The sequence below is a fragment of the Xanthobacter cornucopiae genome (assembly GCF_043195065.2).
In the GTDB taxonomy this organism is placed as follows: domain Bacteria; phylum Pseudomonadota; class Alphaproteobacteria; order Rhizobiales; family Xanthobacteraceae; genus Xanthobacter.
In genome coordinates, this window is record NZ_CM195531.1 from 1,541,747 (window position 1) to 1,599,089 (window position 57,343).

Annotated in this window: 50 protein-coding genes, 1 tRNA gene, 1 pseudogene and 1 CRISPR repeat array (1 of these 53 only partly in view); of the genes and pseudogenes, 31 read left to right on the plus strand and 21 right to left on the minus strand. The window is 68.5% G+C overall.

Features of this window, described 5'->3' with window-relative positions; all coding sequences use genetic code 11:
* Positions 1-84 precede the first annotated feature (84 nt).
* Complete coding sequence (locus tag V5F53_RS06925; RefSeq protein WP_393996689.1) at positions 85-828, minus strand: response regulator; 744 nt, start codon at positions 826-828, stop codon at positions 85-87.
* Positions 829-921: 93 nt separating this feature from the next.
* On the opposite strand from V5F53_RS06925, the gene V5F53_RS06930 reads away from it, so the two are divergent.
* Together V5F53_RS06930 and V5F53_RS06935 are read left to right on the plus strand one after the other, a co-directional pair.
* Positions 922-1,602, plus strand: coding sequence for a response regulator transcription factor (locus V5F53_RS06930; RefSeq protein WP_393996688.1), 681 nt, complete (start codon positions 922-924; stop codon positions 1,600-1,602).
* Between the two features lie 648 nt (positions 1,603-2,250).
* On the plus strand, positions 2,251-2,532 hold the full coding sequence (locus V5F53_RS06935; protein ID WP_393996687.1) for a hypothetical protein: 282 nt from the start codon (positions 2,251-2,253) through the stop codon (positions 2,530-2,532).
* 288 nt (positions 2,533-2,820) lie between these two features.
* On the opposite strand, the gene cas2e is transcribed toward V5F53_RS06935, so the two are convergent.
* From cas2e to V5F53_RS06955, 4 genes are all read right to left on the minus strand, one after another.
* A complete protein-coding gene (cas2e, locus tag V5F53_RS06940) occupies positions 2,821-3,162 on the minus strand; it encodes a type I-E CRISPR-associated endoribonuclease Cas2e (protein WP_393996686.1) in 342 nt (113 codons plus the stop codon).
* Between the two features lie 7 nt (positions 3,163-3,169).
* On the minus strand, positions 3,170-3,385 hold the full coding sequence (locus V5F53_RS06945) for a hypothetical protein (RefSeq protein WP_393996685.1): 216 nt from the start codon (positions 3,383-3,385) through the stop codon (positions 3,170-3,172).
* 181 nt (positions 3,386-3,566) lie between these two features.
* Positions 3,567-3,758, minus strand: a complete 192-nt coding sequence (locus V5F53_RS06950; protein WP_509212981.1) for a type I-E CRISPR-associated protein Cas6/Cse3/CasE — start codon at positions 3,756-3,758, stop codon at positions 3,567-3,569.
* Positions 3,671-4,312, minus strand: a complete 642-nt coding sequence (locus tag V5F53_RS06955; RefSeq protein WP_393996683.1) for a type I-E CRISPR-associated protein Cas6/Cse3/CasE — start codon at positions 4,310-4,312, stop codon at positions 3,671-3,673. Before V5F53_RS06955 ends, V5F53_RS06950 begins: the two co-directional genes overlap by 88 nt.
* 276 nt (positions 4,313-4,588) lie before the next feature.
* Between V5F53_RS06955 and V5F53_RS06960 the strand changes: the two genes are divergently transcribed.
* Positions 4,589-5,878 (plus strand): ABC transporter substrate-binding protein, encoded by a 1,290-nt coding sequence (locus V5F53_RS06960; RefSeq protein WP_393996682.1) that lies wholly within the window; start codon positions 4,589-4,591, stop codon positions 5,876-5,878.
* Here V5F53_RS06960 and V5F53_RS06965 read toward each other — a convergent pair.
* Positions 5,862-6,587, minus strand: coding sequence for a FadR/GntR family transcriptional regulator (locus V5F53_RS06965; protein ID WP_393996681.1), 726 nt, complete (start codon positions 6,585-6,587; stop codon positions 5,862-5,864). The two genes, V5F53_RS06960 and V5F53_RS06965, sit on opposite strands and share 17 nt — an antisense overlap.
* A gap of 609 nt (positions 6,588-7,196) precedes the next feature.
* On the opposite strand from V5F53_RS06965, the gene V5F53_RS06970 reads away from it, so the two are divergent.
* Entirely contained in the window at positions 7,197-8,540 is a 1,344-nt protein-coding gene (locus V5F53_RS06970; RefSeq protein ID WP_393996680.1) for a trimethylamine monooxygenase, read from the plus strand.
* A 248-nt stretch (positions 8,541-8,788) separates the two neighbouring features.
* Here the strand turns inward: V5F53_RS06970 and V5F53_RS06975 are convergent.
* Positions 8,789-9,752 (minus strand): annotated as a pseudogene (locus V5F53_RS06975) (IS5 family transposase).
* A 64-nt stretch (positions 9,753-9,816) separates the two neighbouring features.
* Entirely contained in the window at positions 9,817-10,080 is a 264-nt protein-coding gene (locus V5F53_RS06980) for a hypothetical protein (RefSeq protein ID WP_509212982.1), read from the minus strand.
* A gap of 158 nt (positions 10,081-10,238) precedes the next feature.
* On the opposite strand from V5F53_RS06980, the gene V5F53_RS06985 reads away from it, so the two are divergent.
* The 11 genes from V5F53_RS06985 to V5F53_RS07035 all read left to right on the plus strand — a co-directional run bounded on the left by V5F53_RS06985 (position 10,239) and on the right by V5F53_RS07035 (position 21,891).
* Positions 10,239-10,541 (plus strand): helix-turn-helix transcriptional regulator, encoded by a 303-nt coding sequence (locus V5F53_RS06985; RefSeq protein ID WP_393996678.1) that lies wholly within the window; start codon positions 10,239-10,241, stop codon positions 10,539-10,541.
* A 165-nt stretch (positions 10,542-10,706) separates the two neighbouring features.
* Positions 10,707-10,919, plus strand: a complete 213-nt coding sequence (locus V5F53_RS06990; RefSeq protein WP_393996677.1) for an AbrB/MazE/SpoVT family DNA-binding domain-containing protein — start codon at positions 10,707-10,709, stop codon at positions 10,917-10,919.
* Entirely contained in the window at positions 10,906-11,250 is a 345-nt protein-coding gene (locus tag V5F53_RS06995; RefSeq protein ID WP_393996676.1) for a type II toxin-antitoxin system PemK/MazF family toxin, read from the plus strand. The genes V5F53_RS06990 and V5F53_RS06995 overlap by 14 nt, the downstream gene beginning before the upstream one ends.
* 225 nt (positions 11,251-11,475) lie before the next feature.
* Complete coding sequence (locus V5F53_RS07000; RefSeq protein WP_509212983.1) at positions 11,476-13,716, plus strand: CRISPR-associated endonuclease Cas3''; 2,241 nt, start codon at positions 11,476-11,478, stop codon at positions 13,714-13,716.
* Between the two features lie 333 nt (positions 13,717-14,049).
* A complete protein-coding gene (gene cas5c, locus V5F53_RS07005; RefSeq protein ID WP_393996674.1) occupies positions 14,050-14,727 on the plus strand; it encodes a type I-C CRISPR-associated protein Cas5c in 678 nt (225 codons plus the stop codon).
* Complete coding sequence (gene cas8c, locus V5F53_RS07010; protein ID WP_393996673.1) at positions 14,724-16,544, plus strand: type I-C CRISPR-associated protein Cas8c/Csd1; 1,821 nt, start codon at positions 14,724-14,726, stop codon at positions 16,542-16,544. Before cas5c ends, cas8c begins: the two co-directional genes overlap by 4 nt.
* Positions 16,534-17,475 (plus strand): type I-C CRISPR-associated protein Cas7/Csd2, encoded by a 942-nt coding sequence (cas7c, locus tag V5F53_RS07015; RefSeq protein WP_393996672.1) that lies wholly within the window; start codon positions 16,534-16,536, stop codon positions 17,473-17,475. Before cas8c ends, cas7c begins: the two co-directional genes overlap by 11 nt.
* Before the next feature lie 359 nt (positions 17,476-17,834).
* Entirely contained in the window at positions 17,835-18,134 is a 300-nt protein-coding gene (locus V5F53_RS07020; protein WP_393996671.1) for a CRISPR-associated protein Cas4, read from the plus strand.
* A gap of 6 nt (positions 18,135-18,140) precedes the next feature.
* Positions 18,141-19,181, plus strand: coding sequence for a type I-C CRISPR-associated endonuclease Cas1c (gene cas1c / locus V5F53_RS07025; RefSeq protein WP_393996670.1), 1,041 nt, complete (start codon positions 18,141-18,143; stop codon positions 19,179-19,181).
* A 3-nt stretch (positions 19,182-19,184) separates the two neighbouring features.
* Entirely contained in the window at positions 19,185-19,475 is a 291-nt protein-coding gene (gene cas2, locus V5F53_RS07030; protein WP_393996669.1) for a CRISPR-associated endonuclease Cas2, read from the plus strand.
* A 184-nt stretch (positions 19,476-19,659) separates the two neighbouring features.
* A CRISPR array of direct repeats spans positions 19,660-21,216; the repeat unit is 32 nt; unit sequence GTCGCCCCCCGCGTGGGGGCGTGGATCGAAAC.
* Positions 21,217-21,891: a tyrosine-type recombinase/integrase gene (locus tag V5F53_RS07035; protein WP_393996668.1), complete on the plus strand. Its 675-nt coding sequence runs from the start codon at positions 21,217-21,219 to the stop codon at positions 21,889-21,891.
* 130 nt (positions 21,892-22,021) lie between these two features.
* Here the strand turns inward: V5F53_RS07035 and V5F53_RS07040 are convergent.
* Positions 22,022-22,097 (minus strand) — tRNA-Phe (locus V5F53_RS07040).
* Positions 22,098-22,489: 392 nt separating this feature from the next.
* Here V5F53_RS07040 and V5F53_RS07045 point away from each other — a divergent pair.
* From V5F53_RS07045 to glnT, 5 genes are all read left to right on the plus strand, one after another.
* A complete protein-coding gene (locus V5F53_RS07045; RefSeq protein WP_393996667.1) occupies positions 22,490-23,149 on the plus strand; it encodes a helix-turn-helix domain-containing protein in 660 nt (219 codons plus the stop codon).
* Between the two features lie 169 nt (positions 23,150-23,318).
* On the plus strand, positions 23,319-24,218 hold the full coding sequence (locus V5F53_RS07050) for a class II glutamine amidotransferase (protein ID WP_393996666.1): 900 nt from the start codon (positions 23,319-23,321) through the stop codon (positions 24,216-24,218).
* The gene (locus V5F53_RS07055) at positions 24,215-24,925 is read left to right on the plus strand and encodes a protein glxC (protein WP_393996665.1); all 711 of its coding nucleotides are present in this window, start codon (positions 24,215-24,217) and stop codon (positions 24,923-24,925) included. Before V5F53_RS07050 ends, V5F53_RS07055 begins: the two co-directional genes overlap by 4 nt.
* A 12-nt stretch (positions 24,926-24,937) precedes the next feature.
* Positions 24,938-26,293, plus strand: a complete 1,356-nt coding sequence (locus tag V5F53_RS07060) for an FMN-binding glutamate synthase family protein (RefSeq protein WP_393996664.1) — start codon at positions 24,938-24,940, stop codon at positions 26,291-26,293.
* 364 nt (positions 26,294-26,657) lie between these two features.
* Complete coding sequence (gene glnT, locus V5F53_RS07065) at positions 26,658-27,959, plus strand: type III glutamate--ammonia ligase (RefSeq protein ID WP_393996810.1); 1,302 nt, start codon at positions 26,658-26,660, stop codon at positions 27,957-27,959.
* 107 nt (positions 27,960-28,066) lie between these two features.
* Here the strand turns inward: glnT and V5F53_RS07070 are convergent, their stop codons facing one another.
* Complete coding sequence (locus V5F53_RS07070) at positions 28,067-29,032, minus strand: LysR family transcriptional regulator (protein ID WP_393996663.1); 966 nt, start codon at positions 29,030-29,032, stop codon at positions 28,067-28,069.
* Between the two features lie 148 nt (positions 29,033-29,180).
* Between V5F53_RS07070 and V5F53_RS07075 the strand changes: the two genes are divergently transcribed.
* The 11 genes from V5F53_RS07075 to V5F53_RS07125 all read left to right on the plus strand — a co-directional run bounded on the left by V5F53_RS07075 (position 29,181) and on the right by V5F53_RS07125 (position 40,890).
* The gene (locus tag V5F53_RS07075; RefSeq protein WP_393996662.1) at positions 29,181-30,437 is read left to right on the plus strand and encodes a sarcosine oxidase subunit beta family protein; all 1,257 of its coding nucleotides are present in this window, start codon (positions 29,181-29,183) and stop codon (positions 30,435-30,437) included.
* A gap of 3 nt (positions 30,438-30,440) precedes the next feature.
* The gene (locus V5F53_RS07080; RefSeq protein ID WP_393996661.1) at positions 30,441-30,719 is read left to right on the plus strand and encodes a sarcosine oxidase subunit delta; all 279 of its coding nucleotides are present in this window, start codon (positions 30,441-30,443) and stop codon (positions 30,717-30,719) included.
* Entirely contained in the window at positions 30,716-33,676 is a 2,961-nt protein-coding gene (locus V5F53_RS07085) for a sarcosine oxidase subunit alpha family protein (RefSeq protein WP_393996660.1), read from the plus strand. The genes V5F53_RS07080 and V5F53_RS07085 overlap by 4 nt, the downstream gene beginning before the upstream one ends.
* On the plus strand, positions 33,669-34,277 hold the full coding sequence (locus V5F53_RS07090) for a sarcosine oxidase subunit gamma (protein ID WP_393996659.1): 609 nt from the start codon (positions 33,669-33,671) through the stop codon (positions 34,275-34,277). The genes V5F53_RS07085 and V5F53_RS07090 overlap by 8 nt, the downstream gene beginning before the upstream one ends.
* 95 nt (positions 34,278-34,372) lie before the next feature.
* Entirely contained in the window at positions 34,373-35,254 is an 882-nt protein-coding gene (purU, locus tag V5F53_RS07095; protein ID WP_393996658.1) for a formyltetrahydrofolate deformylase, read from the plus strand.
* Between the two features lie 159 nt (positions 35,255-35,413).
* A complete protein-coding gene (locus V5F53_RS07100; RefSeq protein ID WP_393996657.1) occupies positions 35,414-35,608 on the plus strand; it encodes a hypothetical protein in 195 nt (64 codons plus the stop codon).
* Between the two features lie 17 nt (positions 35,609-35,625).
* Positions 35,626-36,366 carry a zinc ABC transporter ATP-binding protein AztA gene (gene aztA, locus V5F53_RS07105; RefSeq protein ID WP_393996656.1) on the plus strand — a complete coding sequence of 247 codons (741 nt, stop codon included), beginning with the start codon at positions 35,626-35,628 and terminating at the stop codon, positions 36,364-36,366.
* 109 nt (positions 36,367-36,475) lie between these two features.
* Complete coding sequence (locus V5F53_RS07110) at positions 36,476-37,348, plus strand: metal ABC transporter permease (protein WP_393996655.1); 873 nt, start codon at positions 36,476-36,478, stop codon at positions 37,346-37,348.
* Positions 37,349-37,360: 12 nt separating this feature from the next.
* On the plus strand, positions 37,361-38,350 hold the full coding sequence (locus V5F53_RS07115) for a metal ABC transporter substrate-binding protein (protein ID WP_393996654.1): 990 nt from the start codon (positions 37,361-37,363) through the stop codon (positions 38,348-38,350).
* 101 nt (positions 38,351-38,451) lie between these two features.
* Complete coding sequence (locus V5F53_RS07120; protein WP_393996653.1) at positions 38,452-39,540, plus strand: CobW family GTP-binding protein; 1,089 nt, start codon at positions 38,452-38,454, stop codon at positions 39,538-39,540.
* A gap of 294 nt (positions 39,541-39,834) precedes the next feature.
* The gene (locus V5F53_RS07125; RefSeq protein ID WP_393996652.1) at positions 39,835-40,890 is read left to right on the plus strand and encodes an aminotransferase class III-fold pyridoxal phosphate-dependent enzyme; all 1,056 of its coding nucleotides are present in this window, start codon (positions 39,835-39,837) and stop codon (positions 40,888-40,890) included.
* A 10-nt stretch (positions 40,891-40,900) separates the two neighbouring features.
* Here the strand turns inward: V5F53_RS07125 and cysG are convergent, their stop codons facing one another.
* From cysG to V5F53_RS07180, 11 genes are all read right to left on the minus strand, one after another.
* Complete coding sequence (gene cysG, locus V5F53_RS07130; protein WP_393996651.1) at positions 40,901-42,331, minus strand: siroheme synthase CysG; 1,431 nt, start codon at positions 42,329-42,331, stop codon at positions 40,901-40,903.
* A gap of 9 nt (positions 42,332-42,340) precedes the next feature.
* A complete protein-coding gene (gene nirD, locus V5F53_RS07135; RefSeq protein WP_393996650.1) occupies positions 42,341-42,709 on the minus strand; it encodes a nitrite reductase small subunit NirD in 369 nt (122 codons plus the stop codon).
* A 10-nt stretch (positions 42,710-42,719) separates the two neighbouring features.
* Complete coding sequence (gene nirB / locus V5F53_RS07140; RefSeq protein ID WP_393996649.1) at positions 42,720-45,173, minus strand: nitrite reductase large subunit NirB; 2,454 nt, start codon at positions 45,171-45,173, stop codon at positions 42,720-42,722.
* Positions 45,174-45,190: 17 nt separating this feature from the next.
* The gene (locus tag V5F53_RS07145) at positions 45,191-46,975 is read right to left on the minus strand and encodes an ABC transporter ATP-binding protein (RefSeq protein WP_393996648.1); all 1,785 of its coding nucleotides are present in this window, start codon (positions 46,973-46,975) and stop codon (positions 45,191-45,193) included.
* A 10-nt stretch (positions 46,976-46,985) separates the two neighbouring features.
* The gene (locus tag V5F53_RS07150) at positions 46,986-48,068 is read right to left on the minus strand and encodes an ABC transporter permease (protein WP_393996647.1); all 1,083 of its coding nucleotides are present in this window, start codon (positions 48,066-48,068) and stop codon (positions 46,986-46,988) included.
* Between the two features lie 22 nt (positions 48,069-48,090).
* Positions 48,091-49,485 carry a CmpA/NrtA family ABC transporter substrate-binding protein gene (locus V5F53_RS07155; protein WP_393996646.1) on the minus strand — a complete coding sequence of 465 codons (1,395 nt, stop codon included), beginning with the start codon at positions 49,483-49,485 and terminating at the stop codon, positions 48,091-48,093.
* A 272-nt stretch (positions 49,486-49,757) separates the two neighbouring features.
* Positions 49,758-51,023, minus strand: a complete 1,266-nt coding sequence (locus V5F53_RS07160; protein ID WP_393996645.1) for a CmpA/NrtA family ABC transporter substrate-binding protein — start codon at positions 51,021-51,023, stop codon at positions 49,758-49,760.
* Positions 51,024-51,025: 2 nt separating this feature from the next.
* On the minus strand, positions 51,026-51,616 hold the full coding sequence (locus V5F53_RS07165; RefSeq protein ID WP_393996644.1) for an ANTAR domain-containing response regulator: 591 nt from the start codon (positions 51,614-51,616) through the stop codon (positions 51,026-51,028).
* A 57-nt stretch (positions 51,617-51,673) separates the two neighbouring features.
* Complete coding sequence (locus tag V5F53_RS07170) at positions 51,674-55,735, minus strand: bifunctional nitrate reductase/sulfite reductase flavoprotein subunit alpha (protein WP_393996643.1); 4,062 nt, start codon at positions 55,733-55,735, stop codon at positions 51,674-51,676.
* Between the two features lie 226 nt (positions 55,736-55,961).
* Positions 55,962-56,606: a response regulator transcription factor gene (locus tag V5F53_RS07175; protein ID WP_393996642.1), complete on the minus strand. Its 645-nt coding sequence runs from the start codon at positions 56,604-56,606 to the stop codon at positions 55,962-55,964.
* Positions 56,603-57,343, minus strand: partial view of a LapD/MoxY N-terminal periplasmic domain-containing protein gene (locus V5F53_RS07180; protein ID WP_393996641.1) — the 3' portion only. It continues 708 nt past the right edge of the window; the window shows 741 of its 1,449 coding nt (coding positions 709-1,449); the start codon falls outside the window, past its right edge; the stop codon is at positions 56,603-56,605. The genes V5F53_RS07175 and V5F53_RS07180 overlap by 4 nt, the downstream gene beginning before the upstream one ends.

Sequence of the window (57,343 nt, forward strand, 5' to 3'; positions counted from 1 at the left end):
GTCCCGTGCACACGTGATCGCGGCCGTGTTTCAATTGTTTCAATCGCACCTGCCACCGCCCCGGCGGCCGCAGGTGCGGCGTGGTTAACCGCCCTGGCGTCCCTCTGGCACGAACACATAGCCCTCGCCCCGCACGGTGCGGATGAAGCGCGGGCGATCCGGCTCCGGCTCGATCTTCTTGCGCAGGCGGGTGATGCGAATGTCGATGCGCCGATCGTCGGGGCCGAGGCCGGCGTCGGCCCGGCCCAGCTCGGCGATCAGCGCGCGCGAGAGCACCCGGTTGGGGCGCGTGGCGAGAATTTCCAGCAGATCGTATTCCAGCGGCGTCAGATCGACGGCGCGACCACCAGCCGCCAGCAGCTGCCGGCCGTCGAGATCGAGCTCGAATCCGCCGAACGCCAGCCGGCGGCCCGCCACCGGCGGACGCGAGGCGAGGCCCGCCGCCGGGGCCGCCGGCGGCCCGTCCATGCGCCGCAGCACCGAGCGGATGCGCGCCAGCAGTTCGCGCAGGTCATAGGGCTTCACCACATAATCGTCGGCGCCAAGCTCGAGGCCGATGATGCGATCCACCGAGGTGCCGGCAGCGGTGGCGAAGATGATGCCGAGAGGAATGCCGGCGCGCCGCAGCCAGCGCGCCAGCGACAGCCCGTCCTCCCCCGGCATGGCCACGTCGAGGATCACCACGTCGATCCGACGCTCCGCCACCAGTGCCCGGAAGGAAAGGGCATCGGCCGCGCCGATGGTCTCGAAGCCGCAGTCCTGAAGATATTCGACGATGGAGTCCCGCAAATCCCTCTCGTCATCGACGACGGCGATCGTCGCGGCCATTTGCTGCCCCCCTTGGCTGTTTCGCCATCCTTGCGCCGAACTCCATTTGCCGCATAGTGCGCCTTTGCTCCACCCCCTGCGACGTAAGCGGCCATGGCGAGACCCGCCCGATTGGTGATCACCGACGACGAGCCGGACCTCGCCGACGCGCTCGGCGAGTATTTTGCCGATTTGGGCTACCTTGTTACCGTAACGCGCACGGCGTGGGAGCTGGAATCGCGGTTGGCGCGGGAGCCGGCGGACCTGGTCCTGCTGGACCTCGACCTTCCCGGCCGCGGCGGACTGGACCTGCTGCAGGATGGCGCCATCCCCAGGGATGTCGCGGTGATCGTCCTGACCGGCAGCCCCGACCGCATCGACCGCCTGCTGGGGCTGGAGCTGGGCGCCGACGATTATGTGGCGAAGCCGGTGGACCCGCGCGAGCTGGCGGCGCGCGTCGGCGCGGTTCTGGGCCGGCGCCAGGGTCGCTGGCGGTCGCTGGTGACGTTCGAGACGGTGAGCGTGGACCTTGCGGCCGCGCGCGTTCTGCACCATGGAGGCAGTTGCACCCGCCTGTCCGCGGGCGAGGTGGCGCTGGTGCGCGCCTTCGCGGAGAATCCCGGCCGGGTGCTGACGCGCGAGATGCTGCTGGAGCAGGCCCCCGGCGAGGACGAGGACGCCTTCGCCCGTGCCATCGATTCCCGCGTCGCCCGGCTGCGCCGCAAGCTCGGCACGACTCGCATCCGCACCGTGCGCGGCCACGGCTATGTCTACGAACCGAACCGGGCTGGCTGAGCAAGGCGGCTGGTGAGCCCGTGTCCCAGTGTGGCTTTTCGGGACACCGTGCCCCTGACCCGGGCCTGTTTGACCATGGTCTGTGGGGAGAGTGAAGATGGTTCGACGTGCTCAAGATGCCCCACTGACGCCCCGCGCGAACCGGCGGGACCGTGTGGATGTGGCGGTCCATCGGCCTGACGCATTGCCGGTCCGGGTCCCACAGTGGGAGGTGATCGAGAAGGCGTGGCTCCCCGGCGGCGAGGTGCTCACGAATGAGGCGCGGCAGGACATTGAACAGGTCGTGAATGCCTAACACCCAAGGCCCGTGAGCCTCACTCACGGGCCTTGGGTCAAGCCCGCGCGGCGCTTGAGCGGACCCACTTGCGCGGCCCCCTCGGCACCGGTCGAAGACCGGGGCCGAGGGTCTAATCAGGCGAGAAACCATTGCGCGGGAGCGCCCCTTTCCAGCGCGACATTGCTGATCGGACCCGGCGCCTGTTGACAGCACCTGAGGTCGATCTGCCAGCCCGTGAGGCATTCAGGCATGGCGACGGATCGCGGGAGGCACACTCCCCCCCTGACGGCCCCTCTTATGACGGCCGCAGGGGACGAGCCGCATCTGGAACGAGGACCACGCGATCTTCGGGACACCATCCATGCCGCGGCATGGCACGGGCTGAACTGAATGAGGATGGCCCGACACTGGTTGCTGATATGGATGTTGAAGCCTGGGACGTCATGGTCCAGCGGCTCCACGCCGCTGCCAGACAAAATGGGCGCCCCACAGACATCGACAATCATAAGATCAATGATGGCGCCCCAGTTCCGTTCATTGATGCCATCATCGCCATTGAGCCAACCCTGACGACAGATTATCAACGCTATGATACCCGGGCTTTTCTCGCCCATGTCCTTCGCCGTGCCGGGGCTGGGGCCATCCCCGCGTAGGCGAGGGAGCCTCCACGTCGAACCGGGTGAGCAGGCCGGAGAGCGGTCCATCCCCGCGTAAGCGGGGGAGCCGATCCGACGATGTCGGAGGCCTGATAGCTCAGGGGTCTATCCCCGCGTAAGCGGGAGAGCCATCATGGTCACGGTGCAGGCCTACACACTGTCGGGTCCATCCCCGCGTAGGCGGGGGAGCCGCGCTGGCGTTGACGATCGTGGAAGTCTCGGTAGGTCCATCCCCGCGTGGGCGGGGGAGCCTCTTGGCTTTAAGGGGTTGATTAGCCAGCGCTATCAAAAAGCCGAAATGTGGCAGATTGCCCTGCCACACGGAAACCAGCCCCCGTCAAGGTCCGCCAGTCGTCGCGGCGGGGTGCCGAGGGTCGCAAGGCCAAGGCCGCCGGGCTGCTTGTCGTCCCGCCAGATCATTATCACGGACCCTTGCACCACGGACCCCTGCACCAGAGACTCCTGCACGGTCGCTCCGTGCCAATCTGCCACCACCGCCCCCACTCGCTCCCGCACCGCCTTCGACAGATCCGCCGCCGCAGAGACGCCCGGCGCCGGCTCCGGCATGATGGAGGCCAGGAAACCCCGCGTGCGGCCCGGCACGTCCCGGGTGATCACGACCGTCATGGGCATTTCAATTCTCCGCTTCTCTCGCCTCCGCTTCTCCCGCGTCAGCGTCTCCCGCCGCCCCGGTTCCCGTCTCCCGCGGTCCCTCCGCCCCCGTGTCCTGGGCGGGCCGGCGCGCGGCCGGGCGGGCGGCCTCCTCCGCGGAGGGTTCGGCCAACAGCACCTTGATGTGGTCGATGAGGGCGGAAATCACCCCGTCGCGCCGCAGCCGCTCCCCGGTCATGCGCCGCGCCAGGCGCTCCAGGTTTTCGCCCGGCCGCTTCTGCGCCAGCGCCGCCGCCCGCGCACTCGAACGTCAGGCAGCCCTCTTCCACGGTCAGCCGCCCCCGGTCGAGGCTGACCAGACCGTGGCGGTCCGAATGGGGCAGCCGCGCAGTTTCCAGCCCCAGGCGTCCAGGCCGCATTCAGGCCTCCGGCGGTGAAAGCAGCAGCATGCCGTAGCCGAACGCCCGATGCCGGCCCACGCCTCGCGCCAGAAGGACGCCGAAGGCTTCCGCGTCCCGCACGCTCAGCGTGCCCACCAGCACGGCGGAATGCCCGCTGATGGCCACCAGCGGGCGGCCCCCGCCGGCCCCCGGCGCGCCCCGGCGCAGCACCTTGTCGCCGGCGATGGCATCGAGCCGGATGGCCGCGACCTCGGCCCCCCCCCCCCGGCGGCGAGGCGGGCTTGGGTCCAGTCCGCGAATACGTCGGCCGGATCGGGACGCGGCCCCGCCCCCGCCCGGGCGCACGCCGCCGCATAGGCATCGCGCTCGGCAACGCTGTCGCGCCCACCTGGGCCATCGGTGCGCACCACCGGGCGCACCCGCACCTCGAAGCCGAGCCGCCGCCCGGCGGCGAAGGCCGGCATCGGCTTTCCGGCCAGCGTGGCGATGTTGAGCGCCTGATGGGCCAGCGGATCGCAAAAGGCATCCGCATGGGCGGCGAGGGTGGCGCCATCATGGGCGCTATAGGCGAGAAGCTGCGGCGCCCGCCCGCGCCGGCCGAGCACGCGGAACGGCTTCGGCGCCAGATCGCGGCCGAAGGCGGCGGTCAGCAGGGCATGCCAGGCATAGCCCTCATCCTCCACGTCGCGATGCAGCAGGTGTTCCTGCCGAAACCAGGTCCGACACCGCAGCAGATCAGGATCGAACCGCAGGAGATTGCGCAAGGCGGAAAACTCCCCGCCAGTGCCCGCCGATTCACCAGCCCGAAAGGGATCACAAACCGTCGGAAACGAACTCACGATTGGATAAAACCGGGAGCAACGTCAGTCCCAGTTCAGCCGCGACTATCGCCGCCTGTTCGGCGAGGCACCCGGCCGCGACGGTGCGCAGATGCGGGCCGGAGTGACGCGGGTGACGCGCAGCATCTGCTTTCGGCTGCGCCAGCCGACGCCTGGATTTGAGGCATCGGGCGGGCGGGGAATGGCGCTATAGACGGAGCCATGACCACCTTATCCTTTGCGCAGCGGCTTGCCGTCACCGGCTCGCTTCCGCGTCTCGGCGCGCAGAAGCGGGCCCCGCTGCGCATTGGCGCGCTCGCCCCCTTGTCCGGGCCTGAGGAGTGCTGGGGCCGGCCGGGGCTGGATGGCTGCCGCATCTGGGTGGATTGGATCAACACCCATGGCGGGCTGCTGGTGGCCGGACGGCGCCATCGGGTAGAACTGATCGTGCACGACAGCACCGAGAGCCCCGAAGCGACCCTGGCTGCCGCCCACGATATGGTGGAACGCCAGCGCGTGCGGCTGATGCTGACCCTGGGGGGCGACAGCTTCGCACCGGCGCTCAGCTTCCTGATGAAGCGGCGGGTGCTGGTGGCCACTCTGATGCCCTCAGATCTGACTCCCGATACGCCCTATCTGATCGCGCCGGCGGAGGTTCATCCGCTGTACAACGTCACGGGCGTCGAGTGGCTCAAGCGCCGCTATCCGGCGGCGCGGCGGGTGGCCCTGTGCAGCCAGACGGACAGCCTGGGCCTGCCCTCCCTCGCGGTCTATCGCGCCGCCTTCGAGGTGGCCGGCCACGAGCTGGTGAAGGAGGTCCGCTATACTCCGCAGACCCAGGTGGCCGACGAGATCGTGGCCGCCATGCTGGCCGAAAGACCGGACGTGTGCTGCTGGTGCTCGTCCGTGCCGCCCATGGTGCAGGCGCTGACCGAGGCCGCCCATGCCCAGGGCTTCACCGGCCAGATCCTCACCTGCACCGGCGACGACTATCCGCGCCTGATCGCGCGCACCTCTACCGCGTTCATGGAGAATTTCACCTTCCAATTCCCCGATTTCGATGACCCGGAACTGGCCGATACGGACTTCTTCTTCCACCAGCCGAAGGCCTTCTTCGAGACCTATAACGCCCGCTTTCCCGGCGAGTGGAGCGCCGTGAGCTGGGAATATGCCTCCATGCTGGACCTCTGGCATAATGCGGTGGAGCTTGCGGACACCACCGAGCCGGTTTCGGTGCTCGCGGCCATGAAGCGCGGGCGGCAGATGTCTCACGCCTTCGGCCCCGCCCGCTGGTGGGGCGACAAGCTCTACGGCATCGACAATGTGCTGGTGGGGCGCTGGCCGGTCGTGTCCATCACGCAAGGGCGTGCGCGCATCATGGAGTTCGGCTCGGTGCCCGATTGGCTGGACCGGCACACGCCGGTTCTGCTGCGGCACCTGGAGGATCTGGGGCAATCCTGGCAGCAGCGGCTGGCGGCGCGCCCGGCGGAGCCGCTCAGTCTTCCTGCATGAGCAGCTTTTGATCCTCGATCAGGGTCAGCTTCATGAATTCGCTCGCCTCTTCCACGTCGCGGGCGGCGATGGCGTTGAACAGGGCATTATAGCCGCGCTGGTAAGCGGCGATGCGGTTTGGCGTGAGGTGCCGCCGGTACATGGCCGCCCGGAACGACTGGTGGCGCGCGTCGATGACCAGGTTGTAGCAGGCGATCAGCAGCGGATTTCCGGTGCCAGCGGCGATCTGCCGGTGGAATTCCTCCTCCAGCCGCACGAAGGCGCTGGCGTCGGTCTGCACCGCTTCCATTTCTGAGAGGATCACACCCAGCGCCTCGATCTGGCGGGGCGACATGCTGATGATGGCGAGTCGCACCATTTCGGGCTCCAGGATGCCGCGCACCACCTGCAGCTGAAGCGGACCGGTCTCCGCTGCGACCGCGGACACCGAATCGCGGGTGCCGTTGGGGTCGTAGGTGACGAAGGACCCGGAACCCGCCCGCCGGCGGATCAGACCGCGCTCCTCCAGCTGGTCCAGCGCCTCGCGCACCGTATTGCGGGCGACGCCAAGGTCCTGTGCCAGCTGCCGTTCCGAGGGCAGGCGCTCATCCACCCCATATTCCTGGGCGGTGATGCGCATGACCAGGGTGTCGAGAACATATTGAACCGTCGCGCCGACGACGGGCTCGCTCGGGGCCGCCGCAGCCGCGCGGCGAGGGGAAGTGGCCAAGATGAGGTCCCTTGCTGTCACCCGAGCCGAGTCGAGGGTGTCTTGAAGCGAAAGCGCCGGTTGGCGAAGGAGGGACCGCGGCGCGATCCGGATAGAAGCCCAAATGTAATGCCCTTCCGTCGCCTTGGCCAGCAGTCGCCGCGCCGCATTCCGCCATAGGGCGGCGAGGTGCGGTTCCGTGCCATGTCGTGCCCGCAAAATCTTGCTGCCTATTTCTTCAGCAGCATTGGTCTGGCTGTGCCGTGGGGCGGCACTGGGTGGCCCGTCGCGAAGTGGCGGTCTGTTCCGGCTGAATCCGGCCCCTTCCGGCCAATTCGCCAGCGATTCTGATCCTCATCTGACCCCAGCGTTGTGCGTGATGGCCCGACGAAGCACACTTCTCGGAATGGTTGTTTTGCGTTGCAGTACACGTGACCGGCGTCGGCGTGCATTGCCGTGCATAACGAATACTGCATCTGGCGCAAAAATAGACTGATATGGCGAATATTTTGGTCACTCGCTTGGGTCGTGACCTGTCGACAGCGCGCCTGAATCCGATAAGTTCGCAATTGGTCCATACCGAAAGAACCAGTTCACTAAACTGGTCCAGACCGGACAGAGGAGTGAGGAATGAGCAAGCGCGTTGCCGTCATCGGCGCGGGTCCATCGGGTTTGGCGCAGCTGCGGGCGTTCCAGTCGGCAGCGCAGAAGGGTGCGGAAATCCCCGAAGTCGTCTGCTTCGAGAAGCAGTCCAATTGGGGGGGGCTGTGGAACTATACCTGGCGCACCGGCGTCGATGAGAATGGCGAGCCTGTCCATTGCTCCATGTACCGCTACCTGTGGACCAACGGCCCCAAGGAGGGTCTGGAATTCGCCGACTACTCCTTCGAGGAGCACTTCGGCAAGCAGATCGCGTCCTATCCTCCGCGCGAAGTGATGGTGGACTATATTGAAGGCCGCGTGCTGAAGGCAGGCGTGCGCGACTGGATCCGCTTCTCCTCCGTGGTGCGCTGGATCGAGTATGATGCGGAGGCCAACGACTTCACCGTGACCGTCCACGACATGGTCAAGGATCATGTCTACAAGGAGCGCTTCGACTATGTCGTGTGCGCCTCCGGCCATTTCTCCTCGCCGAATGTTCCCGAATATCCGGGCTTCGAGCAATTCAACGGCCGCATCGTCCACGCCCATGACTTCCGCGATGCGCGCGAATTCGCCGACAAGGACGTTCTTCTGCTTGGATCTTCCTACTCGGCCGAGGATATCGGCTCGCAGTGCTGGAAGTATGGCGCCAAGTCCATCACCACGGCGTATCGCAGCGCGCCCATGGGCTTCTCTTGGCCGGAGAACTGGGAGGAAAAGCCTTCTCTGGTGAAAGTGGAAGGCAAGACCGCTTATTTCAAGGACGGCACCACCAAGGACATCGACGCGATCGTTCTGTGCACCGGCTACAAGCACTACTTCCCGTTCCTGCCGGACGAACTGCGCCTGAAGACCGCGAACCGTCTCGCCACCGCCGATCTCTATAAGGGCGTGGTTTTCGTCCACAATCCCAAGATGTTCTATCTTGGCATGCAGGACCAGTGGTTCACCTTCAACATGTTCGACGCCCAGGCCTGGTACGTGCGCGACATCATTCTCGGTCGCATCGCGGTGCCGACTGAAAAGGATGTGCTGGTGGCCGACGTCAACGAGCGCGTCGCCCGCGAGGATGCCTCCGACGATGTCAAGTATGCGATCAAGTATCAGGGCGCTTATGTGAAGGAGCTGATCGCCGACACCGACTATCCCAGCTTCGATGTGGATGGCGCGTGCGAGGCGTTCTTCGAGTGGAAGAAGCACAAGGTGGAGAACATCATGGGCTTCCGCGACAACTCCTATAAGTCTGTGATCACCGGCACCATGGCGCCGAAGCATCATACCCCCTGGAAGGACGCCCTGGACGATTCCATGGCCACCTATCTCCAGAACTGATCCGTTCTCGCGTTAAGCGTTCCACCCGTCCCACCGCTAGAAGCAGGACGGGTGGAGCGCGACAAGGCCGCCCCTACTCCGGCCGCCGCCGGATGCGGGCGGCTTTTGCGTTTTATGTGTTTAGTCCCAGCATGTCATGGTTCAGCTGGCGAACGAAGAGTTCGGGCTTCTGCGTAGCGATCTGCCGGATGGCCTCGAAGGGTGTTTTGAATCGCAATGCCTTGATACCAAAGGCCCATGAGCGTGACTCATGGGCCTTTGGTCAAGCCCGCGCGGCGCTTGAGCGGACCCACTTGGCACCGGTCGAAGACCGGGGCTGATGGTATGAGTTGCTTGGCGTAGTTAGAGCCCGATTCAGAAGTTCCTTCGTTTTGGCAGTGTTTTGCGATAGGGCGGGTGAGCATGCGTATGCTTGCGATGTGGGCGAAGGCTGTGGCGCTTTCGATGGATTTCTCCCAGTCCTTTGCGAGGCGGCGGCAGCGTCCGAGCCATGCGAATGTCCGCTCCACCACCCAGCGCCGCGGCAGGACGACGAAGCCCTTGGCCTTGTCGGAGCGCTTGACGATCTCGATGGTCCAAGGACCGTGACCGCGCATGGCGTCCTTGAGCTTGTCGCCGGTGTAACCGCCGTCGGCGAAGACGTTCGACGAAGACGTGGCGCAGCCATGGATGGCGGAACCGGACGGCCCTGAGCAGCTCGGGAGCGCCGTCGCGATCCTGAATATCGGCCCGGTGGACCAGCAAGAAGATCAGCAAGCCGAGCGTGTCGGTGATGATGTGGCGCTTGCGCCCTTTGATCTTCTTGCCTGCGTCATACCCGCAAATCCCGCCGCTTTCGGTGGTCTTGACGCTCTGGCTGTCGATGATGCCGGCGGTCGGCTGGGCCTGTTTGCCGGCGATCTCGCGCGCCGCCATCACCAGAAGCGGGTTGATCGTCGCCAGAAGGCCGCTGTCGCACCAGGCGTGGAAATAGCCGCGCACGGTCGAGACCGGCGGAAACTCGCCCGGCAGCACGCGCCATGGGCAGCCGCTCGACGCGATGAACAAGAGCGCTTCCATGACATCGCGCATCGCCGTCGTGCGCGGCCGCCCGCCGGGCCGGGGCCCGGGGATCAGCGGCGCGATCACAGCCCATTCGCGATCGGTCAGATCACTTGGAAAACGCAGGCCGTCACGGTTATGCTCGGCGCGAGCGATATCAGTCCAGGCCATCGGAAACCCCTTTTGATTCAGCACCAAACGGGAATCACAACCTGCTGATATCGCTCAACTCCTTTTAAATCCGGCTCTCAAGCGTGAGCTGTTCCAGCAGGATGATCTCGGTGCGATGGCCCTGCTCTCTCCGCATCTGGGGCGGGCGGTGGCCGTCACGACCTCGCTGGTCGAGGCCCGGGAGCTGACAGCCGACTTGGCAGAGGCGCTGCAGCGGGTCGATCTGGGTCTTGTGTTGCTCGACCGGCATGGCGAAGTGCGCCATGTCAATCTCATGGCCGAACAGCTTCTCGGCGACGGGCTCGTTGTCGCAAACTCGCGGATCCACGCATCTTCCCGACGCGACGATGCACGTCTTCAGAGCGCCATACGCAACGTTTTGCCGGGCCACTCACTGCCGCCATCTGCCGTGTGGTGCTGCGCAGGCCGAGCGGCAAGGCGCCTATCCATGTTGAACTGGCGCCAGTGCGGCCGCGGTCCGAGGTCATGGAAACCATCTCATTCGGCGGTGGTGGGGCCATGCTGCTCGTCAGGAGCCTCGAACCGAAGCTCAAGGATGTCGAGCGGCATCTGCGTGCCCTCGGGCTTTCACCGGCAGAGGCGCGCCTCGCCGAGGCGGTGGGCCAAGGTGCCACCTTGCGTGACTATGCGGACGCGCGGGGCTTTTCCTCCGAAACGGCGCGCACGCACATGCGCACAATCTTCGCGAAGCTCGGGATCGGGCGTCAGGCGGAGCTCGTTGCCATGCTCACGCGCCTGGCATCAAGCGTAGGACCACAAAAGCGATGAGCATTATTCAGCGAGACCTCGACAAGTTCGCCTGACACTTCGGGCATGCCGCAGGGTCATCGAAGCGGACCGAAAGCCATAATCCCAAGCTCTATTGCACGCTCGGCTGCTTGATCAATGTAAGGATATTCCTCACATTGATGGCAATCCGAAGGTGGTGCCACCATGATCGTCAGCAAGCTCACGTCCAAGGCCCAGACGACAATTCCTCAGGCCGTGCGCGCAGCCCTGCACCTCAAGGAGGGCGACGAGATCGCCTATAGCATCGAGGACGGCCGGGTGGTGCTGACCAAGGCCGCGCCGAAGGGCGACGACCCCTTCGCCACCTTCAACGAATGGGATAGCGACGCGGACCGGAAGGCCTATGCCGACCTTTGAGAAGGGCGCGATCGTCCGCGTCCCATTTCCTTACACGGATCGCTCCACCCGCCAACACCGCCCCGCGCTGATCGTTTCTCCTGGCGCTGTGGACGAGGCGGCCGAGTTGCTCTGGGTCGTGATGATCACCAGCGCCGAGAACCGGCCCTGGCCGGGCGATGTCCCGCTCGGCGCCGGGTACCGCGAAAGTGGTCTTCCGGCTCCCTCCGTCATCCGCCCGTGCAAGATCGCCACGATCAGGGCGCGGTTGGCGGAACCTATAGGGGCGGTGTCGCCGGCCGTGCTGCGGAAGGTAGATGCGGAGGTTCGTGCATTGCTGGGGTTTGGATGAGCCGAGCGCGCGAGGTCCGCAGCGCCCGCTCGAAATGAGGCGTCGGCCCGGGAACCTTGACTGCATCGCGTGCAGCATAGCTCCTTAGCAACGTGAACAACGAAGCGAATTGGGTCGATCACCGCATCACCCAAAATGGGAGGATTCGTGGCTGAGGCCTACGCACATTCCGTCCCCGGCGCGCCCGTTGGCCAGTGGGAAACATTGCGCGCTCACCATGATGCAGTGGGGACACTCGCTGCAGAGTTTGGCGCGTGTCTCGGTTGGGCGGAAGTCGCCCGCCTCGCGGGGCGCCTCCACGACATCGGCAAGCTGTCGCCGGAGTTCCAGGCCTATATCGCCGGGGAGCGCTCATCCGGCGGCGACCATTCCTCCGCCGGCGCCCGCATCGCGTTGGATCGCTACGGGCCGACATTCGGCACCGCGCTCGCAGCCATCATCGCAGCCCACCACGCCGGCTTAGCCGACGGAAACGATCTGGCCCGGCGCATGGCAGGCGCGGCGATGCTGATCCCCGCAGGCTGGCAGGCCCAAACCGGCCCGCTGCCGGACATGGCAGCGCTCAAGCCCAGCAGGCCGCTGCCCTCGGGCGGGCCGAAAGGCTTCGCCCTGAGCTTCCTCATACGGATGCTGTTTTCCTGCCTCGTGGATGCCGATTTCATTGCCACAGAGGCCTTCTACGCGCGGCAGGCGGGCACGGACGCCGCGCGTGGCAGGCACATGGACCTCGCCACACTGCGCACGCGGCTTTCCGCATTCATGGCCGCCCTCGGCGCCGATGCTCCCGAAAGCCCGCTCAACGCGTTGCGCGCCGAGATCCTGCACCATGCGCTGGACAAGGCGGCCCTCCCGCCCGGACTGTTCAGCCTCACCGTACCCACCGGCGGCGGCAAGACCCTAACCTCGCTGGCCTTCGCGCTCGACCATGCGGTGCGGCACCAGCTGCGGCGGATCATCTACGTCATTCCATACACATCCATCATAGAGCAGACGGCGCAGGTGTTCCGCGATGCGCTGGGCGCCTCCAACGACATCCTGGAGCACCACGCGAGCTTCGACTGGGAGGCGGCGCGGGGGACACGCGCGGCGGACGACGAGGCCCCCGATGCCGTCTCAAAACTCCAGCGCGCGGCGGAGAACTGGGACGTGCCCATCGTCGTCACCACGGCGGTGCAGTTCTTCGAGAGCCTGTTCGCCAGCCGTACCTCGCGCTGCCGCAAGCTGCACAACATCGCCGAAAGCGTGGTGGTGCTGGATGAAGTACAAACCCTGCCGCTGCCCCTGCTGCTGCCGAGCCTTGCCGCCATCGAGCAACTGGCGCTTAACTATCGCGCCAGCGTCGTGCTCTGTACCGCCACCCAACCGGCTCTGCGCCGCGTCGACGGCGCGCTACGCGATGCCTCCGGCGTATCCATGGGCCTCGACCTACCGCCGGAGCGCGAGTTGGCGCCCGACCCCGCCGGCCTCTATGGCAAGCTCAGGCGCGTGGCGGTGGAGCGGCTGGCGGAGCCCATCGCCGACGACACGATCGCCGCCCGCTTCGCCGAAGCCCCGCAGATGCTGTGCATCGTCAACACCCGCCGCCATGCGCGGGCGCTGTTCGATGCCATCGGCGACCTGCCCGGCGCGGTGCATCTCTCCACCCAGATGTGCGCCCGCCATCGCCGGCTCGTCCTCTCGCAACTCAGGGAGAGGTTAAAGGCCGGCGGGCCGGTGCGGCTGGTGGCGACCTCCCTCGTCGAGGCGGGGGTGGACATCGATTTTCCCGAAGTCTGGCGTGCCGCCACAGGCCTTGACGCTATCGCGCAGGCCGCAGGGCGGGCCAATCGAGAGGGTAGGCTGAAGGATGCGGACGGGCGGCCCCGGCTCGGCCGCGTGGTGGTGTTCGAGCCAGCGGAGGGGCATCTCCAGCACGACATCCGGCTGCGTTGGCAGGCTACTCACAAGGTGCTGGCAAGCAACGCCGACCCGCTGGGCCTCCATGCTGTGCAAGACTATTTCGCCGAGCTTTATTGGCGCAAGGGCGATGCCACGAAGGTGTTCGATGCGGCCGTGGTGGGCGCCTATCCCGGCATCCTGCCCGCGATCGCCGAAACTGCGCGCGACCTCGCCTTTCCCTTCCGCTCCATCGCCGAGGCGTTCCGCATGATCGACGAGGGCGCGATGGAGCCGGTGGTGGTGCCGTGGCAGACCGACCCGGATGATGAGGACGCCAAGACCCTGCTCACCCGCATCGCCGCCATGGAGCGCCCCGCCGCCGCCGACCTGCGGCGCCTGCAGCAATATGTGGTGCCCATCCCGAAAGCCGCGCGCGACGAATGGCTGGCGCGCGGCGCGCTGGTGCCGGTGCATCAGGGGCTGGGCACGGCCATCCTGAGCTTCCCCGACCTCTCCCACTACCGGCCGCAGACCGGGATCGACCTCGCGGATCTCGGGCAGAGGGATGCGGGGATGAACGTGATGTAGGGGTTGGATAGAATGTTATGTTCATTGCAGTGCGACGTGATCGTCGCACTCAGATTATTTTAATTTGACATCGCGAGTTTTGCGGCATCTCCTTCGCGCTGTAGGAGGTTCCAATGCGTCGCAACCACATCACGATCGTCGTCCGACCCGATGGCTCCATCGAAATCAAGGTTGAGCCCATATAGTCGCGGCTCTCACATTGGCGCCGCGTGGATTGAAACATTGCTGTGCGTTGTGATGTCAGAGGGCCCCCGGATCTCGGTCCGGGGGCAATCCGCTTGATTGCATCTACTTTACAATATCGCATAGGTTGATCGCAGGGGGGCGATTCTCATGTCGTACGGGGTCCGGCTCCATGTCTGGGGTGAACGTGCCTGCTTCACCCGTCCGGAGATGAAGGTCGAGCGCGTATCTTATGACGTGATGACCCCCTCCGCCGCGCGCGGCATCCTGGAGGCGATCCACTGGAAGCCGGCGATCCGCTGGGTGGTGGATGCCATCCACGTGCTGCGGCCCATCCGCTTCCAGTCCTTCCGGCGCAACGAGGTGGGAGCAAAGGCCAGCGCCGCCACCGCCGGCACCGCCATGCGGGCGGGCTCGACGGCGGGGCTCGGCATCGTGGTGGAGGACAACCGGCAGCAGCGCGCCACCTTGTTCCTGACGGATGTGGCCTATGTCATCGAGGCCCATTTCGAGCTGACCGGCAAGGCCGGGCCGGACGACACCGAGGCCAAGCACCTGAGCATGTTCAACCGCCGCGCGGCGGCGGGGCAATGCTTCCACCGCCCCTGCCTCGGCACCCGCGAATGCGTGGCCGATTTCGCCCTCATCGAACCCGGCACGCCGCTGCCGCACAGCACCCTGCCCGCCGACCAGCGCGAGCGCGACCTCGGCTGGATGCTCCACGACATCGACTTCGCCAACGGCAACACCTCCCGCTTCTTCCACGCGCGCCTCACCGGCGGCGTGCTGGACGTGCGCCGCTGCCTCGCCGAAGGCACGGTGTCATGACCATCCTTCAGGCGCTGGACCGCTATTACGACCGGATGGCGGAACGGGGGGAGGCGGAGGCGCCGGGCTTCTCGCGGGAAAAGATTGGCTTCGCCATCGAGATCGCGCCCGATGGCACGCCGACGGCGATCATCGATCTGCGCGCGACGAGCGGCAAGAAGCTGGTGCCGCAGTTGCTCTCCGTGCCGGCCGCGGTGAAACGCACCGCCGGCATCCTGCCCAACCTGCTGTGGGACAAGAGCGCCTATGTGCTCGGCCGCACGGCGGGCGACGGCAAGCGCACGGCGCAGGAGCACGAGGCCTTCAAGTCCACCCACCTCGCCCTTCTGGCCACCACCGGGGATGCCGGGCTCCTCGCCCTGCGCCGGTTCCTCGAAAGTTGGACGCGGGAGCGCTTCGATGCCCCCCCGTTCTCCGCCGACATGCTGGACGCCAACATCGTCTTTCGCCTCGCGGGGGAAAGCGGGTTCATCCATCAGCGCGCCGCCGCGCGAGCCTTGCTCACGACACGGACGGCAAACGATGGTAATACGGTGCCGTGCCTTGTTTCCGGCCGGCCGGGCCTCCCCCAGCGGCTGCACCCCACCATCAAGGGCGTGAACGGCGCCCAGTCCTCCGGGGCGGCGCTGGTGTCGTTCAATCTCGATGCCTTCACCTCCTACGGAAAGGAACAGGGGGAGAATGCCCCGACCTCGCAAGAGGCCGCCTTCCGCTATGGCGCAGCCCTGAACGGCATGCTGGAACGCGACAGCCGCAACCGGCTCACCCGTGGCATCGGCGACGCCACCGTTGTGTTCTGGGCCGACACCTCCGAGACGGTGGACGAGCAAGGCGCGCAGGCGGCGGAGGATTGGTTCGCCGCCGCCTTTGAACCGCCGCCGGACGATGCCGACGCGGCCAAGAAGGTGCGTGAGGGGCTGGAGCAGGTGCTGGCCGGGCGCCCGGTGGCGGCGCTCGACCCGCGCCTTTCCCCCGGCACCCGCTTCCACGTGCTCGGCCTGGCGCCCAATGCGGCGCGGCTTTCCGTGCGCTACTGGCTGACGGACGATTTCGGCACCTTCGTCGAACGCCTCGCTGCGCATTATCGCGATCTCTCCATCCTGCCCCGCCCGTGGGGCGAGCGGCCGCCCTCCGTCTCCTGGCTGCTGCTGAAGACCACGGCCATGCAGGAGAAATATGAGAACATCCCGCCCCAGCTCGCCGGCGAGGTCACCCGCGCCGTGCTGGAGGGCACGCGCTACCCGCGCGCGCTGCTCGCCGCCACCCTCATGCGCCTGCGCGCCGGGGACGACCCCGCCACCGGCTGGCACGCGGCCGTCATCAAGGCCGTCCTGTGCCGGGATGCGCGGGCAAGGCGGCTCGACACGGATGCAACGCAAAGCCCCGAACGCGCCAAGGAGGAGATCCCCGTGAGTCTCGTAAGGGACAATCCCGACCCGGCCTATCAGCTCGGCCGCCTGTTCGCCGCCTATGAGACGGCGCAGCGCATGGCGCTGGGCAAGGTCAACGCCACCATCCGCGACCGCTATTTCGGCGCGGCTTCGGCGACGCCCGCCAGCGTCTTCCCCATCCTCATGCGTGGGGTGCAGAACCACCTCGGCAAGCTGCGCAAGGGCGGCAAGGGCGGCTGGCTGGAACGCGAGATCGAGGAGATCACCGACCGGCTGAAACCGGCCCTGCCACGTTCCCTGCCGCTCGAGGCCCAGGGGCGCTTCGTGCTCGGCTACTACCACCAGCGCAAGGGCCAGTTCGCCGATCGCACCGCCGCGGCGGAGATCGAAAGCGCGGATGCGGAGGAACCCGACAATGACGAGTGAAACCACGGGCCTCGCGCGCCGGCACGAGTTCGTCCTCTTCTTCGACGTGGTCAACGGCAATCCGAACGGCGATCCCGACGCCGGCAACATGCCGCGCCTCGACCCCGAGACCAATCTCGGCCTCGTCTCCGACGTGGCGCTGAAGCGCAAGATCCGCAACTACGTGGCCCTCGCCCGGCCCGAGGCGCCGGGCCACGAGATCTACATGCGCGACGGCGCCACGCTGAACAACGAACACAAGCGCGCCTGGACGGCAGTGATGCCCGAGGTGACGAAGGCCGACGAGCTGAAGAAGAGACCGAAGGACGACGCCAAGGCCCGCGAGCTGACCCGCTGGATGTGCGCCAATTTCTGGGACATCCGCACCTTCGGCGCGGTCATGACAACCGGCGTCAATGCAGGCCAGGTGCGCGGCCCCGTGCAGATCGGTTTCGCCCGCTCCGTGGAACCCGTCCTGCCGCTGGAAATCTCCATCACCCGCCTTGCCGCCACCACCGAGGCCGACGCCGACGCCAAGGGCGGGCGCACCATGGGCCGCAAGCACATCGTGCCCTACGGCCTCTACCGCGCCCACGGCTTCATCTCCGCCCCGCTCGCCTCCCACCCCACCAAGGGCACGGGCTTCTCGGACGCCGACCTCGACCTCCTGTTCGAGGCGCTCTCCAACATGTTCGAGCACGACCGCTCCGCCGCGCGGGGGGAGATGGCGACGCGCAAGCTCATCGTCTTCCGCCACGCCACGGCGCTGGGCAATGCGCAGGCCAGCGCCCTGTTCGACCGGGTGAAGACCTGGCGCCTGTTCAAGGGCGAGAAACACGTGCCCGGCGCGGACGGCCTCGACAACGCCCCGCCCGCCCGCAGCTTCGAGGACTACGCCATCACCCTCGACCGGGCTGGCCTGCCGGAGGGCATCGAGATCATCGAGCGGTAGGAGATGCGCCATGCCCGCCTTCGTCATCGACCGCGAGACCGAGGAGGCGCTTATCCCATCTCGGCCCTGCAGCACGATCTGTTCTGCCCGCGCCAGTGCGCGCTCATTCATGTGGAGCAGCTCTGGGCCGAGGACGCCGCCACCGCCGAGGGCCGCCTTCTTCACGAGAAGGCGGACTCAGGTCGCCCGGAGAAGCGGCCGGGGGTGCGCGTCGCCCGCTCCGTGGCGCTGCGCTCGGTGGCGCTCGGTGTCACGGGCAAGGCGGACGTGGTGGAGTTTCACAGCGAGGGGTCGGGCGAGACCCGACCTTTCCCGTTGAATACAAACGTGGAAAGCCCAAGGCCCATCAGGCCGATGAAGTGCAGCTCTGCGCCCAGGCCCTCTGCCTGGAGGAAGCGTTCGGGGTCACGGTGCCCGAAGGCGCGCTGTTCTATGGTGAGACGCGCCGGCGACAGGCCGTCAGCTTCGACGACGGCCTCAAGGCGCTGACCGCCCGCACCGCCGCGGCCGCCCGGGCCATGATCGCGACAGGGACCACGCCAGCCCCGGTGCCGATGCCGGCCTGCCGCCGCTGCTCCCTCGAAGCCCTGTGCCAGCCGGGGCGGATGGAGAAGCCGCCGGCCATTGCGCGCTGGCTCGCCGAACAACTGAAGGCGTGAAGCACCATGCGGCGGATGCTCAACACCATCCATGTCACCAGCGAGGACGCCTGGCTGCGCAAGGACGGCGCGAACCTCGTCATCGAGGTGGAGGGCGCCGAGCGCGGTCGGGCGCCCCTGCACATGCTGGAGGGGCTGGTGAGCTTCGGCCGGCCCGGCGCCTCGCCGGCCCTGCTCGCCGCCTGCGCGGAAGCCGGAATCACGGTGTCCCATCTCGATCCCAACGGCCGCTTTCTCGCCCGCGTGGAGGGACGGCGCACCGGAAATGTTCTGCTGCGCCGAGCACAGTTCCGCGCCGCCGATGCGCCAGAGCGGGCCGTTCCCATCGTGCGCGGCATTGTCGCGGCGAAAGCAGCAAACCAGCGCACCGTCATCCGCCGCGCTCTACGCGATCACGGCGACGGCCTCGCCGCTGGAGGCCGTGAGGCGCTGGATGGGGCCGAGCGCCGGCTCACCGATATCGCCCGACGCACGCTGGTCGCAGCCGAAACGGCCCAGCTGCGCGGGCTGGAGGGCGAGGCCGCGCAGGTCTATTTCGACGTTTTCAACCACCTCCTGCGTCCTATCGATCCCGCCTTTGCTTTCGGCGGCCGCTCGCGCCGCCCGCCGCTCGACCGAGTGAACGCGCTCCTGTCCTTTCTTTATGCCATGTTGGGGCACGACTGCCGCTCCGCGCTGGAGGCCCACGGCCTCGATCCGCAGGTGGGCTTCCTCCACGCCGATCGGCCGGGGCGCGCCAGTCTCGCCCTCGACCTGATGGAGGAACTGCGCCCGGTGCTGGCCGACAGGCTCGTGCTGAGCCTCATCAACCGCCGGCAGATCGCACCGGGCGATTTTGTCCTTGAAGAGGCCGGCGGCGTGCGCCTCGCCGACGAGGCACGCAAGCGTGTCCTCGTGGCCTGGCAGGAGCGCAAGCGGGATGAGTTGACCCATCCCTTCCTCGGCGAGCCCCTTCCGCTGGGCCTCATCGCCCATGTACAGGCGCAATTGCTTGCCCGCCATCTGCGCGGCGACCTCGACGGCTATCCCGGCTTCATCTGGAAATAAGCGATGCTGATGCTCATCGCCTACGACGTTTCCACCGAGACCACCGCCGGCCGCCGCCGTCTGCGCCGCGTGGCGCGGGCCTGCCTCGACTATGGTCAGCGTGTGCAGAATTCCGTCTTCGAGTGCGAGGTCGATCCCTCCCAATGGGTGGCGCTGAAAGCACGCCTGATCGCAGAGATCGACCCGGCAGCCGACAGCTTGCGCTTCTACCGCCTGGGCGCGGACGGCCACCGTCGGGTGGAGCACGTGGGCGCCAAGCCCGTGCAGGACCTCGACGGCCCACTGGTGTTCTGAACCCGCGCGAACCTGAAGCGAACAGGGACAGGCCAGGAGGTTCGCGCAGTCTCATTTCCCTTGAAACGCAGGCACCGCGTCCGCCCATCCGCGCGGACTTGTCGCTACCATCATCGATGACAGCCTCCGGTTCGCGCGCCGCGCACGTTTTTCCTTTCCCCCTCAGACTGCTACAGATGCCGCCGTCGCCCCCCGCGTGGGGGCGTGGATCGAAACTTCGTCCAGGGGCTTTTGAAGGGCGACGTGAAGGGTCGCCCCCCGCGTGGGGGCGTGGATCGAAACATGTCCATCAACACCATCGCCCAGGCCATGTTCGTCGCCCCCCGCGTGGGGGCGTGGATCGAAACTGTTTGGAGGCCACATGCTCCGCGCAATCGATGGTCGCCCCCCGCGTGGGGGCGTGGATCGAAACCCCCTCGACCAGGTGCGCGCGGCGGTGTTCGGTGGTCGCCCCCCGCGTGGGGGCGTGGATCGAAACGATTTCACCGCCAGCCAGGAGACGGAAATCGTGGTGTCGCCCCCCGCGTGGGGGCGTGGATCGAAACCTGGACGACGACGGCGGCAACGTGCAGGTCGACGGTCGCCCCCCGCGTGGGGGCGTGGATCGAAACCAGGACCACGCCATCGGGGCGGACAACGACGGCGTGTCGCCCCCCGCGTGGGGGCGTGGATCGAAACCCTTCCCGAAATAGGGGCAGACGTTGACCTTGCTGTCGCCCCCCGCGTGGGGGCGTGGATCGAAACACTGATGCCCACGGTCCAATCCGTCGCCCAGACAAAGTCGCCCCCCGCGTGGGGGCGTGGATCGAAACTACTGGCTCCAAGGACTGATTGAGCGCGGCTATTGTCGCCCCCCGCGTGGGGGCGTGGATCGAAACTTCCCCTGCTTGGCAAGCAGCGCGGCCACGATAGCGTCGCCCCCCGCGTGGGGGCGTGGATCGAAACCGCAAGCGCGCCGGCCCCGAGGTCATGGCGGCCGTCGTCGCCCCCCGCGTGGGGGCGTGGATCGAAACAGGCATTCGCCGAGGGGGCGTGGGTCCTGCTCCGTCGCCCCCCGCGTGGGGGCGTGGATCGAAACTCTACAATCCAACGCAACGCCTGCACGGCGGTCGTCGCCCCCCGCGTGGGGGCGTGGATCGAAACACACCCAAGCTCCAGGAGAGCGACACCACCACGTCGTCGCCCCCCCGCGTGGGGGCGTGGATCGAAACCGAGGCCTGGTCGCCGCGCGCCTTGAGCCAGGCATGTCGCCCCCCGCGTGGGGGCGTGGATCGAAACGTGAAGTCGGACATCTACGCCGTCGTTGTCCGCCGTCGCCCCCCGCGTGGGGGCGTGGATCGAAACGGGTGATAGTCGATCACAGCGGTGAAGCTCGGCCTGTCGCCCCCCGCGTGGGGGCGTGGATCGAAACCACCTGGAGCTGCGCGATGCGCGGCGCTCCCACGGTCGCCCCCCGCGTGGGGGCGTGGATCGAAACAAACGCATGATGCAGGCGCATCTGCTGCTGCGTGGTCGCCCCCCGCGTGGGGGCGTGGATCGAAACTTGGCGCGGTTGCCAGCCGAGGCGTTCGTGGCGCGTCGCCCCCCGCGTGGGGGCGTGGATCGAAACCCTGTTACAGCGTTCAGAGCCACAGCGAGGGCGGTCGCCCCCCGCGTGGGGGCGTGGATCGAAACGGCCATCAGCCGGCGCACCTGGCGCGCCGCCCAAGTCGCCCCCCCGCGTGGGGGCGTGGATCGAAACTTGGGTGCGCCGCGCCCCCGACATGTCCGGATTTTGCGTGACAAAAAGGCCGAAACGCCCGGGGCGGCCGACTCTGTGGTGAAGGCGCTCCGCCGCCTCTTTCAATTCGCAGTGGAGGAGGAACTCGTCGACACGAATCCCGCCACGCAGGTAAGCTATTTTGGTCCCGTTCGACCGGAAGGCATTCCAGCCTGGAGCAGGAAAGACGTCGAAAAGTTCGAAGCCGCACACCCGTCGGGCTCGATGGCCCGCTTGGCGCTATTGCTTTTCATTGAGTTCGGTCAACGAATTTCGGACATCCACCGGCTGGGTCCGTCCAGTGTTGAAAACGGAAAAATCACATTTACTCAGTGGAAAAATCGGAGACGCAAACCGGTCACACTTACCCTGCCGATCAGCGATGGGGTGGCCGAGGTCCTGCGGAGGCTCCCACCGGAGCAAGAGACATTTCTGGTAAACGAATGGGGTCGCCCATTCAGTTCGGCCGCCTCGTTTGGAAATCGTTCTCGCGACTGGTGCAAGATCGCTGGCCTGTCGGGCTTGTCCGCTCATGGGGTGCGGAAGTACTTTTCCTCCACTCTCGCGAATGCGGAGGCAAGGACCCGCGAGATCATCTCTTTCACCGGTCACCGAACCTCGAAAGAAGTCGATCTTTACACCCAGTCTTCGGACTAAGAGCAGCTCGCGGAATCGGCGGAGCGAAAGCTGTCCGCGCTCAAACGTGTCCCACTTCGGTCGGCAACAGCCGAGAGTGAGACCAAAATCAACCCTAAGTCTTTGTCGGAAAAGGCTTCTGAAGAAGCGATGGTGCCCAGGGACGGAGTCGAACCGCCGACACTGCGATTTTCAGTCGCATGCTCTACCAACTGAGCTACCTGGGCGCCGCCGCCGGTGCGCCGCAGCGCCCTAGCGAGGTGGCTGTCTATACGGGTCCCCCCTCGTGCTGTCCAGTGCCTCCAGCGGCGATGCGCGTCTCTCCTGTGGAAAAGCCACCCATCGCCGGCAGCGCCCGTCCTGCCCTATGGCCTGGCCTCATCCGCCCACGCCCGGCGCCGTCCGGCCCCGCCTCCAGGCCCCGCCTCCAGGCCCCGCCTCCAGACCCCGCCTCCAGACCCCGGCGCAGGTTCCGGCGCAGGTTCCGGCGCCGTTTCGGCGGCCGTGGGCGGCCATTCCCGGCCGGCCTCCTGATTTCGGGATGTTTTCTTGTGCGGAAACTGGCAATGTGCCGGGCGAGGTCGGATGCTCCGGCCTCCGCAGATGCGAGGAAAAACAGGTGGCCGAACGCAAGGCGCACGGGACTCAGGACGTGATCGAGCCCTCCGAACTCAGCACCGGATCGGGCGCGCCCGCTGCCGCCGCCGCCACCCTCGAGCAGGCGCTCGGCGTCCAGGTGCGCTCCATCCGGCGCGAGCTGGACCTGACCGTGTCCGATCTGGCCGGCGCCGCCGGCATCTCGGTGGGCATGCTCTCGAAGATCGAGAATGGGCAGATCTCGCCGTCGCTCGCGACCTTGCAGGCCATCTCCAAGGCCCTCAACGTGCCCATCACCACCCTGTTCTCCGCTTTCGAGGAGCGGCGCGACTGCTCGTTCGTGCGGGCGAATCAAGGCGTCACCATCGAGCGGCGCGGCACCAAGGTCGGCCACCAATACGAGCTGCTGGGCCACGGCCTCGGCGGCGACATCGTGGTGGAGCCCTATCTCATCACCCTGTCGCAGGAAGCGGTTCCCTACACCGGCTTCCGCCATGCCGGCGTCGAGTTCATCTACATGCTGTCCGGCGAGGTGCTCTACCGCCATGCCGACCGCACCTACCACCTGCGCGCCGGCGACGCGCTGATGTTCGATTCCGGCGCCTCCCACGGGCCCGAGGAACTGATCGCCACGCCCATGAGCTATCTGTCCATCATCGTCTATGGCCGGGACCGCCACTGAGACCACCGGCCGCCTCCCCGGGCGACGCTCCAGCGCGCAGCCCTTTGCTCCAGCGGCGTTTTCTTTCTAGGAAACTTTTATTCTTTGATGTTGACGTGATCCAGCCGGCGGCGTACCACTGACCTCAAGGTCGCATCAGCGGCCCGGGAATGGAGCCAGTGACAGCGCCATGTGCGGCATCGTCGGTATATTTTTGAAGGATCCCGCCCTCGAGGGAGAGCTCGGGTCCATGCTCGCGTCCATGCTCACCGTGATGACGGACCGCGGACCGGACAGCGCCGGCTTCGCGGTCTACGGGTCCGGCGCGAAGGACAAGGTGAAGCTCTCGCTCCGGGCGGCCAAAGGCTACGATTTCTCCGGCCTCGCCGCCGGCCTTTCGATCCCGGCCGACGGCCTGCCCCCGCTGCTGGTGCGCTCCACCCACGCCGTCATTGAGATTCCCGCCGCCCGTGAGGCGGACGTGCGCGCCTTCCTCGCCGCCCGCCATCCCGACGTGGCGGTGGTGGGCACCGGCGCCCGCATGGAAATCTTCAAGGAAGTGGGCCTGCCCGCCACCGTCGCCGACACCTTCGGCCTCGCGAAGATGAGCGGCACCCACGGCATCGGCCACACCCGCATGGCCACCGAGAGCGCGGTGACCACCGCCGGCGCCCATCCGTTCTCCACCGGCGCCGACCAGTGCCTGGTGCACAACGGCTCGCTGTCGAACCACAACCAGCTCCGCCGCGCGCTGAAGCGCGAGGGCATCACCTTCGAGACCGAGAACGACAGCGAGGTCGCCGCCGGCTACCTCACCTGGCGGCTCAAGCAGGGCGCCACCCTGGGCCAGGCGCTGGAAGCCGGCCTTAAGGATCTCGACGGTTTCTACACCTTCGTGGTGGGCACCGAGAACGGCTTCGGGGTGCTGCGCGATCCGGTCGCCTGCAAGCCCGCCGTGATGGCCGAAACCGATCAGTATGTCGCCTTCGGCTCCGAATACCGTGCCCTCGTGGACCTGCCCGGCATCGAGAAGGCCCGGGTGTTCGAGCCGGAACCCGCCACCGTCTACTTCTGGGAGCGCGCCCAGTGAACGCCTTCTCCCCCGATATCACCTTCGATCTCGCCACCTCTCCCCTGCGCGATCTCAATGCCGCCCTGCACCAGGCCAGCGGCGACAGCAACGCCCGCCGCTGGCGGGTGCTGAACCCGGAAGGCCGCCACGCGGTGGCGGTGGGCATCGATGCTCCCCTCACCGTCGAGATCGACGGCAACGTGGGCTATTACTGCGCCGGCATGAACCAGAATGCCTCGGTCATCATTCACGGCAACGCCGGCCAGGGTGTCGCCGAGAACATGATGAGCGGCTTCGTGCGGGTGTGCGGCGATGCCAGCCAGTCGGCCGGGGCCACCGCCCATGGCGGCCTGCTGGTGATCGACGGCAACGCCTCCGCCCGCTGCGGCATCTCCATGAAGGGCGTGGACATCGTGGTGAAGGGCTCGGTCGGCCACATGAGCGCGTTCATGGGCCAGTCCGGTGCGCTGATCGTGTTCGGCGATGCCGGCGAGGCGCTCGGCGACAGCCTCTACGAGGCCAAGCTGTTCGTGCGCGGCACCGTCAAGTCGCTGGGTGCCGACTGCGTCGAAAAGGAGCTGCGCGACGCGCACAAGGCGTTGCTCGCACAGAAGCTCGAGGCCGCCGGCATCGCGCCGGGCTCGGTCGATCTGTCGGAGTTCAAGCGCTACGGCTCGGCGCGCAATCTCTACAACTTCCACGTCGACAACGCCGACGCCTACTGAGGGGGGACACCCATGACCGCGCACGACGCCACAGGCCCGGCCCACGCCCTGCCCCAGACCCTGCCGCGCTATTCCGCCACCTTCGATCCCCACACCCTGTCGGAGATCCGGCGGGCGGCGGCCACCGGCATCTATGACATCCGCGGCGGCGGCACCAAGCGCAAGCTGCCCCATTTCGACGACCTGCTGTTCCTCGGCGCCTCGGTCTCGCGCTATCCGCTGGAAGGCTACCGCGAGAAGTGCGGCACCGAGGTCGTCCTGGGCACCCGCTTCGCCAAGAAGCCGATCCGCCTCAAGACCCCGGTGACCATCGCCGGCATGAGCTTCGGCGCGCTCTCGGCGCAGGCCAAGGAAGCGCTCGGCCGCGGCGCCTCCATCGTCGGCACCTCCACCACCACCGGCGACGGCGGCATGACGCCGGAGGAGCGCGGCCAGTCGCAGACGCTGGTCTACCAGTACCTGCCGTCGCGCTACGGCATGAACCCGGTGGACCTGCGCAAGGCGGACGCCATCGAGGTGGTGATCGGCCAGGGCGCCAAGCCCGGCGGCGGCGGCATGCTGCTCGGCCAGAAGATTTCCGACCGCGTGGCGCAGATGCGCAACCTGCCCAAGGGCATCGACCAGCGCTCGGCCTGCCGCCACCCGGACTGGACCGGCCCGGACGACCTGGAGATCAAGATCCAGGAACTGCGCGAGATCACCGATTGGGAAAAGCCGATCTATGTGAAGGTCGGCGCCTCCCGCCCCTACTATGACATCTCCCTCGCCGTGAAGGCGGGCGCGGACGTGGTGGTGCTGGACGGCATGCAGGGCGGCACCGCCGCCACCCAGGAGGTGTTCATCGAGCAGGTGGGCATCCCGATCCTGGCCGCCATCCGCCCCGCGGTGCAGGCGCTGCAGGATCTCGGCATGCACCGCAAGGTGCAGCTCATCGTCTCCGGCGGCATCCGCACCGGGGCGGATGTGGCCAAGGCGCTGGCGCTTGGCGCCGACGCGGTGGCTATCGGCACCGCCGCTTTGGTGGCGCTGGGCGACAACGACCCCCATTGGGAGGCCGAATATACCGCCCTTGGCACCACCGCCGGCGCCTATGACGACTGGCACGAGGGCCGCGACCCCGCCGGCATCACCACCCAGGACCCCGAGCTGGCGGCCCGGCTCGATCCGGTGAAGGCCGGACGGCGGCTTGCCAACTACCTCTCGGTTCTGACCCTGGAGGCGCAGACCATCGCCCGCGCCTGCGGCAAGAGCCACGTGCACAATCTGGAGCCCGAGGACCTCGTGGCCCTCACCGTGGAGGCCGCCGCCATGGCCGGCGTGCCGCTCGCCGGCACCGAGTGGATTCCCGGCCGCACCACCGGCTACTGAGCCCGCATTCCGCCCCGGACCCCTATGGGCCCGGGGCGCGACATCCGATCACCGGTGCCGGGGGGCACTCCGCCCGGCGGGCTTCGTTCAGGCCTGGTCCCGCGAGGATCGCCGCTTGTGCATCGGCGCCGAGGTGGTGGCACACCGATGCTCGCGCCCAAGTTCCGGCGGCCGGAGTTCCGGCGGCCGAGGTTGATCGACATGAGTTGACGTTTCGTTCCCGATGCGCGCGCGTCTCGCCTTGAGCCTTGCGCCTGGGGGCCGTCGCAAATCCAAATAAAACGACCTTTCCCGAGGACCGAACATGACACGCATCGCCGACATCGCCCGCGAGGCGGAAGGGCATTCCTCGGTCGCCACCGAAGTGGCCTCCGACCTCACCAAGGCCGCCAAGGAGCGCGGCATCAAGTATTTCCTCATCTCCTACGTGGACCTGTTCGGCGGCCTGCGGGCCAAGCTGGTGCCTGCGTCCGCCATCGCCGAGATGCAGCGCAACGGCGCGGGATTCGCCGGTTTCGCCACCTGGCTCGACATGTCGCCCGCCGACCCGGACCTGTTCGCGGTGCCCGATCCCTCGAGCCTGATCCAGCTGCCGTGGAAGGAAGAGATCGGCTGGCTCGCCTCCGACCTGGTGATGGGCGGCAAGGAAGTGCCCCAGGCCCCGCGCACGGTGCTGAAGAAGCAGATCGCGGACGCCGCCGACCTTGGATACGCCATCAAGACCGGCGTCGAGTGCGAGTATTTCCTCATCTCCGCCGACGGCAAGTCCATCTCCGACGACGCCGACACCGCTGACAAGCCCTGCTACGACCAGTCCGCCCTGATGCGCCGCTATGATGTCATCAAGGACATCTGCGATGCCATGCTGAAGCTGGGCTGGGGCGCCTACCAGAACGACCACGAGGATGCCAACGGCCAGTTCGAGATGAACTGGAACTATGACCATGCGCTGCTGACCGCCGACCGCCATGTGTTCTTCAAATACATGGTGAAGTCCATCGCGGAACAGCATGGCCTGCGCGCCACCTTCATGCCCAAGCCCTTCATCAACCTCACCGGCTCGGGTTGCCACGCCCATGTCTCGCTGTGGAACAAGGGCAAGAACGCCTTTTCCGATCCCAAGGGCGAGCTCGGCATGTCGAAGCTGGCCTATCACTTCATCGGCGGCCTCATCCACAATGCCGACGCGCTGTGCGCCATCACCAATCCCACGGTGAATTCCTACAAGCGCATCAACGCGCCGCGCACCATCTCGGGCGCCACCTGGGCGCCCAACACGGTGACCTACACCGGCAACAACCGCACCCACATGATCCGCATTCCCGATGCCGGCCGGCTGGAGTTCCGCCTCGCCGACGGCGCCGCCAACCCCTACCTGCTGCAGGCGGGCTTGGCGGCGGCGGGCCTCGACGGCATCGTCAACGAGCGCGACCCCGGCAAGCGCCTCGACATCAACATGTACACGGACGGCCACAAGGTGAAGGGCGCCAAGAAGCTGCCCCTCAACATGCTGGACGCCCTGCGCGCCCTGGAGAAGTCGAAGATCCTCGGCGACCGGCTCGGGCCGGAGTTCGTGTCCGGCTTCCTGAAGCTCAAGAACCAGGAGTGGAACGACTTCTCGCGCCACCTCACCCAGTGGGAGCGCGACCGCACCCTCGACATCTGAGCGCTTCCGCGTCACAGTCACACCCTTCGCCGTCTTCAGGCGACCTCCGAGGGGCCTTGGCCATGTGCCAGGGCCCCTTTTTCATGCCCGTCCTCCGGCGGCGGCTCTCACCCCTCCACCCGCAACGCCCCGGCCAGCCACGGCATGGCGGCTTCGAGACCGGGCAGCACCTCGCCTGCCAGCCGCGCCCGGCAGAAATCGGCGATCTCCCGCGGCAGGCGTCCCAGTTCCTGGCGCCGGGCGATCAGCGTCAGCCGGCGCTGGATCGCCGGGCCGGGCAACGGCACGCAGCACACCCGGCCGAGATCCACCGCCGCCTCGTGCACGCACAGCGGCGTCGTCACCGCGAATCCCTCGCCCGCGGCGACCGTGGCGGTGACGCCCTGCGGGGTGTCGAATTCCAGCCGGCGCGGCAGGTCCAGCTTGAGCCGGCGCAGGTGCCGTTCCACCTCGATGCCGGTTTTCGAGCGGGCGGAGAAGCGCACCAGCGGCAAGGCCATCTGCCGCAGGTCCTCGACCCGCGCCGGCGCGGAACGGCCCGCCGGCAACAGCAGCACATAGGGTTCGCTCACCAACGCGAACCGCTCCAGGCCCTCCACGTCCTCCAGCTCGTCGAGGCCCACCAGAAGGTCCATTTGCCGCGACAGCAGCGCGCTGGCATGGGCCGCGGTGAGGCCGGAGAGGATGGACACCTCCTCCGCCAGGGTGGCGAGCCGCCCGCCGAGCGGCGCCGCCAGCGCCCGCGAGAGGGAATCCACCAGCCCCGCCCGCAGCAGCGGAAAGCGCCCGTGCTCGGTGTCGCGCAGGGCGGGCGCGATCTGCCGTGCCTCGGAGAGCAGCGCGCTCGCCTTCTGCCGCAGCACGCCGCCGGCGGCGGTGAGCCCGAGCGGGCGGACCGAACGGTCGAACAGGCCAAGGCCCATGCGCGCCTCCAGGTCCGCCACCGCCTGCGACACCGCCGGCTGAGTGAGGCCGAGCCGCCGCGCCGCCCCTGCCATGGCGCCGGCCTCGCACACCGCCAGGAAGATTTCGAGCGCCCGCAGATCGAAGGGAAGGGTCTCCCGCGCCGCCATGCTCCGCCTCCGCCACCGGTCCGCGCCTACTATAAGGATCATTTATATGATCCGTTCATTCGAGACGAGCTATAGAGTTATCGAACGGGTGATCCTGCCCCGTCCGGCCCCTTGTTCGGCCCGCCCGGGCCGCCGCAGCGAGTGCCTCATGTCCACGCGCTATTCGTTTCTCAGCCTCATTTCCAATGCGCTGAACGGCCAGAACGGCTGGCATCCGGCGTGGCGGGATGCCCATCCCCGGCCCGCCTATGACGTCATCATCGTCGGCGGCGGCGGCCATGGCCTGGCCACTGCCTATTACCTCGCCAAGGAGCACGGCATCCGCAACGTGGCGGTGCTGGAAAAGGGGCACATCGGCTCCGGCAACGCCGGGCGTAACACCACCATCATCCGCTCCAACTACCTGCTGCCCGGCAACGAGCCGTTCTATGAGTGGTCCATGAAGCTGTGGGAGGGCCTGGAACAGGAGCTCAACTACAATGCCATGGTCTCCCAGCGCGGCATCATCAACCTCATCCATTCCGACGCCCAGCGCGACGCCTATGCCCGGCGCGGCAACGCCATGCGTCTCGCCGGCGCCGATTCGCGGCTGCTCGGCGTCGACGAGGTCCGCGCGCTCTGCCCGTTCCTGAATTTCGACAACGCCCGCTTTCCCATCAAGGGCGGGCTGATGCAGGCCCGCGCCGGCACCGCCCGCCATGACGCGGTGGTGTGGGGCTATGCCCGCGGCGCCGACCGGCTGGGCGTGGACATCGTGCAGAACTGCGAGGTCACCGGCTTCATCCGCGAGCAAGGCGCGGTGGTGGGGGTGGAAACCACGCGCGGGCCGATCCGCGCGGCCAAGGTGGGCCTTGCGGTGGCCGGATCGAGCTCCCGCCTCAGCCGCCACCTGGACCTGCGGCTACCGATCGAAAGCCATGTGCTGCAGGCGTTCGTCTCCGAGGGGCTGAAGCCGCTCATTCCCGGCGTCATCACCTTCGGCATGGGGCATTTCTACGTCAGCCAGTCGGACAAGGGCGGCCTTGTCTTCGGCGGCGACATCGACGGCTACAATTCCTATGCCCAGCGCGGCAACATGCCTGTTGTGGAGGACGTGCTGGAAGGCGGCATGGCCTTGATGCCCATGATCGGCCGCCTGCGGCTGCTGCGCTCCTGGGGCGGCCTCGTGGACATGTCCATGGACGGCTCGCCCATCATCGACGTCGGCCCCCTGCCCGGCCTTTACCTCAACGCCGGCTGGAACTACGGCGGCTTCAAGGCAACCCCGGCCTCCGGCTGGTGCTTCGCCCACACCATCGCCCGCGACCGCGCCCACGACCTCAACGCCGCGTTCCGCCTCGACCGTTTCCGCTCCGGCCATGTCATCGATGAGAAGGGGGTCGGCGCGCAGCCGAACCTGCACTGAGCCATGCGCATTCCCTGTCCCTATTGCGGGTCTCGCGACGCCCACGAGTTCGCCTATCTGGGCGACGCGACCCTCACCCGCCCCGACCCCGCCGCGCCCGACGCCGCCGAGGCGTTCCATGCCTATGCCTATCTGCGCACCAATCCGGAGGGCGCGCATCGCGAGCACTGGTACCACGCCAACGGCTGCCGCCGCTGGCTGGTGGTGACGCGCAACACCAAGACCCATGAGATCCTCGGCGCCGCCTTCGCCGGCACCGACAAGAGCGAGGTGCCGGCATGACCCGTCTGGCCTCCGGCGGCCTCATCGAGCGCGGCCGCACCCTGTCCTTCACCTTCGACGGCGTCGCCTACCAGGGCCACCCCGGCGACACCCTGGCCTCGGCCCTGCTCGCCAATGGCGTGCGGCTGGTGGGCCGCTCCTTCAAGTACCACCGCCCGCGCGGCATCTTCACCGCCGGCTCGGAGGAGCCCAACGCGCTGGTGGAGCTGCGCGCCGGCGCCCGCAAGGAGCCGAACACCCGCGCCACCACGGTGGAACTGTTCGACGGTCTTCAGGCCGCAAGCCAGAACCGCTGGCCGTCGCTGGAGCACGACGTGCAGAGCGTGAACGGCCTGCTCGCCCCGTTCCTGGGCGCCGGCTTCTACTACAAGACCTTCATGTGGCCGGCGGCGTTCTGGGAAAAGCTGTACGAGCCGGTGATCCGCCGCGCGGCAGGCCTCGGCGCGGCAGCGGCCCAGCCCGACCCGGACACCTATGAAAAGGCCTTCGCCTTCTGCGACGTGCTGGTGATCGGCGCCGGCGCGGCAGGTCTGGCAGCGGCGCTGGCGGCGGCGCGCTCGGGAGCGCGGGTGATCCTGGCGGACGAGGATTTCCGCCTGGGCGGCCGCCTGCTCACGGAAGAGGCGGCCATCGACGATGCCCCGGCGCGCGACTTCGTCGCCCGCGCCGAGGCGGAGCTCGCCAGCCTGCCGAACGTGCGGCTGATGCCGCGCACCACCGTGTTCGGCGCCTATGACGGCGGCGAATATGCCTGCGTGCAGCGGGTGAGCGACCATGTGGCGGTGCCGGCTGCGTTCCAGCCCCGCCAGCGCCTGTGGCGCATCGTCACCAAGCGCGCGGTGCTCGCCTCCGGCGCGTTCGACCGGCCCATCGTGTTCCCCGGCAACGACCGGCCGGGCGTGATGACCGCCCAGGCGCTGGCCACCTATGCCCGCCGCTTCGGCGTGGGGGCGGGCGCCACCGCCGCCGTGTTCACCAACAACGATGCCGGCGTCGCCGCGGCGCTGGCCGCCGCCGGCGCGGGGGTGAAGCTCCAAGCCCTCATCGACGTGCGCGACGCCTTGCCGGAGGCGCTGGCGGCCAGGGTCAAGGCGCTGGGCGTGCGCGTCATTCCCGCCGGCGAGGTGATCGCCACCTCCGGCAAGCGCCTGCGCACCATCACCGTGCGCGGCCGGTCCGGCACCGAGACCCTGGAGGTGGAGGCGCTCGGCATCTCCGGCGGCGCCACCCCGAATCTCAACCTCACCTGCCACCTGGGCGGCCGGCCGGTGTATCGGGACGACCTCGCCGCCTTCGTGCCGGACGTCTTGCCGCCGGGCATGGCCGTGGCCGGTGCCGTCGCCGGGCAATTCGCGCTTGCCGCCTGCCTGAAGGCGGGCACGGACACGGGCGCAAGCGCCGCCGCAGACGCCGGCTTCGCCGCCAAGGCCCTGCCCGCCCCCCGCGCCGAGGACACGCCCACCGGCATCCGCGCCTTCTGGCAGGTCCGGGCGAAGGGCGATCTCGCCTTCGTGGACTTCCAGAACGACGTGAGCGCCAAGGACATCGGCATCGCCCACAAGGAGGGCTTCCGCGCGGTGGAGCTGCTGAAGCGCTACACCACGCTCGGCATGGCCACCGATCAGGGCAAGACCTCCAACATGGCCGGCCTCGCGCTGATGGCGGAGCTGTGTGGCCAGGGCATCGGCGCCACCGGCACCACCGTGTTCCGTCCGCCTTACACCCCGGTGGCCCTGGGCGTGCTCGCCGGCCACCACCGCGAGAAGGACTTCCGCCCCACCCGTCCGACCCCGACCCATGCCTGGGCCGAGACGCAGGGCGCCGTATTCGTGGAAACCGGGTTCTGGCTGCGCGCCGCCTATTTCCCCCGGCCCGGCGAAAAGGACTGGCTGGAGAGCGTCAACCGCGAGGTGAAGGCGACGCGCGAGGCGGTGGGCGTCATCGACGTCTCCACCTTTGGCAAGATCGACCTGCAGGGGCCGGACGTCGGCGCCTTTCTCGACCGGGTCTACATCAACATGTTCTCGACCCTCGCCGTCGGCAAGGCCCGCTACGGGGTGATGCTGCGCGAGGACGGGCTGGTGATGGACGACGGCACCACGGCGCGCCTCGCCGAGGACCACTATGTGATGACCACGACCACGGCCAATGCCGGCAAGGTGTTCCAGCACCTGGAATTCTGCCTCCAGGTGCTGTGGCCCGAGCTTGACGTCCAGCTGGCCTCGGTGTCCGAGCAGTGGGCCCAGATCGCGGTCTCCGGCCCGCGCGCCCGGGACGTGCTGGCCAAGATCGTCGATGGCGCCGATGTCTCCAATGCCGGCCTTCCCTTCATGGGCGTGGCGCAGACCAGCGTCCTGGGCGGCGTGGAGGCGCGCGTCTTCCGGCTCTCCTTCTCCGGCGAGCTGGGCTACGAAATCGCCGTGCCCGCCCGCCAGGGCGAGCGGCTGATGGAAGCGATCATGGAGGCGGGCCGGCCGTTCGGCATCACCCCCTATGGCACCGAGACGCTGGGCGTGCTGCGCATCGAGAAGGGGCATGTCTCCGGCAGCGAGCTGAACGGGCAGACCTCGGCCCGCGACCTCGGCCTCGGCCGCATGGCCTCCACCAAGAAGGACTATGTGGGCCGCGTGCTGGCCCAGCGGCCGGCCTTCCTGGACCCCGACCGGCCCATCTTCGTGGGCTTCAAGCCGGTGGACAGGTCCCAGCGCCTGCGTGCCGGTGCGCATTTCCTGAAGGTGGACGCCGCGCCGACCACCCACTCTGACGAGGGCTACATGACCTCCGTTGCCTATTCGCCCACCCTGGGGCATGCCATCGGCCTGGGTTTCCTCAAGCGCGGCCAGGAGCGCATCGGCGAGACGGTGCGCGCCTATGACCCGGTGCGCGGCGGGGACATCCTGGTGGAGGTGTGCGCCCCCGCGTTCGTCGATCCGGAAGGGGAGAAGCAGCGTGTCTGACCTGCTCGCGCACGTGCCCCACACCCGCCTCGTGCCCGAGGGCCACTACGGCCCGGCCGGCACCCCCGGCGTGACCGCCCGCCAGGTGCTGGGGCTGGCGGCCGCCACCCTAGCCGCCCGCAAGGGCAAGGCGGCCGATCTGGTGGCCCGCCTCGCGGGCGCCGGCATCCCGCTGGCGGATGCGCCCAAGGCGGTGTCCACCGCCGCGCTCACGGCCGTCGGCACCGGGCCGGGACGCTGGCTCATCACCGCCGAGGGCCAGACCGGGGCAACCCTGCTCGCCCGCCTCCAGACCATCTGCGGGCCTGACGCGGCCGTGACCGACCAGAGTGACGCCAACGTCGTTCTGGACATCGGCGGGGCCCATGTCCGCGCGGCCCTGGCCAAGGGCGTGGCGCTGGACCTCGACCCGCGCGCGTTCGCGGCCGGCGATGCGGCGACCACGGTTGTCTCCCACGTGGGGATCACCCTGTGGCAGACCGAGGAGGCCCCCGCCTATCGCGTCGCGGTGGCCCGCTCGTTCGCGCCCGCCTTCCTGCGCTGGCTCACCGCCAGCGCGGCGGAATTCGGCTTCGCTTTGTCCGGCACCGGCCGCGGCTGAGCCGCTCCCGTCAACACGTTCATCCAAACAGCGCCCCGCACGCCTGGACCGGCCACCCGGACGGGCAAGAGGCGCGTCACCTTCCCGAGGCTTCCATGTCCACTTCCGCCCCCAATCCCGCCGAGCACTTCATCCTGGCCCTGTCCTGCCCGAACCGGCCGGGCATCGTCGCCGCCGTCTCGACCCTGCTGTTCCAGAAGGGCGCCAACATCCTGGAGGCGCAGCAATATGACGACCAGGAGAGCGGCCGCTTCTTCACCCGCATCGTGTTCAACGTGGTGGAAGGCAACGCCACCATCGCCGAGATCCGCGACGGCTTCAAAGCCATCGCCGATACCTTCAGCTTCACCTGGACCCTGAGGTCCAAGGCGGAGCGGCGGCGGGTGCTGCTGCTGGCCTCCAAGTTCGACCACTGCCTGGCCGACCTGCTCTATCGCTGGCGCATCGGCGAAATCCCCATGGATGTCACCGGCATCATCTCCAACCACCCGCGCGAGACCTATGCCCACCTGGATTTCGACGGCGTGCCGTTCCATCACCTGCCGGTGACCAAGGACACCAAGGCGGAGCAGGAAGCCAGGATCTGGGACATCTTCCAGTCCACCAACACCGAGCTGGCGGTGCTGGCGCGCTACATGCAGGTGCTGTCCGACGACCTCTCCGCCAAGGTCTCGGGCAAGTGCATCAACATCCACCATTCGTTCCTGCCCGGCTTCAAGGGGGCCAAGCCCTACCACCAGGCCCACGCCCGCGGCGTGAAGCTGATGGGCGCCACCGCCCACTACGTGACCAGCGACCTCGACGAAGGCCCGATCATCGAGCAGGACGTGGAGCGCATCTCGCACCAGGATTCGGCCGACGACATGGTGCGCAAGGGCCGCGACATCGAGCGCCGGGTGCTGGCCCGCGCCCTGGCCTGGCACGTTCAGGACCGGGTGCTGCTGAACGGCAGCCGCACGGTGGTGTTCCACGACTGAGGGCGCGCCCGCTGCACGCCACACGGGCAGCGGACACCCTCTGAGACGCTCCATCACGAAGGCCGGTCCGAAAGGGCCGGCCTTTGCGTTTGAGGCGGCGCCAAGATGCTGGACAGACCTTCTGATACACTATATCAAAGGCCTCGGATCGAGGTGATCATGTCCGCTCACGCCCTTTCGCCGCAGCCTTCCGCCCCCTCCGGCACGCATCCGGATGCCTTGGCCGCGCATTCCCGGCCACGGGGTGCGCGGGTGGGTCCCTCGGTGCTGCGCCTGTCGCTCGCCGCGCGTCTGGCGCTGGCGGCGGCGCTGCTGGCGCCGCTGTGGATCGCAGTCGCCGTGGTGGTGCGGTGACCGGCGGGAGAACGAGCATGTCCGCGCAGATTTCCTTCCGCGACCTCACCTTGGGCTACGAGCGGCACCCGGCCGTGCACCATCTGTCGGGCGAGGTGGCCGAGGGCGCGCTGCTGGCGGTGTGCGGCCCCAACGGCGCCGGCAAGTCCACCCTCCTGAAGGGCATCTGCGGCGCGCTGCGCCCGCTCCACGGCGCGGTGGACCTGCACGGCATGTCGTCCCGCGACATCGCCTATCTGCCGCAGGGCGCGGAGATCGACCGCTCCTTTCCCATTTCCGTCTACGACCTGGTCGCCATGGGCCTGTGGCGCCGGGCCGGCCTGTTCGGCGGCATCGGCCGGGGCGATCGCGGGCGCATCGAGGCGGCGGTCGCCGCCGTCGGCCTCGAAGGGTTCGAGGACCGGCCCATCGGCACCCTGTCGGGCGGGCAGATGCAACGCACCCTGTTTGCCCGCCTGCTGCTGCAGGATGCCCGGGTGATCCTGCTCGACGAGCCGTTCACCGCCCTGGACGCCAAGACCATCGCCGATCTGGTGGATCTGGTGCGCCGCTGGCACGGCGAACGGCGCACCGTGCTGGCGGTCCTGCACGATTTCGATCTGGTACGGGCGGCCTTTCCCGAAACCCTGCTGCTGGCCCGCCAGCCGGTGGCCTGGGGACCGACCGGAGAGACGCTCGCACCCGACAACCTGCTCAAGGCCCGCCGCATGGGCGAAGCCTGGAGCGCCGACGCCGCCACCTGCGCCGTGGCGGCCTGAACCCGCGAACACCCGGGTGCCCCGGAGCGGCGCGCCGCTCCGGTCCCAGGCGCGCGACCGCGCGCCAGACCGCTTCCCACCTTTCCCTCGCACGCCCGGCGGATGCGACATGAACCCCTACGAGCTCGTCATCGCCCCCTTCGTGGAGTTCGAGTTCATGCGCCGCGCGATCGTCGGCGTGCTCGCGCTGGCGCTCGGCGCCGGGCCGCTCGGCACGTTCCTGATGCTGCGGCGGATGTCGCTGACCGGCGACGCCATGGCCCATGCCATCCTGCCCGGCGCCGCCATCGGCTTCCTGCTGGCGGGGCTGAACCTTTATGCCATGAGCCTCGGCGGGCTGGTGGCGGGGCTGCTGGTAGCGGTAGGCGCCGGCGTGGTGGCGCGGGCCACGGAGCTGAAGGAAGATGCCTCGCTCGCCGCCTTCTACCTGATCTCGCTGGCGCTGGGCGTGCTCATCGTCTCCCTGCGCGGTTCCAACGTGGACCTGCTGCACGTGCTGTTCGGCACGGTGCTGGGCATCGACAACGCCACCCTGCTTCTCATCGCCGGCATCACCACCGTCAGCCTCCTCACCCTGGCGTTCATCTGGCGGCCGCTGGTGATGGACTGCGTGGACCCGACCTTCCTGGCCTCGGTGAGCCGGGCCGGCGGGGTCAGCCACATCGCCTTCCTGGCGCTGGTGGTGCTGAACCTGGTGGGCGGCTTCCACGCCCTGGGCACCCTGCTGGCGGTGGGGCTGATGATGCTGCCCGCCGCCACCGCGCGCTTCTTCGTGCGCGACCTGAGCGCCCTGGTGGCGCTCTCCACGGCCATTGCCTTCCTCAGCGGCCTGGCGGGGCTGCTGGTCTCCTATCACCTCGGCACGCCCTCCGGGCCCTCCATCATCCTCGTGGCTGGGGTGGCCTATGGGGTCGCCGTCATCTTCGGCCCGGCCGGCGGGGTGCTCGCGCGCCTGCTGCCGGGCCGCCATCTCGAAGCCTGAAAGGACACAGCGATGCTCTCCAGACGCCTGCTCCTCGCCACCACCCTGGCCACCGCCCTGGCCGCCGGCGCGGCGGCGCCCGCCTTCGCCCAGTCCCAGCCGGACGCCAGGCTGCCGGTGGTGGCGTCCTTCTCCATCCTCGGCGATTTCGTGAAGGAGGTGGGCGGCGACCGCATCGCCCTCACCACCATCGTCGGACCCAACGGCGACAGCCACGTCTACCAGCCCACTCCCGCCGACGCGAAGAAGCTCGCCGCCGCCAAGGTGGTGGTGGTGAACGGCCTCGGCTTCGAGGGCTGGCTGGACCGGCTGGTGAAGGCCTCCGGCACCAAGGCCGAGGTGGTGGTGGCCACCACCGGCATCACCCCGCGCACCCGCACCGCCTCCGAGCCGCAGGAGGACGAGGACGCCCACGACCACGGCAAGAAGGGCCAGGACAAGGGCCACAAGGATGCCCATGGGCAACACCACGGCCCCATCGACCCCCATGCCTGGCAGTCCATCGCCAATGCCAAGGTCTACGTGGCCAACATCCGCGACGGACTGATCGCCGCCGACCCGGCCGGCAAGGACGTCTACACCGCCAATGCCGCCGCCTACATCGCCAGGCTCGACAGCCTTGAGAACGAGGTGAAGGCGACGGTGGCGGCGATCCCGGCCGGCCAGCGCCGCATCATCACCTCCCATGACGCCTTCGGCTATTTCGGCGACGCCTACGGCCTCACCCTGATCGCTCCGGAAGGCGTGTCCACCGAAAGCGAGGCCTCCGCCAAGGACGTCGCCCGCATCATCCGCCAGATCAAGGCGCAGAAGATCCCGGCGGTGTTCCTGGAGAATGTGACCGATCCGCGCCTGGTGGAGCGCATCGCCAAGGAGAGCGGCGCCAAGATCGGCGGCGCGCTCTATACCGACGCCCTCTCCGATGACAAAGGCCCCGCGACCACCTACATCCTCATGATCAAGTCCAACGTGAAGACGCTGTCCTCGGCGCTGTCGAGCTGAGAGCGTCCCGCGGACCGGCCTTCTCAACACGCGGAGCCGCTCCGCGACACCCCCGCGCCGCCCGTCCTTCCGCCGGGCGCGCGCCCATTCAGGTGCAAGCCATGGCTGAAACGCAGTCCGACAAGACCTCCGCCGGAAAAATCCCCGTCACCGTGCTCACCGGCTATCTCGGCGCCGGCAAGACCACGCTGCTCAACCGCATTCTCTCGCAGCATCACGGGAAGAAATTCGCGGTCATCGTCAACGAGTTCGGCGAGATCGGCATCGACAACGACCTCGTGGTGGGGGCCGACGAGGAAGTGTTCGAGATGAACAACGGGTGCATCTGCTGCACCGTGCGCGGCGACCTGATCCGCATCATCGACGGCCTGCTGCGCCGCAAGGGCGACTTCGACGGCATCATCGTCGAGACCACCGGCCTTGCCGACCCCGCCCCGGTGGCCCAGACCTTCTTCGTGGATGAGGAGGTGCAGGCCAAGACCCGGCTTGACGCGGTGGTGACGGTGGCCGACGCGAAATGGCTCTCCGACCGGCTGAAGGACGCCCCGGAAGCCAAGAACCAGGTGGCCTTCGCCGACGTCATCCTCCTCAACAAGACCGACCTCGTGACCCCCGGAGAGCTGAGCGAGGTGGAGGCCCGCATCCGCGGCATCAACCCCTATGCCAAGCTCTACCGCACCCAGCGTTCCGAGATCGACATCGCCAAGGTGCTGAACCAGGGCGCCTTCGACCTCGACCGCATCCTGGAGATCGAGCCCGCCTTCCTGGAGGAAGACGCGCACGACCATCACCATCACGACCATGCGCATGGCGCCGACTGCGGCCCGGACTGCGGCCACGACCATGGACATCACCACGACCATCACCACGGCTTGCACGCGGTGCACGACAGCGAGATGCAGTCGGTCTCCTTCTCCACCGACACGCCGCTGGACCCGGAACGCTTCTTCCCCTGGGTTCAGCAGCTGGTCGCCACCGAAGGGCCCAACATCCTGCGCTCCAAGGGCATCCTCTCGTTCAAGGACGATCCCGACCGGTTCGTGTTCCAGGGCGTGCACATGATCCTCGACGGCGACCACCAGCGCCCCTGGAAGGCCGACGAGAAGCGCCAGAGCCGCATCGTCTTCATCGGCCGCAAGCTCGATGTCGAGGGGCTGCGCACCGGCTTCCTGTCCTGCGAAACGGCCTGATGCCCGCTTGCGCCCCGGACGGTCCAAGGGCCGCCGGGGCGCATCCCCCACCCGGACATTCAAGAAACCCAAGACATAAGCTTACGTCATTGTCAGTATTTTAATACCTGTACCGGCCCAGCCCGGCGAAAGATGCGAATAGATCTGCTCGTTCGTGGCCTGACCACGGTCGCCATCGCACCCTGGTGCCAGCGGCGGGGCGCCGGGCGGCGGCGGCGCTTGCGGTCGCCGACATTGGGGCGCACCCTGGCAGTGATCGGGTCCCGCATGGGGCCGTCACCACAGGTGCCCCCCATGCCGCACGCCCTCACCGCCGCCCCTGATACCGCCGCCGCAGGCGTGGAAGCCGCAGACACCGTCGCCACGGCCCGCGCGCCAGACATCGACTTCTCGGGCCCCCTGCAGCCGCTGCCGGAACCACCGGTCGCCGCCGCGCCGGTGGCGCCAGACCTGTCCGGCGCGGAGCGACTGGCAGAAAGGCTGTGCGCCACCTCCTTCGCCGATCGCGCCGTCCTGTGCCCGGATCCGGCCCAGGCCGGGCGGTTCGCGCTGGAGACCCTGCGCGCCTTCCACCAGGTGGCGGGGCGCCCCAAGCGAACCCGGTTGATCCACTGCGCCGGCCCATATGCAGCCCCATTGCCCCTGGGCCTCGCCGGAGACGCCGGCATCGACACCCTGGCCACCGATGACCCGGAAGCCATCATCGGCGCCATCACCCCGAAAACGGCAGGCATTCTGCTGGCGCCGGTGCGCGCCGATTCCCCGCTGGAGGTGCTGCCGGGCGGCCTGCTTGCGGCTCTGCGCGAGGCGGCAGACGCCTACGGAATCGTCCTCGCCTATGACGAAAGCGCCTGCGGACTTGGCCGCACCGGCATGATGTGGGCCCACGAATGGACCGGCGCCAGCCCCGATCTGATGATCGTGGGCGCCGGGCTGGCGGGGCCGGCGCCGCTCTCCGCCGTGCTGACCACGGCCAAGGTCGCGCGCGGGGCCCGCCGCCTGCCGCCAGTGGACGCCGCCGCTCTCGCTGCCGGCCATGCCCGGCTCGACCGGCTCACCGCCCCCGGCTTCGAAGCACAGGTGCAGGCCCGGGGCTGGATGCTGGAGGACCGGCTGGCGCTGCTGGCCCATCAGCACCGGGCGGTGTTCACCGGCACGGTGGGGCTGGGGCTGATGCAGGGCCTGGCCTGCGTGGACGATGCCGCGCCGCTTGCCGCGAAGGCCGCCGCCGAGGGGCTGCTCACCCGGCCGCTCGGCCGGGTGCTCGGCCTGTTCCCGGCCCTGGACGTGAGCGAAGAGGAGATCGACGCCGCCGCCGCCATCCTCGCCCGCATCGCCGCGACAGTGTGAGGGCGCGCCCTTACACCGCCAGGCGCGCCGGCGCCATCTCCGGCGCCGATGCCGCCAGGGCTTCGCTGCGTGCGAACACCCGGCCGATGCCGATGACCACCGGATCGTCGTGGCCGATGCCGGCCATGCCCTGCGCCAGGGCTGCGAGCGGCCCGCTCCAGCGGCGTTCGTCCTTGCGGCTGACATTGGCGGCGATCACCACCGGCGTGTCCGGCGCCATGCCCTCGCCGAGCAGGCGGCCGGCGATCTGTGGTGCCGTGCGGCCGCCCATGTAGAACACGGTGGTGGTGGCGGGATCGGCCACCGCCCGCCAATCGAGGGTGTCCGGCAGCACACCCCGGCGCGAATGGCCGGTGACGAAGCGCACCGATTGCGCCGCATCGCGATGGGTGAGCGAGGTGTTGAGCCCCGCCGCCAGCGCGCTGGCAGTGGTGATGCCCGGCACCACGGAAACGGCGATGCCCGCCGCCTGCAGCGCCGCGATCTCCTCGCCCGAGCGGCCGAACACGGAAGGGTCTCCCGCCTTCAGGCGCACCACCCGCTTGCCCTGGCGGGCAAAGCGCAGCATCAGGGCGTTGATGTCCTCCTGGCGGCAGCTCTCGCGGCCGCCGCGCTTGCCCACCAACATGCGCTTGGCCTCGCGCCGCGCCAGTTCCAGCAGCTCCGGCGACACCAGGTCGTCGAACAGGATGACGTCGGCCGACTGCAGCGCCCGCATGCCCTTGAGGGTGAGATATTCGGCGTCGCCCGGCCCCGCCCCCACCAGCGTCACCGAACCGGCGGTCGGCGGCGCCTCCTCCAGCCGCACGGCGTCGGCATCCGGCGCGCCCGCGGCGGCGAAGGCCCGCTCGGCAAACAGCTCCCAGAACCGGCGGCGTGCAGTGGCGCCCGGCAGGCGGGCCGCCACCTGTGCGCGGATGCGCCCGGCCAGCGCTCCCCAATCGGACAGGTGGCGCGGCAACAGCGTCTCGATGCGGCGCCGGATGGCCTGTCCCAGCACCGGCGCCGCGCCATCGGTGGAGATGCCCACCACCACCGGCGAGCGATTGACGATGGAGCCGAACTGGAAGCCGCACAGCGCCGGCTGGTCGATGACGTTCACCGGCACACCCGCCGCGCGGGCGGCGGCGGCGAACCGATCCGCGTCCGGGCCGGCGAGATCGGCCACGGCCAGAACATGGGCGCCAAGATCGGCCATGCGCCAGTCCCGGCCCGCATGCCGCACGCGCCCGGCGGCGACGAGGCCGCTCATGGCCTCGCTGAGGCTGTCGGCATGCACCTCGACCACCGCCCCGGCGGCGCTGAGCAACTCCGCCTTCCAGGCGGCAGCATCGCTGCCGCCCACCACCAGCGCCGGCTTGCCCTTGAGCTGCAGGAACACCGGCAGCACCGCCAGCGGCTCCACCCGCGCCGGGCGGGCGTCGATCTCGGCCTTGCCCATGGCTGCCTCCTATTCCGCCGCGAGGTCGAGGGCCCGGAACGGCCCGTCGAGGGAGAGGAACAGGCTGCCCGCGGTGTTGCGCACCGCCCAGGTCCTCACCTGCCCCTCGTCGGCGCCCTGCGCGGCGCCGGTGTCCAGCGCGATCACCCAATTGTGCAGCGGGCAGGTGACGGAGTGGCCATGAACGATTCCCTGGGCCAGCGGCCCGCTCTTGTGGGGGCAGCGGTCGTCCAGGGCGAACACCGTGTCGTCGGCGGCGCGGAAGACCGCGATGCGGCCGCGCGGCGTGGAGACGCAGCGCGCGCCCCGCCGCGGGATGTCGTCGATATGGCCGATGGCGATCCACTGGATGTCGTGCGTGGTGGTGTCGGTGCTCATCTCGCGCCCCTCATTCCGCAGCTTCGGCGATGACCGCCATGGGCTTGAACTCATGCTTGTCCTTGCCGGAGACGCGCTCCGACCAGGGGTCCACCTGGGCGAACTTCTGGGAGAACACGAAGCGCTCGAAATAGGCCCGGCGCGCGGCTTCGTCGGTCATGATGCGGGTGCGCACCTCGTCATAGCCGATGCGCCGCGCCCATTTGTAGATGCGCTCCAGGTAGCGCGCGCCCTCGCGGTACATCTGGGTGAGCGCCACCACATGCTCGAGCGCCTCATCCTCGGTGCGCACGGTGCCGAGGATTTCCGTGCCCTTGATGTCCAGCCCCGCCGCGCCGGCGAAGTGGATTTCGTAGCCGGAGTCCACGCAGATGATGCCGATATCCTTGCAGGTGCTCTCCGCGCAGTTGCGCGGACAGCCGGACACCGCCAACTTCACCTTGGCCGGGGTCCAGGAGCCCCACATGAAGCGCTCCAGGCGGATGCCGAGCCCGGTGGAATCCTGGGTGCCGAACCGGCACCATTGCGACCCCACGCAGGTTTTCACCGTGCGCAGGCCCTTGGCATAGGCCTGGCCGGAGACAAAGCCGGCCTGGCCGAGGTCCGCCCACACCGCCGGCAGGTCCTCCTTGCGCACGCCCAGCAGGTCGATGCGCTGCCCGCCGGTGACCTTCACCATAGGAATGGCGAACTTGTCCACCACGTCGGCGATGGCCCGCAGTTCCCCGGACGAGGTGACGCCGCCCCACATGCGCGGCACCACAGAATAGGTGCCATCCTTCTGGATGTTGGCATGCACCCGCTCATTCACGAACCGCGACTGGTAGTCGTCCGCATAGTCGTCCGGATACTCGCACACGAGATAGTAGTTGAGCGCCGGCCGGCACTTGGCACAGCCGCAGGAGGTCTTCCACTCCAGTTCCTGCATCACCGCCGGAATGGTCTTCAGCCCCTTGGCGCGGATCAGCCGGCGCACGTCGTCATGGCCGAGGTCGGTGCAGCCGCACACCGGCTCCACCGTGCTCGGGCGATAGGCCTCGCCCAGGGTCAGCGCCATCACCTGCTCCACCAGCCCGGTGCAGGAGCCGCAGGAGGCCGACGCCTTGGTGTGGGCGCGCACCTCCGCCAGGGTGGTGAGGCCCTTCGACCGGATGGCGGCGACGATCCGGCCCTTGGAGATGCCGTTGCAGCCGCAGATTTCCGCGTCGTCGGCCAGCGCCGCCACCGCCGCGCCCGGGGCCTGGGTGGCGCCCCCCGCCAGCGCCCCCTGGTAGGCCTGGCCATAGATGAGGCCGTCGCGCAGGGCACCCACGTCGGTGCCGCGCTTCAGCATGTCGAAATACCAGGGGCCGTCGGCCACGTCCCCATACATCACCGCGCCGACAATGCGATTGTCCTTCAGCACCAGGCGCTTGTAGACCCCGGCCGCGGCATCGCGCAGCACGATCTCTTCCCGCCCCTCGCCATCCGCGAAATCGCCGGCGGAGAACAGGTTGACGCACGTCACCTTGAGCTTGGTGGAGGTCACCGAGCCCAGATATTCGGCCTGGCCGCCGGAGAGGCGGTCGGCCAGAACCGCCGCGCTTTCATAGAGCGGCGCCACCAGCCCGTAGCACTGGCCGCGGTGCTCGGCGCATTCGCCCAGCGCATAGATGGCCGGGTCCGAGGTGCGCATGCCGTCATCGACGACGATGCCCCGGTTGACCGTCAGTCCCGCCGCCTTGGCCAGTTGGGCCGAGGGGCGGATGCCCACCGCCATCACCACCAGGTCTGCCGGCAGCACCCGCCCGTCGTCCAGCGCCACCCCTTCCACCGCCTCGCGGCCGAGGATGGCCTTGGTGTTGGCCTTGGTGTGAATGGCGATGTCGCGCGCGACGAGGGCCTTTTCCAGCAGATAGGCGGCGGCGGGGTCGAGCTGGCGCTCCATGATGCTCGGCATGAGGTGGACCACGCTCACCTCCATGCCCTGACGCTTCAGGCCATAGGCGGCCTCCAGCCCCAGCAGGCCGGCGCCGATGACCACCGCCCGGCCGCCATCGCGGGCGATCTCCAGCATCCGCGTCACGTCGTCGAGGTCGCGATAGGCCAGCACGCCGGGAAGATCGGCGCCGGGCACCGGAATGATGAAGGGCGCCGAGCCGGTGGCGATCACCAGCTTGTCATAGCTGGCGGTGATGCCGTTCTCGGCCGTCACGGTCCTGGCCGCGCGGTCGATGTGCGTCACCTTGGCCCCCTTGTGCAGGGTGATGCCGTGATAGGCATACCAGGCCTCATCGTGAATGATGATGTCCTCGTATGCCTTCTCGCCCGAGAGCACCGGCGACAGCATGATGCGGTCGTAATTGACGCGGGGCTCGGCGTTGAAAATGGTGATGTCGTAGAGGCCGGGAGCCTTCTCGAACAGCTCCTCCAGCATGCGCCCCGGGGCCATGCCATTGCCGATGATGACAAGTTTCTGGGTCATGGGTCTGTCTCCGGGGCTCACTCGGCCGCGCCGCGGACGCCGGTCTGCCGGGCCATGCGGGTGGCGCGCTTGTTCTGGATGGCCTGAAGCTGCTCGGGGGCGGGATTGGCGCCGCCCTCATAGGCTTCCAGGAAGTCGAGCAGTTCCTCGCGGTAGGCGTAGTAGTCCGGGTGGGAGAGCAGCGCCTTGCGGCTGCGCGGCCGCGGAAGGTCCACCTCCATGATGTTGCCGATGCGGGCGTTTGGCCCGTTGGACATCATCACCACCCGGTCGGCGAGCAGGATCGCTTCGTCCACGTCGTGGGTAACGCAGATGGCGGTCACCTTGGTGCGCGCCCATACCTCCATCAAGACTTCCTGCAGTTCCCAGCGCGTCAGGCTGTCGAGCATGCCGAACGGCTCGTCCAGCAGCAGCAGCTTGGGCGAAAGGGCGAAGGCGCGGGCGATGCCGACCCGCTGCTTCATGCCGTTGGAAAGGTCGGCGGCGAGCCGGTGCATGGCCTCGCCCAGGCCCACCCGCTGCAGGTAATATTCGACGATGTCGCGCCGCTCGCCCGGGGTCGCCTCCGGATAGACCTTGTCCACGCCGAGCGCGACATTCTCCCGCGCCGTCAGCCAGGGCATGAGCGAGGGCGCCTGAAACACCACCGCGCGGTCCGGCCCCGCGCCGGAGATTTCACGCCCATCCAGCACCACGCCGCCGGAGGAGATGCTGTTCAGCCCCGCCGCCATGGACAAGACGGTGGACTTGCCGCAGCCGGAATGGCCGATAATGGAGATGAACTCGCCCTTGTTGATCTTGAGATCGAAGCCGTCCACCACGGTGAGCGGGCCCTTCGGCGTGGGGTAGACCTTGCGAACCTCGGAAAACTCCACATAACGCTTCTCGATGGGCGAGGTGGCGCGCTTGGCGTAGGCGGCCGGCAGCGTCGAAGCCTGGGGCTTCTGGGTGATGGGAACCACGTTCGGCAGGGTGATCTGGGCCTGCGCGTCCCCGCCGCGCCGGGCGCCAAGATCCAGCAGATACTCGGTCACCTCCGCGCGGATGCGGATGAAAGCCGGATCGGAATTCATGGCCGAGCGGGCACGCGGGCGTGGCAGGTCCACCGCAAACGAGCGGCCCAGCGTGGCCCGCGGGCCCGGCGTGAGCGGCAGGATGCGGTCGGCGAGCAGGATCGCCTCGTCCACGTCATTGGTGATGAGGACGATGGTCTTTTTCTCACGCTCGCAGATGGCCGCGAACTCGTCCTGCAGCTTGGCGCGGGTCAGCGCGTCCAGAGCCGACAGCGGCTCGTCGAGCAGCAGCACCGCCGGCCGCATGGCGAGCGCGCGCGCCACCGACACGCGCTGGCGCATGCCCCCCGACAGCTCGGCGGGCCTGCGATCCCGGGCATGGGAAAGGCCCACCATGTCGATGTAGGTGGAGACAATCTCCCGCCGCTCCGCCTTCGGGCGGGCCTTGTGCACGCTCCCCACCGCCAGGGCGACGTTGTCTTCCACCGACAGCCACGGCATCAGCGCATAGTTCTGGAACACCACGCCGCGCTCCGGCGCCGGGCCGGTGACGGCAGCGCCCTTGAACAGCACCTGCCCGGAGTCGGGCACAGCAAGCCCCGACAGCAGCGAGATGAGGGTGGACTTGCCGGAACCGGAGAAGCCGACGATGGCGATGAACTCGCCCTCGTTCACCTGAAGATCGATGCCGGCGAGCACCGCGTTGCGGGCCGGTCCCGCCCCGAACCCCTTGGCGACGCCGCGCGCCTCCAGGATCGGAGCGGTTTCGATGGCGTGAAGGGTGGTCATGCGCGCCCCCTCAGCGGTTGGTGGAGAAGGTGAAGGCGGACTGCAGCGCGTACATCACCCGGTCGAGGATGAAGCCGATGATGCCGATGGTGAAAACCGCCACCATGATGCGCGCCAGGGAGGTGGAGGAGCCATTCTGGAACTCGTCCCACACGAACTTTCCAAGGCCCGGGTTCTGCGCCAGCATCTCGGCGGCGATCAGCACCATCCAGCCCACGCCCAGCGCCAGCCGCAGGCCGGTGAAGATCAGCGGCAGCGCCGAAGGCAGCACCAGCTTGCGGATGGTGGTGAAGGTGGAGAGCTGCAGCACCTTTCCGACATTGACCAGGTCCTTGTCGATGGAGGCGACGCCCAATGCGGTGTTGATGATGGTGGGCCACAGCGAGCACAGCGTCACCGTCACCGCCGAGATCACCATCGACTTCGGCAGCAGGTCGGAGGGATTGAGGTACACCGCCGACACCACCATGGTGACGATCGGCAACCAGGCCAGGGGCGACACCGGCTTGAATAGCTGGATCAAGGGATTGATGGCGCCGTTGAAGGTCTTCGACAGGCCGCAGGCGATGCCCACCGGAATGGCGATGACGGTGCCGATGAGGAAGCCCAGGCCCACGGTCAGCAGCGAGGTGAAGATCTGGTCCACGTAGGTGGGCTTGCCGGTATAGGCGCGCACCTTCACCTGATCGGCCTTGCCCTGCTCCACCAGGGCGGCATTGCGGACGTCCTGCCGGGCATGGAACTCGGCGGCCTTGCGGCGCTCGGCGGCGTGGTCGGCGAACAGGGCGCCGGCCTGCTCGGCCACCGCCATCGGCCCCGGAATGGCCCCGAGCGAGGTCTGCACCTTGGGCGCCAGCACCGCCCACACCGCCAGGAACACCAGGATGCCGGCGAGCGGCACCAGCAACACCCGCTTCAGTTCCCCGAGCTGCTCGGAAACCGAGTCGCCGGCCGCGATCTTCACCAGCGGCACGACGAAACCCAGCCCGAGCACATTGAGCCAGACAGCGGCGCGATTGATGGCCTGGAAGATCTTCTCGCGGCGCGCGGCCTTGCCGGCGGTCGCATCGAAGGTTTCGGACACGTGGGACATGGTCTTGCTCCTCGCCTTGCGGTCAGCCGCCGGTGATCTCGCTGCCCTCGACCTTCTGGTTTCCCTTCAGGCCGATGGGCAGGGAGTCGATGTAGGCGTTCGGAGTTTTTCCGTCATAGCGCACGCCGTCGATGAAATCGGATGTCGCCGGCTTGTATCCATCGGACCCGTTAGGGAACTCGTCCGCCTTGGCCTTGCCCTCTTCCACCAGAAGCTTGGCCGCCGTCATGTAGATGTCGGGCTTGTAGACGGATTTGGCGATCTCGGCGTACCAGGCATCCGGCTTGTGCTCGGGGATCTGGCCCCAGCGGCGCATCTGGGTGAGGTACCACACCGCGTCCGAATAGAAGGGATAGGTGGCGTTGTAGCGGAAGAAGACGTTGAAATCCGGCACCTCGCGCTTGTCGCCCTTCTCGTATTCGAAGGTCCCGGTCATCGAATTGGCAATGACCTTGGCGTCGGCGCCCACGTATTCGCTCTTGGCGAGGATTTTCACTGCCTCGTCGCGATTGGCGTTGTTGTTTTCATCCAGCCACCGGGCAGCGCGGATGAGGGCCTTGGTGAGGGCCACCGTCGTATTAGGATATTTCTGGGTGAATTCCTTGGTGAGGCCGAAGACCTTCTCGGGATTGTTCTTCCAGATCTCGTAATCGGTCACCACCGGCACGCCAATGCCCTTGAACACCGCCGCCTGGTTCCAGGGCTCGCCCACCGAATAGCCGACGATGGTGCCCGCCTCCAGGGTCGCCGGCATCTGTGGCGGCGGCGTCACCGACAGCAGCGCGTCGGCCTTGATCTGGCCCGACACGTCGCTGGTCGAATAGTAGCCGGGGCTGATGCCGCCGGCGGCGAGCCAGTAGCGCAGCTCGTAATTATGGGTGGAGACCGGAAACACCATGGCGAGATTGAACGGCTTGCCCTGAGCCTTGTACGTCTCCACCACCGGCTTCAGCGCATCGGCCTTGATGGGATGCTGCGGCTTGCCGTCGGTCCCGGTGGGAATGCCCGGCTTCATCTGCGCCCACACCGCGTTGGAGACGGTGATGGCATTGCCGTTGAGGTCCATGGAGAAGGGGGTGACGATCTCCGCCCTGGTGCCGAAGCCGATGGTGGCGGCCAGCGGCTGGCCGGCCAGCATGTGGGCGCCATCGAGCTCGCCGGTGATGACGCGGTCGAGCAGCACCTTCCAATTGGCCTGCGGCTCCAGCGTCACGTAAAGCCCCTCATCCTCGAAGAAGCCCTTCTCCTTGGCGATGGCCAGCGGCGCCATGTCGGTCAGCTTGATGAAGCCCAGCTTCAGCTCGTCCTTCTCCACGGGGAGCGGACCGGCGAGGGCGGGGGCGGCGAAGCCCGCCAGCACAGCGATGGCGGCAAGGCGGGAAAGGCGCTTCGGTCCGGCGTCGGTTGTATAGGCCATTTGGGGTCCATTCTTGGACGTGGGGGCATCCCCGGTTAAGGCCGCGGCCCGCGAGAGCGGGGGCGAAAAGCAAAAAAGCCGCGAAACCGTCAGCAGGCCCCGGGTGGGACGTGTGAGGTTTGGCGGCTTTGCCATGGAGCCCTTCGTTGGGCGCCGAATATTGGGATGAGCTAAAGAACCATGCTTATTCTAATTCTGCAAGATGCTTTCTTGTGCGATGCGCTATCTGCACTGCATTTGGTTGTTGTGCTGCAAAAATAGTCAGCCAACGCTCACCTCTTGGCCACATCCAGTCCCGGCACGGCCGCCTGTGCGCGGATGTAGTCGTCGATCCGGTCGGGATCGAAGATGTGTCCATCGAAGAAGCCGTCAGGCCCCAGCACCAGGCTGGAATTGGCCGCGCCCACCGGGGTCGGCCTCACCAATGCGCCCTCCACCTTCAGGTTGGCGCCCGGCAGCGGCGCGCCCAGGCCGCGCAACGCCCTCCGGTACAGGTCCGGCCGGTAGGAATCGCGGGCGATGAGGGCGTTACGCGGGGAGTGGCTGCAAAAGCCCCAGCGCACCATCTGGCTATAGAACCACAGGGCATGGCTCTGCCAGGGGAAGGTGGCGGCCTTGGACGCGGTCAGGAAGAAGTCGTCCACCTGGACGATGCGGCCGACGGCCACCTCCATGGCGCCGGACAACCCCGTGGCCAGAAGCGCCGGGTCCACGTCCAGGAAGCGCGGCGCCGCCAGGATGCGGGCCAGCTCGCCCTGGTTGCCCCGCTCGCCGCACCACAGCGCGGCGCGGTAGAGCCCCCGCAGGAAGGCGTCGAGGGCGGCCGGATTGGCGTCCGCCCAGGGGCGCGACACGCCCAGCACCTTCTCGGGGCTGGACCGCCAGATCATCGCCTTCACGGTGGCAATCTGCCCCGCGCGCCCGCGCACGGCTGCGGTGTTCCAGGGCTCGCCGGCGCAGAAGCCGTCGATCTGCCCGCCCGCCAGCGCGCCGGGCATCTGCGGCGGCGGCAGCACCACGATTTCCACATCGCGGTCGGGATCGATGCCCGACGCGGCGAGCCAGAAACGCAGCTCGAAATTGTGCCCGGAGAACGAATAGACCACGCCGAACCGCAGCGCCGGCAGGCCCCGCGCCCGGCGCGCCGCCACCACCTGCTTCAGCGCCCGTCCGACCTGACCGGCATCCAGCGTCCCGCCCGCCCCGGCCGCCTCCAGCTCCCGCGCCACGGCGGTGGAGACGGTGACGGCATTGCCGCCGAGCCCCATGGCGAAGGGAGCGAGCAGCGTGGGCGAGAGCGGAAACAGGCCGAGATTGGCGGCGATGGGCATGGGCGCCAGGATGTGGGCGGCATCCAGCGCCCCCACCGCGAGGCGGTCGCGGATGCTGCTCCACGACGGCTCCCGGCTGAGGCGCACCATGAGGCCTTCCTCGCGGGTGAAGCCCTTCACCACCGCCGCCACCAGGATGGCGCTGTCCAGCAGCGGCAGGAAGCCCACGCGAATATCGGCATCCTCGGTTGCGGCGTCCTGCGACATGGCTAGCCCTCCAGCAGTCCAGCCGCCATGACGAGGCTCTGGGCGATGTCGGCGATCTTGCGGTTCTGATTCATGGCGGTGGTGCGCAGCAGCTTGTAGGCCGCCTCCTCCGAAAGCCCGCGGGATTTCATGAGAATGGCCTTCGCCCGGTCGAGCGTCTTGCGATTCTCCAGCTCGGTGCGCGCTTCCTCCAGCTCGCGCGCCATGCGCGAGAACGCGTTGAAGCGGGAAATCGCCATGTCGAGGATGGGCTTGACCCGCTCCTGCCGGAGCCCGTCCACCACATAAGCGGACACCCCCGCCTCGACCGCCGCCTCGATGGCCGCCCGGTCGGAGCGGTCCACGAACATGGCGATGGGGCGCTGCACCGAGCGCGACAGCAGGAACATGCTTTCGAGCATGTCCCGATTGGGATTTTCCAGGTCGATGACGATCACGTCGGGCGAGACCCGCTCGATGGTGCGCGCCACCCCCTGGATCTCGTGCACCACGCTGACGCGGACATGCCCGGCCGCGCGCAGCCCCTCTTCGATGATCTGCGCCCGGATGGCGTTTTCGTCGATGACGAGAATGGAAAGGTCCGCGTCGCGCATCACGTCTTTCTGCCCGAACCCCGCCGGCCGCGCAACGCAGGCGCGCACGGGCCACCCTCAATACACATCGCGCACATACCGCTTGGTTCGCGCCAGCCCGGCGACATGCTCGCGCGCCGCCTCCCGGTCCAGGCCGCCATGGGTCGCGACGATCTCCACCAGCGCCGCGTCCACGTCCCGCGCCATGCGCGCCGCGTCGCCGCAGACATAGACATGGGCCCCCTCCTCCAGCCAGCGCCACAGCGTGGCGCCGGCCTCCCGCATGCGGTCCTGCACATAGATCTTGCGCGGCTGATCGCGGGAAAAGGCGGTGTCCAGGCGGGTCAGGTGGCCGCGCTTCAGCCACGCCTCCAGCTCGTCGCGATAATAGAAATCGCTGGCGGCATGCTGCTCACCAAAAAACAGCCAGTTGCGCCCGCCCGCGCCCGTCAGTTCGCGCTGCTGCAGAAAAGCGCGGAACGGCGCGATGCCGGTCCCAGGACCGATCATGACAACAGGCACCTCCCCCGCCTTCGGCACCCGGAAGTGAGGCGAGGCCTGAACGAACACGGAAGCCTCCCGCGCCCGGTCGGAGAGGAAGGTGGAGGCGACGCCGCCACGCGCACGGCCAGCACAGTCGTAGCGCACGGCGGACAGCGTCAGGTCCACCTCGCCCGGCGTCATCAGCGGGCTGGAGGCGATGGAATACAGGCGCGGCTGCAGGCGCTTCAGCACCGCCACGAACTCGCCCACCGGCACCTTGCGCGGCGCGGCGCGCAGCACGTCGGCCAGCTGGCGGCCCCATAGCGCCCGGTCCAGCTCCGTCCGTGTCCCGCCGAGCAGCGCCGCCAGCTCGCCGTCGCCGCTGGCCCCCGCCCACCACCGCAGAACATCAGGATGCGGGCGAGAAATCTCGAAATGCCGCTCCAGCGCCTGGGCCAGGGGCATGGCGCCCTCGGCTCCCGCCACCACCGGCGCCTCGGGATCGAGCTGTAGCAGACCGATGATCTCGGCCACCAGGGCCGGATCGTTGCGCGGCATCACCCCCAGCGCGTCGCCCGCCTCATAGGCCAGCTCGCCAATGGCAAGGCCGATCTGGCGCACCTCCTTGCCGCTGCTGGGAGCGTTGAGCCGCCGGTTGCGCACCACCTGGGCCACCACGGTGCGGCGCCGATCGGAGGCCGGCTTGGGCGCCGGATTGGGGGCGGCGGCGGGAGAGACTTGAAGCAGCCGGGCTGCCGTCTGCTGCCAGGCGGCAGCCGCGTCCTCGCCGTCGGGCTCGCAGTCCGCCCGCTCCAGCAGGCGCAGGGCCCCCAGCTCCGCCAGGCGGGCGTCGAGCTTGCGGCCGAAGCCGCAGAACTGGGCATAGGTGCTGTCGCCAAACGCCAGCACGCCGAACCGCAGGTCCTGCAGCGGCGGGGCATCCGGCTGGCTCAGCCGGGCCCAGAAGGCGCCGGCGTTGTCGGGTGGATCGCCGTCGCCGAAGGTGCTCGCCACGAACAGGGCGGCGCCCGCGCCCGCAAGATCGGCCGGCGCCAGCTCGTCCAGGGCGGCAAGCCGCACCCCCAGCCCGCCGCCGCGCAGCGCCTCGGCCAGGGCGGCGGCCGCCGCCTCGGCCCGCCCGGTCTGGGAGGCGAACGCCACCAGGACGCGCCCCCCCGGCGGCGCGGCCTCCGCCGTCATCGGTGCGCGGGAGAACAGGCCCGCCAGCAGGCCATCGACCGCCAGCCGCGCCTCGGCGCGCAGCGGCGCCGCCGCCGGCAGCACCGGAATCTGTCCATCGGCCACCGGCCGCGCCGAAAGGCCGCTGAGGAAGCCCTGGAGATAGCCCCGCTCGGCGGCCTCCAGGACCAGATCGACGCCCGGCTGAAGGCCGAGCAGCGCGGCAAGGGCGCCGGCGGCATCGCCGGCGGCGCCGGCCGGAACGCGGGACGGGGGGGACACACGGGCCATGGATGGGCTCTCCCGCTGCGGCGCCGGCCCCACCCGGGTGAGGGCGACGGCGGCAATCTTCAATTCCGGCTGGTGCGACAGCGGATCGACGGCGTCGCTGGTCACGGCATTGATGGCGATGGCGTCGCCGAACACGTCGGCCCAATGGAAGGGCGCGAAGCACTCCTCCGGCCGCACCCGCGCGCTCAGCCGCGCCGGCAACACCGCCCGCCCCCGCCGCGAGCGCACTTCCACCCGGTCGCCCTCGGCGATGCCGAGCCGCGCCGCGCGCTCTGGATGAAGCTCCAGGAACGGGCCGGGATTGAGCTTGTTGAGGGTCGGCACCTTCCCGGTCTTGGTCAGCGTGTGCCACTGGTGCTGCAGGCGCCCGGTGTTGAGCACCAGCGGGAACGCGTCGTCCGGCACCTCGGCGGGGGGCACATGGGGCGAGGGCACGAACCGCGCCCGTCCGTCCGGGGTGGCGAAGGCCAGGTCCGGCGCCCGCCCGTCGGCCTCCACCCGGCGCGGCATGTGGCGCCCGTCGTTGCGGTAGCGGATGGGATTGCGCGGCCCGCCATCGCGCGCCACCGGCCATTGCAGTGGCCCGCCGGCCAGCCGGGCGTGGCTGGCTCCGGCGAGGTCATAGCCGGTCTGCGGATTGGAAAAGGCGGTGATTTCCGCGAACACCTCGGAGGCGTCGGCATAAGTGAAGGCGTCGGCGAATCCCATGGCGATCGCCACGTCGGCGATGAGCCGCCAGTCGGCCCGCGCCGCCCCCGGGGGCGCCACCGCCTGCGGCGCCAGGGTCAGGTTGCGCTCGGAATTCACCAGCACCCCATCGGCCTCGGCCCACAGGGCGCCGGGCAGCAGCACGTCGGCGTAAACGCTGGTCTCGGTGTCCAGGAAGGCATCCTGCACCACCACCAGTTCAGCCGCCTTCAAGGCATCTATAACCACCTGGCGGTTGCCCACCGACGCCACCGGATTGGTGCAGATGATCCAGCACGCCTTGATGCGCCCAGCCTTCATCGCCTCGAACATGGCCGTGGTGCCGGCCGCCGCCTCGGCGCGCAGGGTGCCCGGCTTCAGCCCCCACACCGCTTCGGTGAAGGCCCGGTCGGCGGGCACGGTCAGGCTGCGCTGGCCGGGCAGGCCCGGGCCCATGTAGCCCATCTCGCGCCCGCCCATGGCATTGGGCTGGCCGGTGAGCGAGAACGGCCCGGCGCCAGGCCGGCAGATCTGTCCCGTGGCCAGGTGCAGGTTGCAGATGGCGGTGGTGTTGGCGGTGCCGTGGGTGCTCTGGTTCAGCCCCATGGTCCAGCAGGTGGTGAAGGCCGCGGCGGCGGCGATCAACTCCGCCGCGCGGCGCAGGTCCGCCTCCGGAAGGCCGGTGAGGGTCGCCACCGTGGCGGGCGGATAATCGGCGAGCTGGGCCGCAACTGCGTCCCAGCCGGAGGTGTGGCGGGCGATGAAGTCCGCATCCACGCGCCCGGCCGCCGCCAGCAGGTGCAGCAGGCCGTTGAGAAAGGCGAGGTCCGTTCCCGGGCGGATCTGAAGAAACAGGTCGGCTTTTTCGGCGGTGGAGGTGCGGCGCGGGTCCACCACGATCAAGCGGGCCCCCGCCTTCACCCGGTCCATGAGGCGCAGGAACAGGATGGGATGGCAATCGGCCATGTTGGCGCCGATGAGCAGGAACAGGTCTGCCGTGTCGAAGTCATCATAGGAGCCCGGAGGCGCGTCGGCCCCGAACGCCAGCTTGTAGCCGGCACCGGCGCTGGCCATGCACAAGCGCGAGTTGGATTCGACATGGCCGGTGCGAATGAAGCCCTTGGCCAGCTTGTTGGCGAGATACTGCGCCTCCATGGACATCTGCCCGGAGACATAGAAGGCCACCGCGTCCGGCCCATCGCGGGCGATGATGTCCTCCAGCCGCCGGGCGACCTCGCCCACCGCCTGGTCCACCCCCACCGGCACCTGGTCGTCGCCCCGGCGCGCACGGGTGAACGCGCCGGCCAGCCGGCCGCGCCCGAGCGGCTCGGCGCAGGTGCTGCCCTTGGTGCACAGGCGCCCGGCATTGGCCGGATGGGCCTTGTCGCCGGAGACCTTGACCACCGCGCCGTCGCGCACGTCCAGCACGATGCCGCAGCCCACCCCGCAATAGGGACAGACGCTCCTGACCTTCTCCGTCGCCTGCGCCGCGCCGCTCATGCCCGCTCCAAAACGAAAAAAGCCGCCACCAGCGCTCCCCGGAGGGGAACGCAGGTGGCGGCTTTGCCACATGAGGATTCATCCTCGGCCATCCCGCGCCATCGTGGCGCCCAACGGCCCTATGTCTCTCGATGCCCTTTAGTAAAACCAATGCGCGGCGCGAACGCAAGCCTCCATTGAGCACATGAACACGCCATCGGGCACGGCGGCCTTGCGGACCGCACGCCTACCGGGTCGCGGGCGCCGCCGAAACATAATGAATGGCGCGATGGATCAGCTCGGCCAGATTGCCGGCGCCGAGCTTGACCTTGAGCTGGGAGCAGGTGTTCGCGACCGTCTTGTAGCTCACCCCCAGCTCGTCGGCGATCTGGCCATAGGCCTTGCCCTCGGCCAGCAGCGCCAGCGCCTGCAGCTCGCGCGGGGTCAGGTCCGCCATGGCGCCTGGCCGGCCGCGGCTGCTCAGCATGGCCACGTCCAGCGCGAGCTGATGGCTGATATAGGGCTGGCCCCGCCGCACCTTGTCGAACGCCTCCAGCAGGTCGGCGGCCGAGGTGTCCTTCACCAGATAGCCGGTGGCGCCCGCCTCCAGCGCCCGGCTGGCGATCACCGGATCGGCGTGCATGGAGAACACCAGGATCGGCATGCGCGGCGCCTGGGCGCGCAGCCGGCGCACCAGGGGCAGGCCAGCAAGGCCGCTGCCGCTGAGCGCGAGATCGACGATCACCACATCCGGCCGGCGGCGGCGGAACAGGCGATAGCCGGAAAGCGCGGTGCCCGCCTCCATCAGCTCACACACGCCGGCATCCTCCAGGATGTAGCGGCAGCCCTGCAGCACGATGGGATGGTCGTCGATCAGCAGCACATTCGTCATGGTCTCGGCTCGTCTGCGCCGGGCCGGTCCGCGCCGCGCATGGGAAGGGGAATTTCCACCGTCAGCACGGCGCCGCCGCGCGGGTCCGCCGCCAGCCCACAGACGCCGCCCAGCGCCCGCACCCGCTCGCGCATTCCGGCGAGGCCCAGTCCGCTGGACAACGCCGCCGGGGGACCGCGCCCGTCATCGCGCACCAGCAGCCGCAGGACCGTCGCGGGGGAAGCCGCGAGTGCGCCGGGGGTGGCTGCCGGCGCCTCGCCCACGGTCAGGCCCACCGTCCGCGCCTCGCCGTGCAGCAGCGCATTGGTGATCGCCTCCTGGGCGCAGCGATAAAGCGTCGCCTCCAGGGCGGCATCGTAGTGGTCCCGCAGCGGGCCGGCCTCGAGGAGGAAGGCGCGTTCAGGATCGTGCTGGCGGAAGTCGGCGAGCAGGCTCGCCAAAACGTCGGCGAGCGGCACATGGCCCAGCGCCGCCGGGCGGATGCGCCGCAACAGGCGCCGGTTCGCGCCCTGCATCCGCTCCACGATGTCGATGAGGCCGGCGGCCCGGGAGGCCATGCGCGCCGCCAGCTCCGGCTGGGCCTGCGCCGACAGGCGCGCGAGCGAATCGGCGCCGGCCTTCAGCCCGAACATCAGCGGCCCCAGTTCGTCGTGCAGTTCCCCGGCGAGGCGCCGACGCTCGTTCTCCTCGATCGTCAGCAGCCGCGCATTGAGGCGGGCATTCTCGCGTCGGGCCGC

Excerpts from the sequence above, each read along its gene's own strand:
- V5F53_RS06925 (WP_393996689.1), bottom strand. The coding sequence starts at position 828 with ATGGCCGCGACGATCGCCGTCGTCGATGACGAGAGGGATTTGCGGGAC.
- V5F53_RS06995 (WP_393996676.1), top strand. The coding sequence starts at position 10,906 with ATGCCGACCTTTGAGAAGGGCGCGATCGTCCGCGTCCCATTTCCTTAC.
- purU (WP_393996658.1), top strand. The coding sequence starts at position 34,373 with ATGTCCACTTCCGCCCCCAATCCCGCCGAGCACTTCATCCTGGCCCTG.
- V5F53_RS07115 (WP_393996654.1), top strand. The coding sequence starts at position 37,361 with ATGCTCTCCAGACGCCTGCTCCTCGCCACCACCCTGGCCACCGCCCTG.
- V5F53_RS06985 (WP_393996678.1), top strand. The coding sequence starts at position 10,239 with ATGGAAACCATCTCATTCGGCGGTGGTGGGGCCATGCTGCTCGTCAGG.
- cas5c (WP_393996674.1), top strand. The coding sequence starts at position 14,050 with ATGTCGTACGGGGTCCGGCTCCATGTCTGGGGTGAACGTGCCTGCTTC.
- V5F53_RS07080 (WP_393996661.1), top strand. The coding sequence starts at position 30,441 with ATGCGCATTCCCTGTCCCTATTGCGGGTCTCGCGACGCCCACGAGTTC.
- cas2 (WP_393996669.1), top strand. The coding sequence starts at position 19,185 with ATGCTGATGCTCATCGCCTACGACGTTTCCACCGAGACCACCGCCGGC.
- aztA (WP_393996656.1), top strand. The coding sequence starts at position 35,626 with ATGTCCGCGCAGATTTCCTTCCGCGACCTCACCTTGGGCTACGAGCGG.
- V5F53_RS07150 (WP_393996647.1), bottom strand. The coding sequence starts at position 48,068 with ATGTCCCACGTGTCCGAAACCTTCGATGCGACCGCCGGCAAGGCCGCG.
- V5F53_RS06935 (WP_393996687.1), top strand. The coding sequence starts at position 2,251 with ATGGCACGGGCTGAACTGAATGAGGATGGCCCGACACTGGTTGCTGAT.
- V5F53_RS07160 (WP_393996645.1), bottom strand. The coding sequence starts at position 51,023 with ATGTCGCAGGACGCCGCAACCGAGGATGCCGATATTCGCGTGGGCTTC.
- V5F53_RS06970 (WP_393996680.1), top strand. The coding sequence starts at position 7,197 with ATGAGCAAGCGCGTTGCCGTCATCGGCGCGGGTCCATCGGGTTTGGCG.
- V5F53_RS07125 (WP_393996652.1), top strand. The coding sequence starts at position 39,835 with ATGCCGCACGCCCTCACCGCCGCCCCTGATACCGCCGCCGCAGGCGTG.
- nirB (WP_393996649.1), bottom strand. The coding sequence starts at position 45,173 with ATGACCCAGAAACTTGTCATCATCGGCAATGGCATGGCCCCGGGGCGC.
- V5F53_RS06990 (WP_393996677.1), top strand. The coding sequence starts at position 10,707 with ATGATCGTCAGCAAGCTCACGTCCAAGGCCCAGACGACAATTCCTCAG.
- V5F53_RS07170 (WP_393996643.1), bottom strand. The coding sequence starts at position 55,735 with ATGAGCGGCGCGGCGCAGGCGACGGAGAAGGTCAGGAGCGTCTGTCCC.
- V5F53_RS07165 (WP_393996644.1), bottom strand. The coding sequence starts at position 51,616 with ATGCGCGACGCGGACCTTTCCATTCTCGTCATCGACGAAAACGCCATC.
- V5F53_RS07050 (WP_393996666.1), top strand. The coding sequence starts at position 23,319 with ATGTGCGGCATCGTCGGTATATTTTTGAAGGATCCCGCCCTCGAGGGA.
- V5F53_RS07075 (WP_393996662.1), top strand. The coding sequence starts at position 29,181 with ATGTCCACGCGCTATTCGTTTCTCAGCCTCATTTCCAATGCGCTGAAC.
- V5F53_RS07175 (WP_393996642.1), bottom strand. The coding sequence starts at position 56,606 with ATGACGAATGTGCTGCTGATCGACGACCATCCCATCGTGCTGCAGGGC.
- cas1c (WP_393996670.1), top strand. The coding sequence starts at position 18,141 with ATGCGGCGGATGCTCAACACCATCCATGTCACCAGCGAGGACGCCTGG.
- V5F53_RS07060 (WP_393996664.1), top strand. The coding sequence starts at position 24,938 with ATGACCGCGCACGACGCCACAGGCCCGGCCCACGCCCTGCCCCAGACC.
- V5F53_RS06945 (WP_393996685.1), bottom strand. The coding sequence starts at position 3,385 with ATGACCGGGGAGCGGCTGCGGCGCGACGGGGTGATTTCCGCCCTCATC.
- cas8c (WP_393996673.1), top strand. The coding sequence starts at position 14,724 with ATGACCATCCTTCAGGCGCTGGACCGCTATTACGACCGGATGGCGGAA.
- nirD (WP_393996650.1), bottom strand. The coding sequence starts at position 42,709 with ATGAGCACCGACACCACCACGCACGACATCCAGTGGATCGCCATCGGC.
- cas2e (WP_393996686.1), bottom strand. The coding sequence starts at position 3,162 with ATGACGGTCGTGATCACCCGGGACGTGCCGGGCCGCACGCGGGGTTTC.
- V5F53_RS06960 (WP_393996682.1), top strand. The coding sequence starts at position 4,589 with ATGACCACCTTATCCTTTGCGCAGCGGCTTGCCGTCACCGGCTCGCTT.
- V5F53_RS07110 (WP_393996655.1), top strand. The coding sequence starts at position 36,476 with ATGAACCCCTACGAGCTCGTCATCGCCCCCTTCGTGGAGTTCGAGTTC.
- V5F53_RS07145 (WP_393996648.1), bottom strand. The coding sequence starts at position 46,975 with ATGACCACCCTTCACGCCATCGAAACCGCTCCGATCCTGGAGGCGCGC.
- V5F53_RS07155 (WP_393996646.1), bottom strand. The coding sequence starts at position 49,485 with ATGGCCTATACAACCGACGCCGGACCGAAGCGCCTTTCCCGCCTTGCC.
- cysG (WP_393996651.1), bottom strand. The coding sequence starts at position 42,331 with ATGGGCAAGGCCGAGATCGACGCCCGCCCGGCGCGGGTGGAGCCGCTG.
- V5F53_RS07100 (WP_393996657.1), top strand. The coding sequence starts at position 35,414 with ATGTCCGCTCACGCCCTTTCGCCGCAGCCTTCCGCCCCCTCCGGCACG.
- V5F53_RS07070 (WP_393996663.1), bottom strand. The coding sequence starts at position 29,032 with ATGGCGGCGCGGGAGACCCTTCCCTTCGATCTGCGGGCGCTCGAAATC.
- V5F53_RS07085 (WP_393996660.1), top strand. The coding sequence starts at position 30,716 with ATGACCCGTCTGGCCTCCGGCGGCCTCATCGAGCGCGGCCGCACCCTG.
- V5F53_RS07120 (WP_393996653.1), top strand. The coding sequence starts at position 38,452 with ATGGCTGAAACGCAGTCCGACAAGACCTCCGCCGGAAAAATCCCCGTC.
- cas7c (WP_393996672.1), top strand. The coding sequence starts at position 16,534 with ATGACGAGTGAAACCACGGGCCTCGCGCGCCGGCACGAGTTCGTCCTC.
- V5F53_RS06930 (WP_393996688.1), top strand. The coding sequence starts at position 922 with ATGGCGAGACCCGCCCGATTGGTGATCACCGACGACGAGCCGGACCTC.